Origin of the sequence: Hymenobacter profundi (assembly GCF_019334315.1) — a bacterium.
Classification (GTDB): Bacteria; Bacteroidota; Bacteroidia; order Cytophagales; family Hymenobacteraceae; genus Hymenobacter; species Hymenobacter profundi.
Genome location: NZ_JAHWGL010000020.1, coordinates 1 through 56,937 on the forward strand (window position 1 = coordinate 1; position 56,937 = coordinate 56,937).

General features: G+C 57.6%; 52 protein-coding genes and 1 other RNA gene (1 of these 53 only partly in view). 21 read left to right on the plus strand and 32 right to left on the minus strand.

Annotated features, from left to right (window positions below; all coding sequences use genetic code 11):
- Window positions 1–113: 113 nt before the first annotated feature.
- The 3 genes from KYK14_RS07330 to rpiA all read left to right on the plus strand — a co-directional run bounded on the left by KYK14_RS07330 (window position 114) and on the right by rpiA (window position 3,956).
- Complete coding sequence (locus KYK14_RS07330; protein WP_219158147.1) at window positions 114–1,481, plus strand: DUF7033 domain-containing protein; 1,368 nt, start codon at window positions 114–116, stop codon at window positions 1,479–1,481.
- A gap of 109 nt (window positions 1,482–1,590) precedes the next feature.
- Window positions 1,591–3,060, plus strand: coding sequence for a lipopolysaccharide biosynthesis protein (locus KYK14_RS07335; protein ID WP_219158149.1), 1,470 nt, complete (start codon window positions 1,591–1,593; stop codon window positions 3,058–3,060).
- A gap of 149 nt (window positions 3,061–3,209) precedes the next feature.
- On the plus strand, window positions 3,210–3,956 hold the full coding sequence (gene rpiA / locus KYK14_RS07340; protein WP_219158151.1) for a ribose-5-phosphate isomerase RpiA: 747 nt from the start codon (window positions 3,210–3,212) through the stop codon (window positions 3,954–3,956).
- Window positions 3,957–3,991: 35 nt separating this feature from the next.
- Here rpiA and KYK14_RS07345 read toward each other — a convergent pair whose 3' ends face one another.
- The gene (locus KYK14_RS07345; protein WP_185283214.1) at window positions 3,992–4,441 is read right to left on the minus strand and encodes a hypothetical protein; all 450 of its coding nucleotides are present in this window, start codon (window positions 4,439–4,441) and stop codon (window positions 3,992–3,994) included.
- 302 nt (window positions 4,442–4,743) lie between these two features.
- Between KYK14_RS07345 and KYK14_RS07350 the strand changes: the two genes are divergently transcribed.
- Window positions 4,744–4,929, plus strand: a complete 186-nt coding sequence (locus KYK14_RS07350) for a hypothetical protein (protein ID WP_185283213.1) — start codon at window positions 4,744–4,746, stop codon at window positions 4,927–4,929.
- Here KYK14_RS07350 and KYK14_RS07355 read toward each other — a convergent pair.
- The 5 genes from KYK14_RS07355 to KYK14_RS07375 form a co-directional block, all read right to left on the minus strand.
- Window positions 4,883–5,671, minus strand: a complete 789-nt coding sequence (locus tag KYK14_RS07355) for an EcsC family protein (RefSeq protein WP_343217067.1) — start codon at window positions 5,669–5,671, stop codon at window positions 4,883–4,885. The genes KYK14_RS07350 and KYK14_RS07355 overlap by 47 nt on opposite strands.
- Before the next feature lie 61 nt (window positions 5,672–5,732).
- The gene (locus tag KYK14_RS07360) at window positions 5,733–6,761 is read right to left on the minus strand and encodes a Gfo/Idh/MocA family protein (RefSeq protein WP_219158153.1); all 1,029 of its coding nucleotides are present in this window, start codon (window positions 6,759–6,761) and stop codon (window positions 5,733–5,735) included.
- A 146-nt stretch (window positions 6,762–6,907) separates the two neighbouring features.
- Complete coding sequence (locus tag KYK14_RS07365) at window positions 6,908–7,714, minus strand: M48 family metalloprotease (RefSeq protein ID WP_219158155.1); 807 nt, start codon at window positions 7,712–7,714, stop codon at window positions 6,908–6,910.
- A 113-nt stretch (window positions 7,715–7,827) separates the two neighbouring features.
- Complete coding sequence (locus tag KYK14_RS07370) at window positions 7,828–8,013, minus strand: hypothetical protein (RefSeq protein WP_219158157.1); 186 nt, start codon at window positions 8,011–8,013, stop codon at window positions 7,828–7,830.
- Window positions 8,014–8,162: 149 nt separating this feature from the next.
- Complete coding sequence (locus tag KYK14_RS07375) at window positions 8,163–9,311, minus strand: DegT/DnrJ/EryC1/StrS family aminotransferase (protein ID WP_219158159.1); 1,149 nt, start codon at window positions 9,309–9,311, stop codon at window positions 8,163–8,165.
- A 147-nt stretch (window positions 9,312–9,458) separates the two neighbouring features.
- Here KYK14_RS07375 and KYK14_RS07380 point away from each other — a divergent pair, with 147 nt between their 5' ends.
- Window positions 9,459–10,376 (plus strand): DUF6565 domain-containing protein, encoded by a 918-nt coding sequence (locus KYK14_RS07380; protein WP_185283208.1) that lies wholly within the window; start codon window positions 9,459–9,461, stop codon window positions 10,374–10,376.
- Window positions 10,377–10,413: 37 nt separating this feature from the next.
- On the opposite strand, the gene KYK14_RS07385 is transcribed toward KYK14_RS07380, so the two are convergent.
- The 5 genes from KYK14_RS07385 to KYK14_RS07405 form a co-directional block, all read right to left on the minus strand.
- Window positions 10,414–11,346: a glycosyltransferase family 2 protein gene (locus tag KYK14_RS07385; RefSeq protein ID WP_219158161.1), complete on the minus strand. Its 933-nt coding sequence runs from the start codon at window positions 11,344–11,346 to the stop codon at window positions 10,414–10,416.
- Window positions 11,347–11,379: 33 nt separating this feature from the next.
- Complete coding sequence (locus KYK14_RS07390) at window positions 11,380–12,072, minus strand: cell division ATP-binding protein FtsE (protein ID WP_208306030.1); 693 nt, start codon at window positions 12,070–12,072, stop codon at window positions 11,380–11,382.
- An 87-nt stretch (window positions 12,073–12,159) separates the two neighbouring features.
- Window positions 12,160–12,363: a fructose-6-phosphate aldolase gene (locus tag KYK14_RS07395; protein ID WP_185283205.1), complete on the minus strand. Its 204-nt coding sequence runs from the start codon at window positions 12,361–12,363 to the stop codon at window positions 12,160–12,162.
- Window positions 12,364–12,517: 154 nt separating this feature from the next.
- An RNA gene (gene ffs, locus KYK14_RS07400) (signal recognition particle sRNA small type) lies at window positions 12,518–12,614 on the minus strand.
- A gap of 116 nt (window positions 12,615–12,730) precedes the next feature.
- Window positions 12,731–13,162, minus strand: coding sequence for a carboxypeptidase regulatory-like domain-containing protein (locus KYK14_RS07405; RefSeq protein WP_219158163.1), 432 nt, complete (start codon window positions 13,160–13,162; stop codon window positions 12,731–12,733).
- 166 nt (window positions 13,163–13,328) lie between these two features.
- On the opposite strand from KYK14_RS07405, the gene guaA reads away from it, so the two are divergent.
- Entirely contained in the window at window positions 13,329–14,861 is a 1,533-nt protein-coding gene (gene guaA / locus KYK14_RS07410) for a glutamine-hydrolyzing GMP synthase (RefSeq protein WP_219158165.1), read from the plus strand.
- 93 nt (window positions 14,862–14,954) lie between these two features.
- Here the strand turns inward: guaA and KYK14_RS07415 are convergent, their stop codons facing one another.
- The 3 genes from KYK14_RS07415 to KYK14_RS07425 form a co-directional block, all read right to left on the minus strand.
- Complete coding sequence (locus KYK14_RS07415) at window positions 14,955–16,823, minus strand: DUF4153 domain-containing protein (protein ID WP_219158167.1); 1,869 nt, start codon at window positions 16,821–16,823, stop codon at window positions 14,955–14,957.
- Window positions 16,824–17,081: 258 nt separating this feature from the next.
- Complete coding sequence (locus KYK14_RS07420) at window positions 17,082–18,746, minus strand: beta-N-acetylhexosaminidase (RefSeq protein WP_219158169.1); 1,665 nt, start codon at window positions 18,744–18,746, stop codon at window positions 17,082–17,084.
- Window positions 18,747–18,818: 72 nt separating this feature from the next.
- A complete protein-coding gene (locus KYK14_RS07425; protein ID WP_219158171.1) occupies window positions 18,819–19,130 on the minus strand; it encodes a DUF6686 family protein in 312 nt (103 codons plus the stop codon).
- Between the two features lie 187 nt (window positions 19,131–19,317).
- On the opposite strand from KYK14_RS07425, the gene KYK14_RS07430 reads away from it, so the two are divergent.
- Both KYK14_RS07430 and KYK14_RS07435 read left to right on the plus strand, forming a co-directional pair.
- Entirely contained in the window at window positions 19,318–22,542 is a 3,225-nt protein-coding gene (locus tag KYK14_RS07430; RefSeq protein WP_219158173.1) for an AsmA-like C-terminal region-containing protein, read from the plus strand.
- Between the two features lie 162 nt (window positions 22,543–22,704).
- Window positions 22,705–23,241, plus strand: coding sequence for a hypothetical protein (locus tag KYK14_RS07435; protein WP_219158175.1), 537 nt, complete (start codon window positions 22,705–22,707; stop codon window positions 23,239–23,241).
- 122 nt (window positions 23,242–23,363) lie between these two features.
- Here the strand turns inward: KYK14_RS07435 and KYK14_RS07440 are convergent, their stop codons facing one another.
- Window positions 23,364–24,062, minus strand: a complete 699-nt coding sequence (locus KYK14_RS07440; RefSeq protein ID WP_185283197.1) for a DUF1361 domain-containing protein — start codon at window positions 24,060–24,062, stop codon at window positions 23,364–23,366.
- A gap of 189 nt (window positions 24,063–24,251) precedes the next feature.
- Here KYK14_RS07440 and KYK14_RS07445 point away from each other — a divergent pair, with 189 nt between their 5' ends.
- From KYK14_RS07445 to KYK14_RS07465, 5 genes are all read left to right on the plus strand, one after another.
- Window positions 24,252–25,985, plus strand: coding sequence for an ABC transporter substrate-binding protein (locus KYK14_RS07445; protein WP_219158177.1), 1,734 nt, complete (start codon window positions 24,252–24,254; stop codon window positions 25,983–25,985).
- Between the two features lie 240 nt (window positions 25,986–26,225).
- Complete coding sequence (gene hemL, locus KYK14_RS07450; RefSeq protein ID WP_219158179.1) at window positions 26,226–27,554, plus strand: glutamate-1-semialdehyde 2,1-aminomutase; 1,329 nt, start codon at window positions 26,226–26,228, stop codon at window positions 27,552–27,554.
- A 226-nt stretch (window positions 27,555–27,780) separates the two neighbouring features.
- Window positions 27,781–28,599 carry a hypothetical protein gene (locus KYK14_RS07455; RefSeq protein ID WP_208306019.1) on the plus strand — a complete coding sequence of 273 codons (819 nt, stop codon included), beginning with the start codon at window positions 27,781–27,783 and terminating at the stop codon, window positions 28,597–28,599.
- Window positions 28,600–28,721: 122 nt separating this feature from the next.
- Window positions 28,722–29,258, plus strand: coding sequence for a dCTP deaminase (dcd, locus tag KYK14_RS07460; RefSeq protein ID WP_185283193.1), 537 nt, complete (start codon window positions 28,722–28,724; stop codon window positions 29,256–29,258).
- Between the two features lie 193 nt (window positions 29,259–29,451).
- Window positions 29,452–30,006, plus strand: a complete 555-nt coding sequence (locus KYK14_RS07465) for a hypothetical protein (RefSeq protein ID WP_219158181.1) — start codon at window positions 29,452–29,454, stop codon at window positions 30,004–30,006.
- A 94-nt stretch (window positions 30,007–30,100) separates the two neighbouring features.
- Here the strand turns inward: KYK14_RS07465 and gldC are convergent, their stop codons facing one another.
- The 6 genes from gldC to KYK14_RS07495 form a co-directional block, all read right to left on the minus strand.
- Window positions 30,101–30,439 (minus strand): gliding motility protein GldC, encoded by a 339-nt coding sequence (gene gldC, locus KYK14_RS07470; protein WP_185283191.1) that lies wholly within the window; start codon window positions 30,437–30,439, stop codon window positions 30,101–30,103.
- Between the two features lie 134 nt (window positions 30,440–30,573).
- Window positions 30,574–31,698, minus strand: coding sequence for a DNA polymerase III subunit beta (gene dnaN / locus KYK14_RS07475; protein WP_185283190.1), 1,125 nt, complete (start codon window positions 31,696–31,698; stop codon window positions 30,574–30,576).
- Between the two features lie 231 nt (window positions 31,699–31,929).
- The gene (locus tag KYK14_RS07480; RefSeq protein ID WP_219158183.1) at window positions 31,930–33,273 is read right to left on the minus strand and encodes a type IX secretion system plug protein; all 1,344 of its coding nucleotides are present in this window, start codon (window positions 33,271–33,273) and stop codon (window positions 31,930–31,932) included.
- A 166-nt stretch (window positions 33,274–33,439) separates the two neighbouring features.
- Window positions 33,440–35,500, minus strand: coding sequence for a hypothetical protein (locus KYK14_RS07485; protein ID WP_219158185.1), 2,061 nt, complete (start codon window positions 35,498–35,500; stop codon window positions 33,440–33,442).
- Window positions 35,501–35,719: 219 nt separating this feature from the next.
- Window positions 35,720–37,630, minus strand: coding sequence for an ABC-F family ATP-binding cassette domain-containing protein (locus tag KYK14_RS07490; RefSeq protein WP_219158187.1), 1,911 nt, complete (start codon window positions 37,628–37,630; stop codon window positions 35,720–35,722).
- A gap of 850 nt (window positions 37,631–38,480) precedes the next feature.
- A complete protein-coding gene (locus tag KYK14_RS07495) occupies window positions 38,481–39,995 on the minus strand; it encodes a TolB family protein (protein WP_219158189.1) in 1,515 nt (504 codons plus the stop codon).
- A 136-nt stretch (window positions 39,996–40,131) separates the two neighbouring features.
- Between KYK14_RS07495 and KYK14_RS07500 the strand changes: the two genes are divergently transcribed.
- Window positions 40,132–40,650 carry a GNAT family N-acetyltransferase gene (locus tag KYK14_RS07500; protein ID WP_219158191.1) on the plus strand — a complete coding sequence of 173 codons (519 nt, stop codon included), beginning with the start codon at window positions 40,132–40,134 and terminating at the stop codon, window positions 40,648–40,650.
- Between the two features lie 85 nt (window positions 40,651–40,735).
- On the opposite strand, the gene KYK14_RS07505 is transcribed toward KYK14_RS07500, so the two are convergent.
- From KYK14_RS07505 to KYK14_RS07515, 3 genes are all read right to left on the minus strand, one after another.
- Window positions 40,736–41,068 carry an ASCH/PUA domain-containing protein gene (locus tag KYK14_RS07505; RefSeq protein WP_185283183.1) on the minus strand — a complete coding sequence of 111 codons (333 nt, stop codon included), beginning with the start codon at window positions 41,066–41,068 and terminating at the stop codon, window positions 40,736–40,738.
- A 150-nt stretch (window positions 41,069–41,218) separates the two neighbouring features.
- A complete protein-coding gene (locus KYK14_RS07510) occupies window positions 41,219–42,847 on the minus strand; it encodes an amidase (protein ID WP_219158192.1) in 1,629 nt (542 codons plus the stop codon).
- 43 nt (window positions 42,848–42,890) lie between these two features.
- Window positions 42,891–43,073, minus strand: coding sequence for a DUF2256 domain-containing protein (locus KYK14_RS07515; protein WP_185283181.1), 183 nt, complete (start codon window positions 43,071–43,073; stop codon window positions 42,891–42,893).
- Window positions 43,074–43,211: 138 nt separating this feature from the next.
- Here KYK14_RS07515 and KYK14_RS07520 point away from each other — a divergent pair, with 138 nt between their 5' ends.
- Window positions 43,212–44,216 carry a hypothetical protein gene (locus tag KYK14_RS07520; protein WP_219158194.1) on the plus strand — a complete coding sequence of 335 codons (1,005 nt, stop codon included), beginning with the start codon at window positions 43,212–43,214 and terminating at the stop codon, window positions 44,214–44,216.
- A gap of 97 nt (window positions 44,217–44,313) precedes the next feature.
- Here the strand turns inward: KYK14_RS07520 and KYK14_RS07525 are convergent, their stop codons facing one another.
- Together KYK14_RS07525 and KYK14_RS07530 are read right to left on the minus strand one after the other, a co-directional pair.
- Window positions 44,314–44,682, minus strand: coding sequence for a DoxX family protein (locus KYK14_RS07525; protein WP_185283179.1), 369 nt, complete (start codon window positions 44,680–44,682; stop codon window positions 44,314–44,316).
- Between the two features lie 161 nt (window positions 44,683–44,843).
- Window positions 44,844–47,021 (minus strand): hypothetical protein, encoded by a 2,178-nt coding sequence (locus tag KYK14_RS07530; protein ID WP_219158196.1) that lies wholly within the window; start codon window positions 47,019–47,021, stop codon window positions 44,844–44,846.
- 181 nt (window positions 47,022–47,202) lie between these two features.
- Between KYK14_RS07530 and KYK14_RS07535 the strand changes: the two genes are divergently transcribed.
- A complete protein-coding gene (locus KYK14_RS07535) occupies window positions 47,203–47,790 on the plus strand; it encodes a 2'-5' RNA ligase family protein (protein WP_208306008.1) in 588 nt (195 codons plus the stop codon).
- A 71-nt stretch (window positions 47,791–47,861) separates the two neighbouring features.
- Window positions 47,862–48,332, plus strand: a complete 471-nt coding sequence (locus tag KYK14_RS07540) for a hypothetical protein (protein ID WP_185283176.1) — start codon at window positions 47,862–47,864, stop codon at window positions 48,330–48,332.
- 211 nt (window positions 48,333–48,543) lie between these two features.
- On the opposite strand, the gene KYK14_RS07545 is transcribed toward KYK14_RS07540, so the two are convergent.
- The 6 genes from KYK14_RS07545 to KYK14_RS07570 all read right to left on the minus strand — a co-directional run bounded on the left by KYK14_RS07545 (window position 48,544) and on the right by KYK14_RS07570 (window position 52,838).
- Window positions 48,544–49,218, minus strand: a complete 675-nt coding sequence (locus KYK14_RS07545) for a hypothetical protein (protein WP_219158198.1) — start codon at window positions 49,216–49,218, stop codon at window positions 48,544–48,546.
- Complete coding sequence (locus KYK14_RS07550) at window positions 49,218–49,988, minus strand: LVIVD repeat-containing protein (RefSeq protein WP_219158200.1); 771 nt, start codon at window positions 49,986–49,988, stop codon at window positions 49,218–49,220. Before KYK14_RS07550 ends, KYK14_RS07545 begins: the two co-directional genes overlap by 1 nt.
- A gap of 21 nt (window positions 49,989–50,009) precedes the next feature.
- Window positions 50,010–50,525, minus strand: coding sequence for an LVIVD repeat-containing protein (locus KYK14_RS07555; RefSeq protein ID WP_219158202.1), 516 nt, complete (start codon window positions 50,523–50,525; stop codon window positions 50,010–50,012).
- Between the two features lie 233 nt (window positions 50,526–50,758).
- On the minus strand, window positions 50,759–51,520 hold the full coding sequence (locus KYK14_RS07560) for an SDR family oxidoreductase (RefSeq protein WP_219158204.1): 762 nt from the start codon (window positions 51,518–51,520) through the stop codon (window positions 50,759–50,761).
- A gap of 77 nt (window positions 51,521–51,597) precedes the next feature.
- A complete protein-coding gene (locus tag KYK14_RS07565; protein ID WP_208306003.1) occupies window positions 51,598–52,014 on the minus strand; it encodes a helix-turn-helix domain-containing protein in 417 nt (138 codons plus the stop codon).
- A 65-nt stretch (window positions 52,015–52,079) separates the two neighbouring features.
- Complete coding sequence (locus KYK14_RS07570) at window positions 52,080–52,838, minus strand: OBAP family protein (protein ID WP_219158206.1); 759 nt, start codon at window positions 52,836–52,838, stop codon at window positions 52,080–52,082.
- 120 nt (window positions 52,839–52,958) lie between these two features.
- On the opposite strand from KYK14_RS07570, the gene KYK14_RS07575 reads away from it, so the two are divergent.
- The 4 genes from KYK14_RS07575 to KYK14_RS07590 all read left to right on the plus strand — a co-directional run.
- On the plus strand, window positions 52,959–53,861 hold the full coding sequence (locus tag KYK14_RS07575) for a helix-turn-helix domain-containing protein (RefSeq protein ID WP_219158208.1): 903 nt from the start codon (window positions 52,959–52,961) through the stop codon (window positions 53,859–53,861).
- Window positions 53,862–53,942: 81 nt separating this feature from the next.
- On the plus strand, window positions 53,943–54,785 hold the full coding sequence (locus tag KYK14_RS07580; protein ID WP_219158210.1) for an SDR family NAD(P)-dependent oxidoreductase: 843 nt from the start codon (window positions 53,943–53,945) through the stop codon (window positions 54,783–54,785).
- A 189-nt stretch (window positions 54,786–54,974) separates the two neighbouring features.
- Window positions 54,975–55,829 carry an SDR family oxidoreductase gene (locus KYK14_RS07585; protein WP_219158212.1) on the plus strand — a complete coding sequence of 285 codons (855 nt, stop codon included), beginning with the start codon at window positions 54,975–54,977 and terminating at the stop codon, window positions 55,827–55,829.
- A 268-nt stretch (window positions 55,830–56,097) separates the two neighbouring features.
- Window positions 56,098–56,937: the 5' portion of an N-acetylmuramoyl-L-alanine amidase family protein gene (locus tag KYK14_RS07590; RefSeq protein WP_343217068.1), read on the plus strand. It continues 108 nt past the right edge of the window; 840 of the gene's 948 nt are visible here — the first part of the coding sequence; the start codon lies at window positions 56,098–56,100; its stop codon lies beyond the right edge, outside the window.

Genomic DNA, 56,937 nt, shown 5'->3' on the forward strand with positions numbered 1-56,937 from the left:
TGTGAACGAGTCGTTGCCATGAGATTCGTGCTGACGTGATAAGGTCCTTCGCAAGCTCAGGATGACAGGTGAAATGGGCTGAATGACAGCCGCATTTACAATACATTTGTTTGATGCCTACTACCCCCGCCAGGCCGCTTCTCAACGCCACTTCCGTTTCCCGCGAAACGCGGCTGGCCTACGTGCTCCGGCATCTGCGCATGGCCTACCCCACATTGCCGGACATCAGCATTGGCTACGCAGACTCTCAACCTCAACTAACTGTAACGGAGGCCTCAAACAGCTTCTTCGAGCAACAACAGCCCTACCCTGCCGCTCCCAACTACCGCAAGTGGCTGGGCAGCAAGATTCCTTTCTTTTTCGACCCAAACCCCGAAAAACCGCTACTGGAACTGCTACCTGATGGCCGTGCTCTCATCCATGCGGATATCATTTCGGCGGCGTTCTACCTACTCAGCGGCTGGCAGGAATACCACTCCGAGGAGCGCGACCAGCATGGCCGTTTTCCCTACGCGGCCAGCGTGCAGAAGCAGTATGATTTCGTGACAGTGCCGGTAGTGAACTACTATTTCGACGTAATGAAAACGGCCGTGGAGCACGCAACCGGCCAGTCCCTACCCCCGCGCCGCTGGGCTAATAATGCACCCTTCGCCGCCTGCATTACCCACGACGTTGACAACCTCTACAGCGCCTGGAAAGCGCCCGCCAAAGCCGCCTGGCAGCGCCGCGACTGGCTGGGTTTTGGGCGGCAGCTGTGGCGGCATTTCACCCGCAAAGATGCCTGGGACAATTTAGAAGAAGTGCAGGAGGCCGTGGCGGCATATGGGGCCAAAAGCACGTTTTTTTTCCTCACCGAACACCGCGAAGCGGCTGATGGCACGCCCAATGCTGACTATAGCATTCAGCGGCATCTACCTCAGTTGCAACGGCTAGCTGCAACAGGTGCCGAAATACAATTGCACGGCAGTATTGGCACCAGTACTGATGCGCGTCGGGTGATGGAGGAAACATCGGTGCTGCCTATTAACCGGGCATTTCCTGCCATTCGCTTCCACTATTTGAATTGGGAACCGCGCACGACGCCCGCTTTGCTGGAGGATGTCGTGTTTGAGTATGATTCGACCTTGGGTTTTGCCGAGCATTTCGGCTTTCGTAATTCGTGTTGCCTACCCTTTCATCCGTTCAATTTTCAGTCCGGTGAAACCTGCCGCTTCCTCGAAATCCCCCTCAATGTGATGGACACCACGCTCCATCACCCGCGCTACCTCCAACTGTCCCCCGACGAAGTATTATCCGCGCTGATTCCGATGCTTCTGGAAATAGAACTGTTTGGCGGGGTGTGCACGGTGCTCTGGCACAACCAGAACTTCGACCCAGCCAACATGCACAACGGTCCGCGCCAGTTCCACGAGCTGATGCGCTACCTTCGCAGCCGGGGCGCCGCCTTCCTGACGGGCACGGAGGTGAGTACAGCCATGTAGGGGCGCCTTGCAGGCGCCCGCCGCTGCATGTCTGCGCCTACCGTATCAACCACACATCAGCAACGAGGGGCGCCTTGTAGGCGCCCCTACATTTCACCATTTCACCGCTTTGGGTATCGTTCGGCGGCAGGGGCTGCGTAATACTATCATTTCCTACTTCGGGCTGGGGCTGGGGTTCGTGAACACCACGTTTCTGCTGCCACGGTTTCTGGAGCCGGGACAGTTGGGCCTCACGCAGGTGCTGGTGAGCATCGCCACCATTTACGCCCAACTCTCCGCGTTTGGGTTTGCCAGCGCAGGCATCCGGTTCTTCCCCTATTTCCGCGATGCCGAGCGGCGCCACCACGGCTTTCTACCGTTGCTGCTGGGTGTACCGTTGCTGGGCTTTGGGGTGATGACGGCGTTGTTTTTTCTCGGCAAGCCGCTGCTGCTCAGCCTCTACACCGAACGAGCCGCCATAGCCACTTACTACCCCTGGATAGCCGTACTAGCCCTCTTCACGCTGCTCTATTCCTTGCAGGATGCCTACCTGAAAGGACTGTACCACACAGCGTTTTCGTCGTTTTTGCAGGAGGTGCTGCTGCGCGTGCTAATTGCGGGTGTGGCCTTGCTGTTTGGGTTGGGCTACCTTTCCTTTCCGCAGTTTGTACTGGCTTATCTGGGGGTGAATAGCGGACTTACGCTGCTACTAACGGCCTACCTCGCCTATATTAGAGAGCTGCATTTGCAGCCTACGCAGGAGGTACTGCACGTGCGGCCAGTGCGCGAGCTGTTGGGTTTTGGGGCGTTTGCGCTGCTCTCGAATATTTCTGGCACCGTTATCACCACCATTGATGCGCTAATGCTGGGCTCCAAGGAAAGTTTGGCAGCGGCAGGCATTTACGCCATTGCCAGCAACATCAGCATTGCGTTGGTTATTCCTTCGCGGGCACTCAACAAGATTGCGTTTCCCCTGCTGGCCGATTACTGGAAAGACGAGGACCTACCGCGCATGGCGGCTTTCTACCGCAACACCACGCGCTTGCTCACGGTGCTGGGCTGCTGGTTGGCGTTGGGCATCGGCCTGAACTTGGACTTTATTTACCACTTGATCCACCGGCCAGCCTACGCGGCGGGCACGGTAGCGGTGCTTCTACTCTTGGGAGGTCGACTATTAGACAGTATCACCGGCCTCAATGGACTAATTGTCGTCACCTCCCCGCGCTACCGCTACGATCTGATTTTCAACGCGTCGCTGGCACTTGCTACGGTCGGATTGAACCTGTTGCTGATTCCTCGCTTCGGGCTGACAGGCGCGGCGATGGCGGCCCTACTTTCCTTAGCGGGTATCAACCTGGCGCGCACATGGTTTGTGTGGCATAGCTACCGTATGCAACCATTTACATGGCGAATTGCTGGGGTTCTCGTGGTTGCGGTAACAGCTGGCGCGGCGGCGTGGGCGGTGCCTTTCGTGCATTCCTACCTCCTCACGATGCTCTTGCGCTCTGCGGTGCTCACGGGGCTGTATGGGGGCTTGTTATTGGCACTGGGCTTGGTGCCGGAGGCCGGGCCGTGGCTACGCAAGCTGCGCGGCCGCTGAGTTTTGCGGTGCTCAGCCGCTCTTTCATTCCTATTTTATCTGGAATGCGATGCTTCTCTTCTTCTGAAATACTACTCTTCTACTCTGTCATTTCTTAATCGGATAGGCACTCATTACCTTCGCCCTACCCTTTCATCTCATCAACTACCATGTCTACTACGCCTACCCTGCAAGAACTGGAAAAACAAGCCGCCGCTACTGCTGCCCTCCGTTGGGTGCGCGACGGCATGCTGGTAGGCCTGGGCACAGGTAGCACGGCGGCGCCTTTCATTCGGGCACTGGGTGAGGCAATGCGCACCGGCCAGTTGCGGGTGCAGGCTACGGCTACCTCCGAAGCCAGCGCGGCTCTGGCCCGCGAAGTAGGCATTCCGCTGGTGCCGCCCCAACGCGGCATGCGCTTCGACCTGACAGTGGATGGGGCCGATGAACTGGACCCACAGCTGCGCCTGATTAAAGGCGGCGGCGGGGCACTGCTCCGCGAGAAAGTATTGGCTACGGCCTCCAACTACCTCCTGATCGTAGCCGATTCGTCGAAAGCGGTGTCGCAGTTGGGCAAGTTTCCGCTTCCCTTGGAAGTGGTGCCGTTTGCCCTACCCTGGGTGATGGATGCCGTGGCGGAGCTGGGTGCCAACCCTGTGGTGCGCGTCAGCAAAACCGACACCACGCAATACGTGCTTTCCGACCAGGGCAACTTGTTGGTAGACTGCCACTTTAATCAGATCAACGACCCACAACAGCTCGCCACGCAACTCAAGACTATTCCTGGCCTGGTAGAACACGGGCTGTTTTTGGGTCTGGCCAACGCCGCCCTGGTAGCCTGCGGCGAGCAAGTGCAGGTACTGCAAGCCGGTACAACGCCGATGCCCGTAGCATCTTTCACCGACTTTCCGGGGTAGCAGGAAAACAGATAATAAGAAGTTGCCGCGTCTTATTATACAGCCACCCCCGAGAGTGCAGATGCAGAAAGCGACCCAGGAGAGCGAAACTTTACCTCTCGTAGCCAAGCATACGCCGACTCCACATCATCGAACGTGACCACCACAGGACCATCTATCTGATACATAGCAACATTAGTCCAGAACTGCGTTTCTATGTTGGGCGAGTACGTCCAAGCAAGGTATTCGATGGTGGACAGCTTTATGCGTGGTAGGCACTCCGTTGCCAACCACGAGGCCACTTCCGGCGACAGGCTGGTAACGCTGGTATTATCATTGAGCACGCGCACGTAGTTTTTCCGCAGAAAGCACCGTGCCACGGCTATGCAGCCCTCCTGAACCGATTTTCGGGTCAGGTCGCCTTGCCAATCCAAGTACAACCAATCATTCTTCACATCGTGGAAAACAGAAAGGGCTGATGTAGTAGCGAGTAACTGTAGATGCATAGGGTGGATGTAGGGTGAGAAAAGTAGCGGAGAGCAGCAAACGCGTTTAGAATAATTTGATTATCGCCTCTTTTCAGGATCAGAGCAAAAGGCAGGCCTTTAATACAAGTTTTGTTTCGCACTTGCGTGCAATAAAGCAATATAACAGTAGAATAAAACAAGTAATAGGCAGAATTTACCCGCAGATGCAGCCTTTTACTTTTTTGTTCCATTCTAATGCAGAAGACAAAATTTTATACCACTCGTAAATCCACCCATAACTTCTACTTCGTAGGTATAGGCCTCATAAAAAAAGCACTCTCGTGGCCCAGTCCAAACCAGCCGTAGAAAATCTGTTCCAAAATGAAATTTATTTAGAGGCCATCCTGCGCCAGCAGGCGCAGCAGATGGTAGGGCGCCCTGGCTGGCCTGATACAGTGGCCGCCATCTATCAGTGCTTGCTCAATCAGATTGAAGCCGATGTATCGGCTGGCCCTTGCCCGCGCTAGTCAGCGGCTGGCTCTCTAGCTCCTTCAACCAACGCAGGCGGTAGCAGTAACGAGCCGTGCTCCCCAGCTGTTCTAAGAGTTTATAGTTAGCAACTGCGCCCACCGCAGCCCCTACCACCGGGAGCAGCTGTGCCAGCTTGGCCAAATCAATATAATCCCGGTACTCCTGCTGAAACGTACGCCAATCGAACTCAGCCGCTGTAGGTGGTAGCGTTTTCGCATACGCATCCCAATCGGCCAGCCGGCGATACACTGCGTTGCGCGTATGCTGGCTGGAAAACGTGAGTTGGAAGATGTGGAGCAGGTAGAGCCGCTCTGGGTAGGCACGTACATCGTGCCCGTAGAATGCCGCTATATCGAACAACAGCTTCAGCTTAATCCCCAACAGCAACGGAAAATCGGCTAGCCCGAGCAAAAATCCGCCGGCGCCCGTGGCAGCGCCTTCCACGGTAGCCGCGTGGCGGTAGTGCCGAATGCGCTTATCTACCAACGTTTCCCGCTCTTGCAAAGAGGCCGCCAACAATGGCCGACGCGTGATGTACGCAGAGCCCGCCAACACGCCGCGCACCATGTGCTTGATGGTGGCTGTCACAGCCTGATGCACGCGCTCGGGCAACAGGCCATTCAGCCGGGTTTGTACACGGTGCGTTAGTCGGTTCAGCCAGGAGGGCGGCCGTTGCATCCGTTTCTGCCACGCTTGCAGCTCGGCGTAAACTTGCTTTTCGTAGGGCGTCATCGTCATATAGCCGTCCGTTGGGTTCTCTGGCTATATACGGACGCGGACCTGCGCGGGCCGTGGCGCTCTACCCTCGCAACTGGTAGATGCGCTCTATTATCTCCACTACTTTCACGCCATCCGAGGCGTTTGTCACCACATCGGCGGGATGCTTTACTGCTTGCACGATGTCGTCAATCACTTGCACGTGGTTGGCGGCGCTACCCTGGTAGGCGCCGTAGTGGTTGGCTGGATTAGTAGGCGGCAATGGGGGCAACTCATAATTGCGCAGGTGACAGGCAGCCACCTGATCCAGATACTGGCCACCCAGGCGTACGCTACCGTGCTCGGCTACCACGGTCAGGGAGCTTTCCAGGTTCTGGTCCCACACGGCCGTGCTGTATTGCAAAGTGCCCGCGCCACCGCGCACCAAGTCAAACGTCACCAGCCCTGAGTCTTCGAACTCTGTGAGCGTTTGATGGTTGAAATCGTGAAAGCGGGCCGCGATGTTGGTGATGTCGCCGAACACCCAGTAGAGCAAGTCTACGAAGTGGCTGAACTGTGTGAACAGCGTGCCGCCATCCTGCGCCTGCGTGCCGCGCCAGCTGCCAGGCTGGTAATAGCGGGCGTCGCGGTTCCAGAAGCAGTTGATCTGCACGAGGTATATCTGCCCAAGGTGACCTTCCTCGTAGATCTGTTTCAGCCAGCGGGCAGGGGGCGAGTAGCGGTTCTGCATCACCCCAAAAGCCAACCGGCCTACCCGAGTGGCGGCATCTACCACTGCCTGGGCATCGGCGGCGTGCAGGGCCAGGGGCTTTTCTACCACCACGTGCAAACCATGCTGCAAACCAGCCAGCGCCTGCGGTGCGTGCAGGTGATTAGGCGTAGCTATGGTCAGCACATCGGCAGCGGGGCCGGCTGCCAGGTAGGCATCCAGCGACGCGAAAAACGGTACGTCGGGAAACTCAGCCGCTACCGAGGCCGGCAAGGCCGGATCGATATCGATGAGGGCAACCAAGTGCGCACCGGCCTGTCGGGCAACCAGCGCCGCGTGGCGGCGGCCGATGTGCCCCACTCCACAAACAGCGAAACGGACGGCGGCAAGAGATTCAGCCAACGGGGTGTAGGAAAGAAGCTAAAGAGCCGCAAGCTGCAAAAAAACGTGGGGTTTTGCACGCTCGGCCCTACCCCACATTTTTGCGGCTACCCTGTTGGCAAATGTCTACTATCTATAGAATGAATGACCGCAAACTGAGCAGCCGCTTACAGTAGCTTCTGTAGCTCTAGGAAGTTGCTATTACTCACCGTTTTGCCTGTGCAACCAAGCCGCTGGGCGCTTTTTTGAATGTTGATGACGCGTGAGCCAGGGTTGGGGTGAGTGCTCAAAAACTCGGGCGTGCTGCTGCCGCCTTGCTTTTCGGCTTTAATGAAAAAGCCCGCCGCACCATCGCAGGAGTAATAACGCGTGCCGTTGAGGTAGATAGTGGAATACTTATCCGCTTCCGTCTCGAAGCCCCGGCTGAAGCGCAGCTGGCCCAGCCCGGCGGCAATCTGCGCCAGCTGCCCCGGATTCTTACCCAGCAAAATATTGGACAGTAAGCTGATACCGAACTGCTGCTGCAATTGCTGAATGCTGTGGCGCCGGTCGGCGTGCGCAATTTCGTGGCCCAGCACGCCCGCCAGCTGATTTTCGTTGTCAAGGAATTTAATAAGCCCCGAAAACACGTAGATGTGGCCGCCAGGCGTGGCAAAGGCATTCTGCGTGGCGTCGTCCTTGATAATTTGCACATCCCACGGGAACTGCTTGCGGTACTTGAGGTTGCCATTATCGAGCACGCGATTCACAACGCCATCCAGCAATTGATAGGCGCGTTTGTTTTTGCTGCGCTCCAGCAGTTGGCCCTTGGCGCGATAAGTGGAGTCGGTTTGCTGAGCTACCTGGGCACCTAGTGCAATATCTTGCTGAACAGGCAGCAAAATAAAACCCTGTTTGGGCTGATTGATGGCAGCAACTGCTACCGCCGAAACGATGGAGAGAGGCAACCAGAGCTTAAGGAAAGAACGGCGCATTGCGAAAAAGAAAAGAGGACTAAAGAGAGGTGAGTAGTACGAAGCAAAGAAAAAATGGTGCCAGCTCCACTCACCACGCTTCTCTCTTATTCTGCTTCACTTATGTTCACTTCTCAAATCAACAGTGCCCAATACCCCAAGTAAATCATCGGCAGCAGACTACCCCAAAAAGCCACTACTCCCCAGGCCGTTAGCGGCTTCCCGGCTAACCGACGACGTACCAAGGCTACTAGCCACCCGCAAAAAGGCAGCACCCAAAGCACGAGCAACAGCATCATAAATGGTATGAGCAAGGCCATGCTACAGTGAGGTGTTGCGTTCCGAACAGGCATTGCGTGTTGATAGAACCACCCAGCATACCCTACTACTACGCTTGAAAGCACGAGCGTTACAATTAAGTAAATGCCCTCTTGATAACGCCACCACGGTTGCCTAACCATTTTTACGCTTAATCCGACGTATGTCCTTCCAGTAACCCAGCCCGAACCGTTTCGGCAATATAGTCTACCTGCTCTTCCGTCAGGGTAGGGTGCACGGGTAGCGCCAGCACCGTGCGGCATAGTTGTTCTGCTACCGGAAACTGCCCTGTGTGGTAGCCCAGGTAAGCATAGGCTGGCTGCTGATGCACTGGCAATGGATAGTACACCGCCGTAGGCACGCCATGCAAGTGCAGGTAGGCCCGCAGCTGGTCGCGGTGGGTTTCGGTAGGTAGGGTGATGACGTATTGGTGGAAGGTATGCGTACTCTGTGGGTCGCGGGCAGGCGGATTTATCCCCGGCATATCCGCGAAAATCGCATCGTAGCGGGCGGCTATCCGCTGGCGGGCAGTAGTCCAGGTGGCAAGGTAGGGCAGCTTCACGCGCAGCAGCGCCGCTTGCAGCGTATCGAGGCGGGAGTTGAGGCCGATGTGTTGGTGGTGATACTTGCGCACCTGGCCGTGGTTGGCAAGCTGCCGTAGCAACTCAGCCCGTGCCGTGTCGTGGGTGAATAAGGCGCCCCCGTCGCCAAAGCCCCCAAGGTTTTTACTGGGGAAAAACGATGCGGTCCCTACCTCCCCTACCGTACCGGCCGGCCGCACCTGCCCATTGCCGAACGTGTAGGCAGCGCCCAAGGCCTGTGCATTGTCTTCGAGCAAGGCTACCCCATGTTGGTCGGCTAGTGCCCGTAGTGCTTCCAGGTTGGCGCATTGCCCAAACAGGTGCACCGCCACGATGGCACCCGTGCGGGGCGTGAGGGCCGACGCTACAGCTGCTGGATCTAGATTGAACGTACCGGGCAGCACATCGGCTACCACTGGGTGTAGGCCCAGCACGGCAGCGGCTTCCAGGGTAGCCACGTAAGTGAAAGCCGGCACAATCACCTCCGCGCCGGGCGGGAGTTGTAGGCTCATCAGGGCCAGTTGCAGGGCGTCGGTGCCATTGGCGCAGGGTACTACCGCGGCCCCTTCCAGCTGCTGGCTTAGCTCGTTGGCAAAGGCTGCTACCTCGTTTCCCTGGATGAAATCGCCTGCCGTTAGCACCCGCTGGCACGCGGCGAGCAGGGCAGGTTGCAAGGGCGCGTGTTGGGCCGCGAGGTCCAGAAAGTGAATCGGTAGCATAGCTGGCAAGTTAGTGACGATCAGCCAGCCACCGACACGCCTGTATCTCGTCTATTCGCAACCCTTATCTATCTATCAGCGTTAAAATTAGCTAATCCCATCGGGTTCAGCACCCTACCAGGCGACTGAGCCGCAACCCTCACTCCTATGCTGAAAAGAACTTTCTCCACCTCTGCTCTCGCTGCCAGCCTATTGCTGGGCGGCCTTACGTTCACGCAGGTTAGCTGCACCGAGAACCAACAAAAAGAAGTGTCGCAGGAAAGCGACCAAGCCTATAACGATTTCAAAAGCTTCGTTGACGAAACGGAGATGAAAGCGCAAAACGTTGCCAACGAAACCGAAGCCGACTATGAGCGCGAAACTGCACAACTGAAAGCTGATTACGATACCAAAGTAGCCGCCGTAGACCGCTATGCCGACAGCTACGACGACCAGCGCAAGCAGGAGCTCGACCAGCTGCGTAGCCGCTACACCACGGCTTCGGATGCCCGCACGACCGCCTGGACCAGCCGCCCCGCCGTATCTGCCGATGGCAGTGCTACCGTGGCGACCGATGGAACTAGCGTTAAAATGGGCAAATATTACAAGCCCATGACGTCGGAAATTGCTGTGATGACGCCGCAAAATGCCCAGGCGAAGTATAACGCCTTCGTGAACATGGTGGACCGCAATAAGTCCAGCTACGATATTGACGATTGGAACAACATCAACGCTGACTGGCGTGCCATGGACGCCCGTTACGACCAAATTAAAGACCAAATTTCGGCTGCCGATAAGCGTCAGATTGCCGAGGAAAAAGGCAAATACGCGGCCTTCAAGTCAGTGGATAAAACCAAAATCCGAGCGGAGCAAGGTGCCAACGCGGTAGCTAACACGGCCGAAGACGTAGCGCATGGTGCTAAGGAAACAGGCAAGGACATTGGGCAAGGGGCAGCCAAAGTAGGCAAAGATGTTGGCCAAGGCGCCAAGGAAGTGGGTAAGGATATTGGCCAAGGAGCAGCCAAAGCCGGTAAAGCCGTAGGCGGTGCCGTGAAAGGCGTGTTTAATGGTAAAGAAAACGAATAGTTCGTTTTCTTTTGCTAAGTCCTGAAGGGCCGGCTGCTTATGCAGCCGGCCTTTTTTTGTGTCTTGCTTTCTCCACCCTGGTCAACTCTTGTAGCACCCAATACAGCTTTAGCAGATCAAAATACACTAGGCGGGGCGTGGCCGAGCATAGGTTGGCGTGCAGGTAGGGGCGTAGGCGCCGAAGTAAGGCAGCTACTGGCCGGCGCAGGCCTACCCGTTGCAAGCGTAGAGCCGTGCGTAGCAACTGACTATCGGCCCCTACCCCATCTTTGTGGTACAGCAGCACCAGGTTATAAACCGCTGCCCGCGACTTGCGCAGAAATTCAGGTGCCGGGTCCAGCCCGTCGTGCACCACGGGGTTGTCGAGGTGATGAATGGAGATGCCGGCCTGAGCCAGCTGCCACCCCAGCTTGCTGTCCTCGTGGCCGTAGCGGGTCAGGGCTTCATCGAAACCGAATAGCCGGAACACTTCGGCCCGAATAAGCAGATTGCTCGGAATAAGCTGGGCCGGCGGTAACAAGCGGCGACGGGCGGCGGGCAGCGCTTCCCGCTGCTGGGTGTAGTACCAACGCAGACGCAAGTTGGGCTCGGTGGGCAGACTAGTGGCGCAGGTGATACCGCCTACCACCACCGACGCCAATGCCCGGGTGTCGTCGTAGCGGGTCAGAAACTGTGCATCGGGTAGCAGAACATCATTGTCGAGCATCAATAGCCACTCGTGGCGGGCAGCGGCGGCCAACTGGTTGCGGATGGCCGCGCGGCCTACGTTGCGCGGAAGCTCGTTGTAGCGCACGTTGGGCAGTAACCCCAATGGGCGGTTTTCAGCCTGAATTTCGGGTCGGGAGGCATCGTCCAGCAGGCATATCTCGACTGGTCCGTCCCAATCGGGCAGCTGCATACGCAGCTGCTCTACCAGCGGCGCCACCGCCCGGTTATACACCGGAATCAGGATAGACAGACTGGATTTCAATTAAAAATTAAGAAGTAAGAATTCTTTTTTCGCCTACTCCCCTGTTTGAAAAGCAGCAGCCGTAGAATCTAGCAGCTGGCCGTCTTGGCAGCGCAGCACACGGCGCGGGTATTGCTGAATAATCTGGTAGTTGTGCGTAGCCATGAGCACGGCCGTACCAGCATTGTTGATTTCCACGAACAGGCGCATAATGCTGTCGGCCACGTCGGGGTCAAGGTTGCCGGTGGGCTCGTCGGCCAGTAATAGCAGGGGCTCGTTGAGCAGAGCGCGGGCAATGACTACGCGCTGCTGCTCGCCTCCAGAAAGCTGGTGCGGCATTTTACCAGCCGCATTGGCCAGCCCTACCCGCATCAGCACTTCCGAAATGCGTTGCTTCTTGCGGGCTTTTCCCCGCCAGCCGGTGGCATTCAGCACAAATAGCAGGTTATCGGCCACTGAGCGGTCGAATAACAATTGAAAATCCTGAAAAATGATACCCAGCTTACGGCGCAGGTAGGGCACCTTGCTGGCCGCCAACTTCTGCAAAGGGTAGTCGACCACGGCAGCCATGCCGCCGCCTAGCGGTAGGTCGGCGTAGAGGGTTTTCAGCAGGGAGCTTTTGCCCGAGCCAGTGCGTCCTACCAGGTAGGCAAACTCCCCCTTGCCCAGTGTGAACGTCACGCGCTGCAACACGGTATTAACGTCTTGCATAATATAGGCATCGTGAAGCTCAACAACGGCGGACATAAGAAGCAAAAGTTAAAAAGACAGCGTTTAGACGTATTCACGCTCTCTCTGAGAGTTCAAAAAAAGCAGTTTACTACACTGCGCAAGTTACACCTCCAGCTTTTGCAGCTTCCCGAACGAGAGGCCTTCGATAACGGCAGCCAGCGGCTCTTCTTTGCCAGCTAGCCCGTAGCGGTGCAAGTCTTTGAGGGGTCGGTCGGCACGGAAGTAGGCAATGAGCACAAATTGCTCGTCGCGCAGCTGGATATAATCCGGAATTTTCGCCTTGCCTTTTACTTTGATGATATACATGAGGAATGACTGGCTGAATAGCTGACTCTACCGGTCTGGCAGTGATACGCTTACTTTCACTGCGGCGTTCTGTTCCTACCCGCCGGAAAGCAACAATGCCCCAAAGCTACCGGTTTGCGCGGTATGGCGCTACGGGGCGTTGGGGCAAGGACAAAAAAAAGCGAGCCAAAATCGCACCGCTCAACCGCCTACCCTTGCTACCTTCCGGTCCTGGGGGAGTTCAGCAGGAGCTGGTCGTTCTGACTCGCCGGTGCAAAGATACGCACACTATCCGGTTTTGCTGCGCAACAGGGCAATATTTTCTTCGCAACAAGCCCTCTTAGCGCGCAGTAGCCTGATTGTCACGCTGAAAAAATGCTAATTATAGCTAGTTGCGCTTGCCTTTGCCGTTCCAGTCCTTGTACGCCTTCTTGCCTTGTTTGCGCAGTTGCTTCTTGTATTTGTCGATGGGGGCTAGCGACACAACCGCTTCTCCTGCTTGGGGTACGTCGGCCTGGTTTTCCTCGTAACCGGCACAGTTCACGATCAGCACGGGCTGGGGTTGCCGGGTGGTCAGCAAAAACATGCCTTCTTTGTTGGTAATGGCCGTATTGTCGCGCTGGTCGCCGCGCACCATTACTGTTGCTCCGGCCAGCGGCGCCCCGGCTATGGTCGTTACCTTACCCGTAAGGGTGTAGGGTGCGCGGGCAGTTTGGCTGGCCTGCGCCAGTGCTGGCACCGTGCTAAAGCTGCTCAACAGGAGCAGAAAAAAAAATACAAGATAAGCGGGGCGGGAAATTGACTTGGAGAAGGAACGCATGTGAAATGGGGTAAGCAGGTAGCACAATGAACTGATATTAAATGTATTATTCCTGCATGGGGAATCCTATACGCCAGTTTACGTACAGATCAATTATTTTCTGATTAGTTACCAAATTCTGCGCCAGCTATGCAATCGTTCCATTCTGCACAGTACCTTTGAGCCCATGCCCGAACAGATTCTGATCCTCGATTTTGGCTCTCAGTACACGCAGCTCATCGCGCGACGCATTCGCGAGCTGAACGTCTACTGCGAGATTCATCCCTACACCCACGCCCCGCTCCTCACAGAGGATATCCGGGGCGTTGTGCTTTCTGGCTCGCCCTGCTCTGTGCGCGAGGCCGATGCTCCCAACCCCGACCTGAGCGCCTACCTAGGCCAGGTGCCGGTGCTGGGCGTATGCTATGGCGCGCAACTGCTGGCCCACCAGAATGGCGGCGAGGTGCTACCCGCTACCATCCGGGAGTATGGTCGTGCCCGTCTCACGCATATCAACCAGCACCACCGGTTGCTGAACGGCCTGGAGCCCGGTTCGCAGGTGTGGATGTCGCACGGCGACACCATCAAAACCCTACCCGACGGTTTCCTGGCCATTGCCGGCACCCCCGACGTGCAAGTGGCGGCCTACGAAATTGAAGGCCAATCGACCTACGGCATTCAGTTTCACCCCGAGGTGACGCACTCCACCGACGGCAAGCAGCTGATGAAGAACTTTGTGGTGGACGTGTGCGGCTGCCAGCAGGACTGGACACCCGAGCACTTCGTGGACGCGATGGTGACGGCCCTCCAAGACACCATCGGCGAAACCGATCAGGTGATTCTGGGCCTCTCCGGCGGCGTCGATTCGTCGGTGGCGGCGTTGCTGTTACACCGCGCCATTGGGCCGCGCCTGCACGGTATCTTTGTGGATAATGGCCTGCTACGCAAAGATGAGTACGAAGGCGTGTTGGAGGCCTACAAAGTACTGGGCTTGAACGTGCGCGGCGTAGATGCCTCGCAGGAGTTCTACGCCGCCCTAGCCGGCCTCACCGACCCCGAGCAGAAGCGTAAGGCCATCGGCCGCACGTTTATTGAAGTGTTCGACCGCGAGGCGCAGAAGGTGGAAGGCGCCCGCTGGCTGGCACAAGGCACTATCTATCCCGATGTGATTGAATCGGTATCGGTGAAGGGGCCAGCCGTGACCATCAAGAGCCACCACAACGTGGGCGGCCTACCCGAAAAGATGAACCTAAAGATTGTGGAGCCGCTGCGGGCTTTGTTCAAAGACGAGGTACGCGAGGTAGGCGACGCGCTGGGCCTGCCCCACAACATCCTGCACCGCCACCCCTTCCCCGGTCCCGGCCTGGGCATCCGCATCCTGGGCGACATCACCCCGGAAAAAGTAGCCATCCTGCAACGCGCCGATGCCATCTTCATTGATAGCCTGAAAGCGCACGGCCTCTACGAAAAAGTATGGCAGGCCGGCGTGATGCTCCTACCCGTGCAAAGCGTGGGCGTGATGGGCGACGAGCGCACCTACGAGCAGGTAGTAGCCCTGCGCGCCGTAACGAGCGTAGACGGCATGACCGCCGACTGGGCCCACCTCCCCTACGACTTCCTGGCCGAAGTCAGCAATAAAATCATCAACCAGGTGCGCGGCATCAACCGCGTGGTGTACGACATTAGCTCCAAGCCACCTGCTACCATTGAGTGGGAATAGAAGGTGAGGTTGTGAGATGGTGAAATTGTGAGTATATAATGATAGAAGGCCGCTGGTAGGGTACCAGCGGCCTTTCTTTGCTTACTATGTCTTCTATTTCTCTCCTACCTCCAGCAACATCTGGCCGCTGTATTCATAGAAGATGGTGTCTTGCTTTTTGTTCCGAGTGAGGTCTTGTATGAATAATTGTAGCTGTATTTGGTCCTTGGCTGCCTGCAAGTGCAATGGACGGTCTATACCCTCGTTTCCAGAACCGTACACATGCGCTAATGAATCAGCTAGGGTGCCAGGTGAGAGTGTGAGCTGCGTTTGCCAGCGGTGGTCGGCTTGCCTTTGCTCCAGCAGCAATTGTCGGCCACGGGCGTGAGTGCGCAACCGGAACGCCCCTTTTTGCGTGGCAACTTCAGTCAACACACTGTCTTTTTGCAAAGCATAGCGATATGATTCCACGCGTCCAAGCCAGTAACGCCCTTGACCTAAGTCGTGATGCTCGGCGCTGTTATAGAATCTGGCAGTCTGTTGCTCGTTATCAGCAGTGGTATACTGGCTGGTACGCGGCACGCCACTCACCGCAAACGGCTGTTCCTGGTACCATTGACGTTGCTTCCACTCATCCTGCTGTTGTAATGAATCGGGCAAACTGAGGGAAGCTGCGAAAAACGGCTGTAGCTGCGTGGTAGCCTCACGGTCGGCGAAGAACTCGAAGATGGACGTAATGCGCTGCCGGACTTGCAACGACAGTTTTGGCACGCGCTGCCCCGCCCCGTCCAGCTTGCCATCCTTCAGCAAGCCATATTCTGAGCTGATTTCGCGCAGTTGGTTCAGTTGGCTGCGCCGGGCAACGGCAAATGCGCTCCACGGTCCGGCGGCCGACAACAACGCCACCACTGCCAGCGAGGCCGGAATCCAGATGATGCCCTGGCCGCGCCGCACCAGAAAGTATACGGCCATGCAAAACAGCCACGCCGCCAGCACCAGCACAAAGTACCGTTCCTCGGTGATGCCGTAGTCGCGGATGCGGGTACCGATGGCCACAGCCAGCAGCCCCAGCAACGGAAACAGCGCCCGGTAGAACCAGCGCGCAAACGTGCGAATCCAGGTGTTTTCGGCGGCGTGACGGATGGGGTGAATCAGCAACAAAGCAAAGATACCCGCCACCGAAAACGCCAGAATCAGGATGGATACCCAGCCTTTGGGCAGCGTCCAGAGTACCACAATACGGCCCAGGTAGGCGTACAGAATAACCAGGTAGAGGACTACTAGCGGCAGCAGCACAAACTGCGTGAACAGCTTCAGTCCTTTTGGGTAGGGGGCTGTCTGCTCCAGCTCAGCAAAGTTGTGCGGTATGCCGGCCAGGAAAAACCACGTATTAAACACCGTCGCCAGCGTCACGAACAAATAGCCATAGATGTGCTCATCCAGCTTGACATCGAACAGATTATCAATAGCGACCAGCGCCAGCGCACACCCCACGAAGAGCACCCCAGAGTAGACGCCGGCCAGCAGAATGCGCAGAAACAGCGTTTCGTTGTAGCGCCAGAAGCCGGGCGTATCGGCCATACGGCGCAGCTCGGGCAGGTAGGGGCCGGCGGCTACGGCCAGGTGCATTCCCAGCAGCAGCAGCGCCAGCCGCATGCCCCACTCCAGGTTGGGCTGGGCAGGCGCCAGGGCGTACCACAGCACCAGCAGTGCCACCACCACGGCCTCCGCCCCCCAGCGCCCCGCGGGCCGCCAGCGCCACCGCTCGGTGGCCAGGGCTACGGCCAACGTGCTCGAAAGGCCTAGACCCGCCGCAGAGAGGGTAGGGAAAAGCCAGTCCAGCTGTTGCTGTGCCTTGTTATCCAGATGAATGACATAGATGCCTACCCCACACAGCACAAATGCACAGAGCAAGGTAAGTGGAAAGCGGCGCACCACCCGCACCGCTTCGGCGGCCAGGTGCTGGAGGGAGGGTAGTTTCACGGGGTAGGGATAAAAATAGCGACAATGCAATATAAGCGGTTGCTACCGTGTAGCCGTCTGCTTTCCTACCTCCTCTCAATGAAAGCAGCCCTTTTGCACAGCCGACAAGTGGCTGTGCAAAAGGGGCTGCTTTCTAATGTTAAATCCGATTGTCATCCTGAGCGGAGCGCAGCGGAGTGAAGGACCTTATTACGCAAGAGCAACAAACGTAATAAAGGTCCTTCACTCCGCTGCGCTCCGCTCAAGATGACAACCGGTTTACTTCTTGGCCTCTACCGGCCACTGGTAGGTAAACTTATCGTTGATGGGCGCGCCGAAGTAGTTCACGTTCAGCAGGTCCAGGCGCTTCTTGTGCACGTCGAGGCGGCGGTTGAAATCGGCGTAATCCTTGTCCTTTTTGGAAGTCCAGCCTACTTCGGCCAGGGCAGTAGCGCGGGGAAATACCATATACTCCACGTACTCGGGCGTGAGCATATACTCGGTCCAGACGTTGCCTTGCACGCCGATGATGTGCTTGGCCTGGGCTGCCGTGAGGCTATCAGGGGTAGGCTCGTACGAATACGACTTTTCGGTGGTGAGAAAGCCGCCGATAGCGATGGGCTGGGTTTTGGGGTCGGCCTGGTAATGGTCGAGGTAGCAGAACTCGCCGGGCGTCATGATGGCGTCGTGGTTTTGGCGGGCGGCGGCTAGGCCGCCTTCGGTGCCGCGCCAGCTCATCACGGTAGCATTGGGCGAGAGGCCACCTTCCAAAATTTCATCCCAGCCAATCATGCGGCGGCCTTTGCTGGTGATGAACTTATCGATGCGGCGAATGAAGTAGCTCTGCAACTCGTGCTCGTCCTTGAGGCCTTCCTTACGCATCAGCTCCTGGCAAAAGCGGCTTTCCTTCCACTGCACCTTGGGGCACTCGTCGCCGCCGATGTGGATGTACTTGCTCGGGAATAGGTCCATCACCTCCGTCAGCACATCTTCTTCAAACTGAAACGTTTGCTCGCGCGGAAACAGCACGTCCTCAAACACGCCCCATTTGCCGGTCACGGGCACAATCTTGTCGGGGTTGCTGCCCAGGGCGGGGTAGCCCGCCAGCACCGACACGACGTGGCCGGGCATTTCAATCTCGGGCACCACCGTCACGAAGCGTTTCTGCGCGTAGGCAACCACGTCGCGGATTTCGTCCTGGGTGTAGAAGCCGCCGTAGGGCTTATCGTCGAACTTGTTGTCGGCGTAGCGGCCAATCATGGTGTGGTCGCGCTTGGAGCCGATTTGCGTGAGCAACGGATATTTCTTGATTTCGATGCGCCAGCCCTGGTCGTCGGTGAGGTGCCAGTGGAAGGTGTTCTGCTTGTGCAGGGCAATCAAGTCAATATACTTCTTCACGAAAGCTACCGGGAAAAAGTGGCGGCTCACATCGAGGTGCATGCCGCGGTAGGCAAAGCGCGGCTGGTCCTCGATGGTGCAGCACGGCACAGCCCACGTGACACCTGCCACCGGGGTAGGGCTGAACACTTCCACCGGCATCAACTGCAACAACGATTGCATGCCGTAGAACAGCCCCTGCGGCTCGCTGGCCGTGATGGTAATCTGCTTTGGCGTCACGCGCAGCTCGTAGCCCTCGGCGCCCAGCTTGTTCTTCTTATTGAGGTCGAAAAAGACACCCTGTTTGGCGGAGCGCTTGCCGGTGGCAATGCTAGGCCGACGACCGGTAGCGGTACCCAGCTGCTCGGCCAGCAACTCGGCCACTTGGTGCATCTGCGCATCGGTTTCAGACACGGTAATGGTGAGGTTGGCAGGCAGCGCGAAGGTGCCCGTCTGCTCGCGCAAGTGCGTGGGCTTGGGAATGATGGCGTAGCGCGCCGACGACTGGGCGCAGCTTAGCTGCACAGAGAACAGCGCCACAAGCAGTAGCAAAAGAGAAAATCGCATAGAGTAAGGTGCGGTTGTAAGAAAAGAGCGCCCTAGTATACAGCCTTTTGCCGACACTACCCATTTTGGCGCCTACCCCAGCAAGGCTTCTACCTCTAGCAGCAAGGCCGTATTTTCCAAGATTTCGTGCAGCTGCTCCAGCTCCTGCCAGCTGAGTACCAGGGCCATACGCTCGGTGGGGGTGCGCAGGGCAATGCAGCGGGCTTCCGGGTCACGGTAGGCGGAGTAGTTGCGCTCGTGTTCCTCCTCAATAAAGCGCCGAAACTCCTGGAACTCTGCCGTGGTAGCCACCAGTGCCAGGTTGCCAAAGCACAAGTGCAGGTACCGGGTGCGCGGGCACCGCAGACAGTAGCCAAATGCGTTATGATGAAAGAACTGCGCCATACGCAACGTGAAAAAGTACGCGAGCTAGATCGTGAGTGGGAAATCAAATCTATTTAGATTATTTCTAAATAAAAAACACAAACTTTTTTGTCCCCTTATTGCTGAGCTGACCACTCCTACTTTTTTTGCGTACAGTTGCACAGCGCTGGCTACCCTGATATTGCTGCTCTTTGCCTGCCCACTACCTATGAAATTTTCCACCTTCTGGCGGCTGTTGGCGGCTGGCTTTGTGCTACTCCTGTTGTTGTTGCTGGGTGGCGTGTGGCTGCTTGGGTCGACGTACGGACGGGAGCAGGCCAAAAGGCTGCTACGCCAGCGGGTGAGCGAAAACACAGATCTGGTGGTGTCGCGGTTTGAGGTGGATTTCTCGCCCCTGCGCGACTTTCCGCACTTCACCATCTCGGTGCGCAACTTTGGGCTGACCGATACGGCTCATCAGCAGCTGGTGCCCGTGCTGCGGGTAGGCCGCGCCGATGCCCGTTTGGAGCTGAGTCAAATCCTGCGCGGCAAGGTTCGCGTGACCCGCTTGCAGCTCACCGACGTATTTTTTCATCAGCAAGTCGATTCGCTGGGCCGCCAGTGGGGCCTACGCGGCAAACGGCGCCACGAGGCCGGCTCTGGTCCGCCCCTCAACTTCAAGCTGGACTCGCTGGTGCTTCGGCGTCTGCACCTCTCCACCCGCAACGACTACAAGCACAGCACCTTTGCGGCTGTGATACATCAGGCGCGCCTCTCGGCGGTGGTATACGATGGGCAGGCCCGCCTGCGCGGCACGCTGGCCGGGCAGCTGCAATACCTGCGCACGCGGGGCAACACGCTTTTTGCGCAGGAGCCAGTGCAGGCGCAAATCCGCTACCGCTATGATTTTCGGCAGCGCCAGGGCAAGCTCTGGCAGACCTACGCTACCCTCAACGGCGACACTGTGCGCGTGGGCGGCACCCACACCGCCGCCACCGACCGCGAAACCGGCTCGCGTCTCAACCTGCGCATGGTGGGCCAGCAGCCGCTGCTGGATGTGTTGCGCACTGCCCTACCCCCCAACCTGCACGCCTACTTGGCTGATGCGCGCAGCCCCAGCAAGGCGCATATCCGTTACACCATTCAGGGCTTGAGTGGCCCTACCACCCGGCCCCACAACGTGCTCACGTTTCGGTTGCGCAACGCCCGCGTAGTGTGGCCCGATTCAGGCCGGGCCATCCGGCGCTGGGACCTGCTGGGCCGCCTAGACAATGGCCCGGCCCACGCCCCGGCTACCACTACCCTCTCCCTACCCCGTTGCCGCATCTACTCCTCAGCCGGAAAGCTGGATGCCGAGCTAACGCTCCGCAATTTTGTGCGTCCCTACCTAGTGGGCCGGGTGCGTGGCCAGACTGAGCTGCGCAGCCTGGCCACTATTGTGGCTCCGGGCTTGTGGCAGGCCCAGCAAGGCACTGCTACCCTAGATTTGCGTTTGCGCGGGCCGCTGCCTACCGGGCCTAATCCCGCCCGTGCCCTACCCGCCATGCGTATGCACGGCACCATAGGGCTGCACAATGCTAATTTCGTTGTACCTGCCCGCCACGCCCACATCACCAACCTGAACGTGCAACTGAGCCTACAGGACAGCCTCTGGACGCTGCGCAACTTATCGGGGCAGTTGGCCGGGATGCGCTTCCGGGCCAATGCCCGCACAGTGCATTTGCTGGATTATCTCACCGACCAGTACCCAACTACTACTGTGTCGGGCCGGTTTGTGGTGGAGGAGTTGCACGTGCCGCGCCTGCGCTACCTGCTGGCTAGGCCGGCACAAAAACGCATTAAGGCGGCTGGCAAGGGCAACGCAGCCAAAGCTATGACCCGTTATGCTAACCTGTTCCCGACGGGCCTGCACCTGAATGTGCAGCTACGCTGCAACCAGCTAACCCTACCTTCCGATACCCTGCACGACCTGGCCGTGCAAGTGCGCCACGATGGGCGACGCGTACAACTCACCAACCTGACAGGACGTGTGTGGGGTGGGCAAGTCAGCGGACAGGCGAGCTGGCCCACCGATACTACCGGCAAAATCAGGCCCGTGGACGCGCAGCTGGCGTTGCGTTTCGGGACCATCAATTACCGCCAACTCCTCACGCGCCTGAGCCGTCCCGCAGGACAGAAACGCGCCGCCCGCCGCGCCGCCGGTGCTGACCCTGACCCTTCGCTGCGCGAGTTGTTGCTGGAGTCGAGCGGACAGCTCACGTGTGAAATAGACCGGGTAAATCTGCTTACAGGTGAAAATCTACGCAAGCTGCGGCTGCGCTTCGATAAGCAGGGGCCGAGCTTGCGTGTGCCCTACCTCACGTTTCGGACCAGCGACGGGGGCACGGGCCGGGCACAGGCCCGCGCCGACATTGAAGGGTTGCGCCTCACCTCAGCCCACGCCGACGTTGATTTCACCTACCGCACGCTCAACGTACAGCGGCTGCTACGGCTGCTGGCGGGCCTCAACCCACCCGACGACTTATTTGCCCCGCGCAGCCCGGCCAAGCGGGCGGCCCGACGCGCGGAGCCCGCCTGGGGCGTGTCGCCGCTATTCGATGGGACCATTACGGCCCAGGTGCGCGTACGCGCCGACCGGGTGCGTTACGCCGTGTTGCAGGGCACCCAGTTTCGGCTGCGCTCTACCCTGCAAGCCGGCTCGGCGCGGGTGGAAGAGTGCACGCTTCAGGCTTTTGGGGGTGATGTGGCACTGCGCGGCCGCCTGCGCACCGATGCTGAGATGGGCCACCATCCCCTGCATGTGCAAACCCGCCTGCGCAACGTGCAGCTCCCTGCCCTGGCCGAGGTAGCCGAAGTACTTAATCTAAATGTCCTGAGCAGCGCCAACGTGCGCGGTACCATGCAGTGCGAGGCCGACCTGCGCACCGACCTCGACGCCGAGTTCCTACCCCACCTCAGCCAAACCCTAGGCTACCTCAAAACTGACATCCAAAACCTGGAATTGCTGAACGTGGTGGTGTTGCAGGATGCGCTTAAGCTCATCAGCAAGGAGCGGGCCGGGCACCTGTACTTCGAACCTGTGAAAGCCGAGTTTTTCCTGGACCGGGGCCGTATCCTGATTCCGCACCTACCTCTGCACAGCAACCTTACCAGTATGTCGGTGAGTGGCACGTACTCGCTGAATGGCCCGGCCAACCTGTACGTAGGCTTGAACCCCTTTCAGGCGCTGTTTGGCAATAACCAGAAGCGAGTAGCACGCATTCAGGCAGGCAAGCGGGTGCGGGCGGTACGGCAGTTGCTTTATGTGAACCTGCGGCGCGAGCAGCCTGGCCCTTTCAAGGTGCGCCTGTTCAAGAAGAAAGAACAACGAGAGCAACAAGCTACTATTGAGCAGGAATACCGCACCCTCCTGCGCCAACAGCCGCTGGATACTACTATGCAATTGTTGCAGTAGAAATCTTTCGCCAGCCAGAAAAAACCGCTTCTTTATGTCCTATGCAACGTTTCGTATTGATTCTATCTCCGATAATTATTCACCTCTTTGTTATCTAATATTCCTATGGTCAAGTATTTTCGTTTCGCAGGCGTTGGGCTAGTATTACTGTTGCCTGTGTCTGTGTTGGCTCAAACTGCGCCAGCAACTAAGCCGTCCTACCTACGTTTGGGCGTAGGCACTGCATACGATATGAGCGGCTATTACCGCTGCACGCGTTTATCGTTGGAGTACGCCCCTACCCTATCCCGGCATTTTGGAGCAGCAGGCCGGGTAGTAGGCGTTTTCGGCAAGCCCGACAATAAGTTGGAGCGACAGTTACCCAATCAAGATTACAAAGCTGGCTTTGTGGAAGCAGAAGGAATTTACTACCCCTTCGGCACCGACAAGCGCGTATTATTTGGAATAGGTGCTGGTGGCTTTGCGGGCTACTACCAAAAAGATAGCTACTCTTATTTGCAGGCCACATCGGGTCAGGTAAATGCGTACGAACTGTATTCTTACCGAGGCCCATACGCGGGCGGCCTCCTTTCCCTCAATCTCGACGCTGCGGTTGGTGCAAGACAGCTGTATCGTGTAGGCGCGAAAGCCACCGTGCAAAACGGTATAAATGGCGGCAGAACGTCTACCTACAACCTCACGCTGGCCCGGCGTCTGTGACCTAGCTTGCCTTTCTAATAATAGGCTGTGGCGATACTTAAGTATCAAAAGCCTACTCCCCGCTGCTATTCGCACAAATGCAAACAGCAGCGGGGAGTAGGCTTTTGATGGTTCTGGATCTGTTAAAAATTGGCTGTTTCGTCGCTACGAAGCTGCCCTAACTGCCGCACCGTGAGGTAGCCCAGCAGCAAAAACACGCCGTAGAGCAGCGTGACGCCCCAAGTCCCCAAGTGAGCAAAAGGATGCAGGATGCGGCTCATGATATCATAGAATAGCATAAGTGGATTAGTAATAATATCCCAGCTATTGAAGCGCAGGTAGCGGCCCAGATACACGCCGAAGCTACTGAGCAGCAGCGCTACGGTAGCAAATCCCCAGCCCACGGCCGCACCCAGGCGGCGCTGCACCAGCATTTGCATATCCAGCAGGGAGGCGTAGGCCAGCATCAGGCCGTTCCAAGCGCAGGAGAGCAGCAGGGCCAGGTCGTACCAGTAGGGCACTCCGGCGCGGGGCGTGAGGTGGAACAGGTCGGTGAGGATGTAGGGTGCGTTGGGGAAAAACAGCAGCCACACCGCCCCTACCGGCAGCAACACCCGCGCCCGCAGGGGACGGTCGGTGAGGCCCAGCAACATGCTCAGGCCAAACGGTATAAAGGCCAAAAACAGGTTCCAGAGCAAAAACACGAAGGTCAGCTCCCGGGTATATACCACGCGGCAAGCAATCAGCATAAAGCTGAGGGCCAATGAGATGCCCAACAGTAGAATGAGCCCGAGGCGCCGACGCAGAAACGGCGCGGGTGCGTGTAGAGTAGTTGTGGCCATACGCTAAAGACGGCGCCGAGCCTATGGCGCCGCGGCCGGCTACCTGCCGGCTTGTTTTCTCCGAAGATACAACGCCCGGCTCGAAAACCCGGCGTAGCACCGGCCCGACTTCTGTAATACCTTTGCGCCCGCTTCCGCCGTACACTCCGGCAAGCTTTCTCCCTTTTCCCTGATTTCTGCTATTTCGCTATGCGGCCTTTTTCTTTTATTCGACTGCTTTGTGTGCTGGGTAGCGCCTTGGCACTTCCCAACGTAGCCCACGCGGCCTGGGGAGCGCCCTTGCAAACGCCTACCCCTGCCACCCCCGAGCAGAACACGCGCTACCAAAACGGCAAGCTTCTCCTAGACCAGGGCAGCTACTTGCTAGCCATGAAAGAGCTGGAGCCGCTCACGCCGCCCGCTGCCCGCTTCGAGCGTGCCCCCGAAGCCGCCTACCTCTACGCCGTGGCCGCCACTCGCCTGAAAAAGTGGCCCGAGGCCGAGCAAATGCTCAATCTGCTGCGCACCGAGTACCCTACCTCCGCGCTGGTGCCCGACGCCCTGTACCTGCAAGGACAGGTTTCGTTTGAGCAAGGTGAGCCCGACAATGCCTTGCGCACCTTGCAGCAGCTACCCACCGGCAAGTTGAAGGCCGAGCGTGAGGCCATGGAAATCAACTACCTGGCGCGCCTTAATGACCGCGCCCTGTTTCAGACGCTGTTGCAACGCTATCCGCAAAACGCTACCCTCGGCCGCGTCTACGCCGACAAGCTGCTGGGCGGCTGGTACACACCCGCCGATAAGGCGACACTCGCGCGGCTGGTGGAGCAGTTCAAACTGGACCCTACCCGCTACACGCCCCGGCAGGTAGGCGCTGCCAAAAAGAACAGCTACAACATTGCGGTGCTGCTACCCTTTGAGTTCACTGATGTTGCTCAGGCCCGCCGCACGCAGTTCGTCACGGACCTGTACGCCGGCATGCGCCTGGCCCAGGACTCGTTGCAGCGCGAGGGCCGTCCGGTGCAGGTATTCGCCTATGATACCGGCGCCGACACCTTGCAGCTCAAGCGGGTGCTGGCCCTACCCGAGTTGGCTTCGATGGATCTGATTATCGGGCCGGTGTATAAGTCGGGCAGCAAGATTCTGGCCCGCTACGCCCAGCAGAAGCAGATTATCACGGTCAATCCGTTGTCGCAGGATGGGGAGCTGGTGCAGAACAACGCCTGGCATTACCTCTACGAGCCCAGCTCTACCACCCAGGGTCAGCAGGCGGCCCGCTTTGCTCTCAACACCTTCACCAACCGCACCGCCGCTATTCTTTACGACAACACCAGCGACGACGCGGCCTTTGCCCAGGCCTACAAAGCGGCCTACGAGGCGCAGGGCGGCAAAGTGAAGCTCATGCGCCGCGCCATAGGCACCAGCACCGATTCGGTGTTTGCGCAAGGTTTCGTAGGCTTCGATCTGAAGTCGGTGGGGCACTTGGTGGTGGCCTCTACGGGCCGGCGGGCGGGACCGTACACCTTCAAACGCTTGCAGGCCCAGAAGGTAACCATGCCTATCATCACCTACGCCGCTTGGCTTGACAATCCTAGCGTTGGCCTCAACCAACTTGATGCCCGCGACGTGTACATGCTCTACCCCCACTACCTCGACCCCGGCGCCGTGGGCGTGCGCCGCTTCCAGCAACTCTACGCACAGCAGTACAACCTGCCGCCGTCGGTTTTTGCCAACATGGGTTTCGAAATGCTGTACTACTTTGCCCAGCGCCTGCACAATGCCGGCCCGGCTTTTCAGCAGCAATTGTCTGATTCCGGCCCGGTTTCGGGCGCGCTGTTCCAAGGCATCGGCTACCCCGGCGGCGCCCACGACAACCAGTACGTGCCCATTGTGAAGCTAGAGCGCATGAACGTGGAAGTGCAGAACCCAGTGGGTCAGCAGTAGTATTACTCTTTCTATCTATCATCCTGAGCTTGCGAAGGACCTTCTCACGGCTGAATGAGTCGTTGTTTCGATAGTCGTTCAGCCGTGAGAAGGTCCTTCGCAAGCTCAGGATGACAGATGATGATGGAGCGACACGAATGATAAATAGCAACCTTTTTCCCTTTCTACCCGCATCTTTCCGGCCTTTTGGCTGTTCTACTTCTTTTGCCACTACACGGGCTTCGGCCCTTTTCTGATTCTATGCTTTCTTCTGATTCAACGATTTCTCCTACCCTGACGCATACCCAAAGCGCGGCTCTGTTTGAGCAGGCCAAGCACCATATTCCTGGCGGGGTTAACTCGCCGGTGCGGGCGTTTCGGGCAGTGGGCGGCCATCCGGTGTTCATGCAGTCGGCGCAGGGCGCGTGGCTGACGGACGTAGACGGCAACCGGTACATGGACTTCATCAACTCCTGGGGGCCCATGATTCTGGGCCACGCGCCGGAGGTGGTGCTCACGGCCGTGCAGCAGGCCTTACCCCACTCGCTGTCGTTTGGGGCGCCTACCCGCCGCGAGGTGGAAATGGCCGAGCTGATTAAGGAGATGGTACCGAGCATCGAGAAAGTACGCCTGGTAAACTCCGGCACCGAGGCCACGATGTCGGCCATTCGGGTGGCGCGGGGCTACACCGGCCGCCCCAAGATTCTGAAGTTTGAGGGTTGCTACCACGGCCACGGCGACTCCTTCCTGATTGCGGCCGGCTCGGGTGCCCTCACCCTCGGCACCCCCGACTCACCCGGCGTCACCAGCGGCGTGGCCCAAGATACCCTTACCGTACCCTTCAACGATCTGGAGGCCGCCCGCCAGGCCATTGAAGCCAACCCCGAGCAGATTGCGGCTCTCATTCTAGAGCCGGTAGTCGGCAATATGGGCTTGGTGGCCCCTGCCGACGGCTACCTGCAAGGCCTGCGCGATTTGTGCACCCAGCACGGCATCGTGTTCATTTTTGATGAGGTGATGACTGGTTTCCGCCTTGCGCCGGGTGGTGCCCAACAGCGCTACTGCATTGTACCCGATATGACTACGCTAGGCAAGATCATTGGCGGCGGTATGCCTGTAGGCGCCTACGGTGGCCGCCAGGACATTATGGACCAGGTAGCGCCAGCTGGCAAGGTGTACCAGGCGGGCACTCTTTCCGGCAACCCTATTGCCACAGCCGCTGGCCTAGCGCAACTGCGCTACTTGCAAAACCACCCCGAGGTATACGAGCAGCTAGAGCGCACCACCACCCGCCTCGCCGACGGCACCCGCCAGATTGCCGCCGAGCTGGGCCTCAACTACACCGTGAACCAGGTAGGCTCTATGTTCAGCCTATTCTTCACCGACCAGCCCGTAACAGACCTCGAAACTGCCAAACAAGCTGACTTAGAAGCCTTCGGGCGCTACTTCCGCGCCATGCTCAACCGCGGCATCTACCTGGCCCCCTCACAGTTCGAGGCGCTGTTCGTGTCTACCTCTATCACCGATGAGCTAGTAGATCAGTACCTCACCGCCTGCCGCGAGTCCTTGCGCGAAGCGCACGGGATGTAGGGGTGGTGAAGTAGTACGTAGTGAATAAAAAGTACGTCTGTCATCCTGCGCTTGCGAAGGACCTTATGTCAGTGGAACGACAAGCGAAACAACGACTCGTTCTACGGTGATAAGGTCCTTCGCAAGCGCAGGATGGCAGACGTACTTTTTATTCAACACCGCTACTTCACAATTTCACCACTTCACCTCTCTCCATTGCCTACCTTTGCGGCAAATCTGCGCCGCTATGTTTCAAGTCCGTTGTTTGTTTTTAGTTGTATTGCTGACGTGGTTGGCGCCGGTGGTGGTATGGGCGCAAGTTGAAACACCTGCTGCGGCCAACAAGCGCCTGTTCGACCGCACTGTGGACGAGTTGAATTTCCGCACCATGGAAACCGTCTACGACAAAACGTTTACGCGTCGCAAGTTCCCGGTGTCGTTGCGCACGCAGCAGCAGCGCAGGCAGTTCGACGACTTCAACGGTAATGCGGACCTGAAAAAGCTGTTCCTGAACTACAACGACTTGTCGGAGCGCTTCAAAAACCGCTTTGGAAAAGGCCGCACCGATCTGGCCGAGTTTGAGCGCCAACTCAATGGCTTGCTGATCGACAAGAATTTCGAGTTCTTCATTAGTGTCATCCCGCGCGACGAACGCATTGCGCTTATTCGCGCCGAGCAGCGTATCATCAAGCAGGCCACCGCTCAGTTCAACGCCTCGCAGGACCCCACGCCCGATGAACTGGCCACTGATGCCGCTACCGTGCCACCGGCTGATGCTACTACCCTACCCTCCGGCGATGCCTCGGAGCTAGAGGACGTAGCGCCCCAGCCCGAGGTAGTAGTACCGAGCTCCGGCGGCCCCATCATCCGCTCGGCCGACGTTCCCAGCACCCACGACTGGTTTGACTATCTCACGCTAGCATTGGCCTTGGGCAGCTCCTTAGGCCTGCTCTATGTGCTCACCAGCGTGCTGCCCGAGATGCGCGCCCGCCTCAACGAGCTAGATCCTACCCACGCCACCCGCTCCTCCGACTCACTTCCCTCCGACCGATACGAGGACGAATAGCTTTAATTAATAATTGAAAATCAGAAAGTAAAGGATGAGACATATATGCTGTTACAACAGCCATTTGACTGTCTTTACGCTCTCCATTCTTAATTATTAATTCTTAATTTTTAATTGAAAACATGATTCTTACCGATCAGCAGATTCTCGCCGAGATAGAGCGGGGCAATATTGTCATTGAACCGTTTGAGCGCAACTGCCTCGGCACCAACTCCTACGATGTGCATTTGGGCCGCTATTTGGCCACGTACAAAGACAGTGTACTAGATGCTCGTAAACACAACGAAATCAGCACGTTTGAGATTCCGGAAGAAGGCTTCGTGCTGGAGCCCGGCGTGCTGTACCTGGGCGTGACGGAGGAGTACACCGAGAGCCACGCGCACGTGCCCTTCCTGGAAGGCAAGAGTAGCGTTGGCCGCCTTGGCATTGATATTCACGCCACGGCCGGCAAGGGCGACATCGGTTTCTGCAATACCTGGACGCTGGAAATCAGCGTGTCGATGCCCGTACGCGTGTACTACGGCATGCCAGTGGGCCAGCTAATTTACTTTGCCGTGCAAGGCGACGTGCAGACGTTTTACAACCGCAAAGCCAACGCCAAGTACAACGACCGCACCGATAAGCCCGTGGAGTCGATGATGTGGAAAAACAGCTTTTAGAGGACATCACTACCCAATAATTGCCTGTCTACTGGATGAAGCGCAGGCTTGAGCGCTACCCATTGCAACCCAGTTGTTTGCTACTTCAGCTAAACTACTTCGCGCCCGTATGCGTTAGAAAGAACACGCTGGCGGGTAGCGCTTTGGCTATACTGGCTGGTATTTGATGTTGAACTGCTCCTACTGTATACTCATGAAAAAGCAAATTGCTACCGTTGCGCTGGTCTTCGTAGCCGCTCTTGGCGCGCAGGCGCAGCAGGTTTCTACGGTTATTCCCCGCGATAAAACTCAGAGTACGCCTCGCCTGAACGCCCAGGAAATCAAAGCTGACCGCCTCTCGGCCCAAATGGCCCGCGACCTACGCTTGAATGGTTACCAGTCGGGTCGGGTACAGGCTATTAATGCTGCTCAGGCCAAGAAAATGGCCACTATTGCGCAGCAAAACGCGGGTAACCAGAAGGCTATTGATCAGCAGTGCGACGAGGTGTGCCGGCAACGCGACGCCGCTTTGCGGGGCGTGCTGAGTAACGATCAGTACACCGACTACTATGGCCAGCGCGCTGCGTACAACAAAGTCGCGAAGGATTTTGCCATGCAAAACGCCGATGCTCAGTTTGTGAAATCAGTGCGCGACCCGGCACCAGTTAGCTCCAATGGCGCCACTATTGGTCCTGCTAAAAGCACTACGGATCCGCGCCCGGCCGCTACCCGCGCCCGCGGCGCTTCCAAGGCCGATGGCAGCCGTTAACAATCGATACTCCATCATACAAAAGGCCCCGCCAACTACATGGCGGGGCCTTTTGTATGGTAGGTATGATAAGATAGAGCAATGGGCGCAACACTTACTTGGCTTTGCGCTCTTCTTCTTCGATATGGTCCATCAGCTCACGACACACTTCGCGGATGCGCCGGGCCATTTTATCATCGCTGGTAGCGGTTTGCAGGCTCTCAGCCATGGCACCCATCGTATCCACGTAGAAACGCTTCATGTCGTCTACGGGCATGTCTTTGGTCCACAGGTCAATCTTCATGGTGCCGCGCTCGTCCCGGTCCCACAGGGCAATATTGATAGCCTTGGCAAAGTGAATGTTTGGCCCCGCATCGGTGGCCTGCCAGCTAATGGCCTCGGGCACCTTTTGGTCGTCGAGGGCAATGCTAAAGTGAATTTCGGACTTCTTCATAGTGAATGAGTAAATGATTGAATGGCCAAATAGTTTTCTATTCGGTCGTTCAAAAGAAAAAGCAGAATGGTTTAATACGAAAAATGGTCAGCCGTGCGTACGACCAACCATTTAACAATCAAACTATTCAGCCCTTATACATAGTTGTTCAGCATCACGGGCATCACCAGCATTAGGATGTTTTCGTTGTCATCTGGTGTGGTGGGCATCAGCAGGCCAGCGCGGTTGGGCGTGCTCAACTCCAGCGTAATCTCCTCAGAGTCAATATTCGACAGCATCTCTTGCAGGAAGCGGGCATTGAAACCGATTTCCATGTCTTCGCCGTCGTACTGGCAGGCCAGCACTTCTTTGGCTTCGTTGGAGAAGTCCAAGTCTTCGGCCGAAACCGTTAGCTCAGAGCCGGCCAGGCGCAGGCGCACCTGGTGGGTGGTTTTGTTGGAATAGATGCTGATGCGCTTTACCGTGTTCAGAATCTCCTGCCGGCCGATGATGAGGCGGTTGGGGTTGCTCACCGGAATTACGTTCTCGTAATCGGGGTAGCGCTCATCAATCAGGCGGCACACTAGGCGCATCTGGTTGAAGCTGAAGAAGGCGTTAGAAGTATTGAACTCCACCGTTACGGGCGTAGCCTCCGAGGGTAGGGCGCCTTTCAACAGATTGAAGGCCTTGCGCGGAATGATGATGTTGGCAGTCTGGCCCGCACCCACATCGGAGCGACGGTAGCGCAGCAGGCGGTGGCCGTCAGTAGCCACAAAGGTCACCTGGTTGTCGGCCAGCTGCACCAGGATGCCCGTCATGGCCGGGCGCAGCTCGTCGGTGCTTACCGCGAAGATGGTCTTGTTAATAGCCCGTGCCAGCGACGACGACGGAATTTCTACCGGCGCCGAGCCTTTCACCACCGGCACGCGGGGAAAGTCGGTGGCATTCTCACCGGCCAGCTTGTAGCGGCCGTTTGAGCTAGCAATTTCGATGGTATAGGTTTCCTCATCCAGCGTGAACGTCACGGGCTGGTCGGGCAGGTTTTTGAGCGTATCGAGTAGGATGCGAGCCGGGGCGGCAATGCGGCCGCTTTCGCGGGCCTCCACGGGCAGCTCCGTTATCATCGACGTTTCCAGGTCAGAGGCCGTAATCGTCAGCTTGCCGTCCTCAATTTCGAAGAGAAAGTTCTCCAAAATAGGCACCACGGGGTTGTTCGTGACTACGCCATTGATGCTCTGGAGCTGCTTGAGCAAGGCGGAAGACGAGACGATAAATTTCATATCGGCGGGGTGTTTGGGCTTTAGTAAGTAGAGAGCAAAGATAGGAAACCGCTACCGGAGTTTTCTACTTGCCGGAACGTCATTTCATGTTGAACGTCATTGTGTGCAGCACCTTCTTTTAAATCGAACGTCATTCCGAGCTTGCCGAGGAATCTCGCGTGTTGATGTGAGATAGTATCCACCATCAACACGCGAGATTCCTCGGCAAGCTCGGAATGACGTTCTTCTACCCTACCGCTTGTTCACATCCACCGACTGATAGCCAATGAGCAGATCGGCGCGGGTGCCAGGTGGGCGGTAGTACACCAAGAGGTCGTACTGGTTTTCGGTTTCTTGGTGCGAGCCTTCCCACATCACGCTATTGGGTCCTTGGGGAGTTTGAGTGGCGTAGATGTAGTTATAGTAACCCTGCTTCAGCAGCACGGTTTTGGTGTAAAGCTGCGCTGCGGCATCGTACGTCAGCCGGAACTCGTCGCGCAGTTGCCAGTCGGTGAGTTGGCCCAGCACGTACACCGGGCCGGGCGCGGCCTGCTCAGCGTGCAGTTGAAAGGTGACGTTGGCGTAGTCGGCATTGGTGTCGCCGTTGCCGTACTCGCGGCTCTCAAACAGGCGCTGCCCGTTGATGTCGGGGTACCGGGTGTAAGCCTCCCCGGCGCGGCTGGCATCAGGGTTGAGCAACACGGCTTTCGGCACCGATTGCTGGTCCAGCTTCAGCATCCCTACCCCCATCACCTGCAAGGAGCGCATATCAAACGGCCGAAACTCGCTAAGCCCTGGAAACGTGTTTTCGAAGTTAAAGTACTGATACTCCAACCGCTGCTCCGCGTCCCGCACGAAGGTAGGGCGCAGGTTGTACTTGGCATTGTCCCACCGAAAGTTCTGGCGCAGAATCACTTTCAGCTCCTGCGAGGGGTTGATGATGGGGTAGCCCGCGTAGCTGATGCCGAAGTTGAGCTGTTGCAGGGTATAGCGTTCAGCACCCGCCGCAATAGGGCCCGGCTGCAAAAACAGCTGCACGTTGGTATCATACACTAGCAGGCGGCGCGAGAGCAGGGGCGTGTTGCCAGGACCCTGCACCACCAGCAGGTAGTTGCCGCTGAGCTTCACGCGCGGCACTTGCAGCTTGTAGTGAAAGTAGGGCACCTTCGTGCCTACCGACGTGCGGTAATCGGTAATAAGCTGGTCGTTGATCTGGTCCAGAAACTGAATATCCGTCAGAAGCGACGGCTTCCAGTCCACGTCGCAGTGGATGAGCTTGGCCGTGAGGCGTTGGCTCTGGCTGCCCAGCACATCAAACTCCAGCAAGATGGGCAGGCCCTGCGACAGCGGCACCACGGGCGGCTGGAAGATGTCGGTGTTGCCGCTGGTGCCCACGTAGCACTGCACCGAGCGCACGTTGGGGTCGTAGATGTAATCCTGATAGCGCAGGGTTTTGTCGGCGTAGTACTCCGGCGTGGTTTGCTGGCCGGGGGTAGGCGCGGCCTGGCGCGTGGTATCGGTGCTGGTAATAGGCGTGCCCAGCGGTACGCAGCCGGCAGTCAGGAGTAGGGAAAGCAGAATCGGAGAAAGGCGCATAGTGCGAATGTACGGCTGGGTGGGCATTTTGCTGTTGCAAAGGCTGCCGCATCAAAAGGGAATCACTTCTCCCTCAAAAAGCGAAGCCTGATAGGGAGGTGCTCAGAAAACGAAAAACACAGCACGCCAGGTAGCACCACGCAGCTACGTTCATCAATTTCAGAGGTTATTTCAACCGGACCTCCACCAGCATATCGTTCCTTAACGCTCGCTGTAGTACAACCTTACCCTGTTGGACGACCTTTACCTGGAGCTTACCTCTTACTCTGCGAAGGTCAACATCAAAGGTCGTATTGAACGCTTTCACTTGGCTGATAGTCAGATGGTCCCACGTAGTTGGCAGGTTTGGGCGTAGGGTGAAGGAATTGAACCCCGTTGGTTCGAGGCCGAGTATGCCTTCGGTAAAGATTCGGCAGTATAAGGCGCTTTCGGCGGATAGGTGGGCCATGCCGTTTTCCGGCCAGGCTTCCACAGCATAGGGTACCCGAAAACCAGTTAGCCGCGTGGTGGAGTAGGACATTAAGCGCTCCAAAGCCCGATCTGCCGCGCCCGCCTTGAACGCTCCCCGAAACGCATACAGGCTTCCTCGGTCCCAAAACACTTGCGGGGAATTCGTCCCTGGTTTCCGTTCGGTCAGGACGCCGTTGGCCGACCACAATTTACCGAACAACGCATCCAGCGTGCCGGCTTTACGTTGGGTTAGGCCCACCACCAAGGGTAGGCAGATCCAGCTCCTTAACGTCGTATTTTCTTTGTAGTATTTATACGTGTGCAGGCCTTCTATCTCCGCCCCAAAATGCTTCTCAATAGCCGTTGCTACTTGCTGCGCCCGTTGTTGATAGGTTGAGCTCAGGGCGGCAGGCTTCTGCATGGCTCTCACTAACCGAGCCGCTTGAATCAACGCCCCGTAGTATAAGGACGAGGTGGAAAGATTGGCTGAGCCAGAAGGAAAACGACCTTCCAACTCGTCGCTTTCCGACGCTACAATGCCCTCCGACGTGGTTCGTTTATGGCAGTAGTCCAAGCACCACGTAATCAAGGGCCATAGCTCCTCAGCTTTTTTCTTATCGCCTGAGGCGAGCAGAAAGTGCGTGGCGCCAAACGCAATCATCGCCGCGTCGCCGCGGTCACGCTCTCCGAAGGGAAAGGTGACATCCATTTCAAACGAAGCCCAGATTTTGCCTCCGTCTTTGGGCAGGTTGCGCTGAAAGATGCGGTAGGCGTTCATGGCGGCCTGTACGCCGGTTTGATACCCCAAATAGGGAAAGAAGGGGCCACTGTACTCGGCCTGGTCATTGGCCCAGATCCCGACGTAATAGTTGCCGCCGCCCGGCGAATGGACCAGCCCGTAGCGGGAGCGAAAAATGCTTTCTGCGGCCCGGATTTTGGAGAAATAGAACAAGGTGTTGATGACCTTGTCGGGCGAGTGCAGATGCAGATTGGTGGCGATGCTATCCAGGAACGTATCGCGGCTTCGCTCGATTGCAGCTACGGAGACGGGTGGCTCTGCTTCGTCGTTTAGCGTTGCGAGGAAGTAAATACCAAAGTCATACTGCTTTCCGGGTTGTAAGGTGACGCTGCGCTTGGCATCGGTGAAAACCCTGCGGTGGTACGTGCCGTGCCAGCCTGCCTCTTCTTGTTTGAGTTCAGTGGCTCCAATCCCTACCGTACGGGGCGTCTTGCCAGTGTTGAGCAAGGTCCACTTCTCCACCAAGCAGCGGTCTTGCATCGAAGGAAAGAACGAACGAACCACGGTAAGGCCGTCTCGTTCCTTGAAATAAAAGCTGATTTTGCCGTTGATCCTGACGGAGTCTAACACCCCGGTTTCGTACTTTTTGTCCGCCAGCGTGAGGACGGGCAAGAGGTCATCGGAGTAGGTATCGCGTAGGTAGGCGCGGTATAGCGACTCGTTCGATTTGGTGTATTTGCGCAGTTGCGGAAAGAGAATGTCGCGGGTAATGTGCAGCTGCTTTTCCTTCGTGACCTCGTAGCGGATGATTCCGGAAACCTGCGTACCCGATAGTTCAATATTGTCGTTGTGGGGAAGCCTCGTTTCACGGGTCAGGTCCCAGGTGATACCATTGTCTGCATTCGGGCGCCAGAATAGCTCCTTTTGGTGCTGAAAGTCTTGTGCCTGACTTTGGGTGACACTACCAACAGTTAAAATAAACAGGATGGCTCTATAGGCTTTCGTACTCATCAGATACGTTGTAGTAGGAAATGTCATAAGGTGTTTGATTCTATATACTGCCTCAAGATACTGAGAGAACTTGTGCCGCTTAAAGCAGCACCTTAGCGAGTGCAGAATAGTATCCGACCGGTAACAGTGGCGGTGTAGGCGATTCGGCGGGTTTGCATACCCGTGTCAAGTCAACACTACTAAAAATTAAAAAGCCCCGCCAGAAGCATAACGCTTCCGGCGGGGCTTTTTAATAGCAGCAGATAATTACATTTCCGCCAGCATTTCCCAACGGTCATTCAACTGAGCCAACTCCTTTTTCACCTGCTCAAATTTGAGGGTAGCGTCTTTTAGCTGGGCGGCGTTCTGGTAAATCTGCGGGTCGGCGAGTTGGGCTTCGTATTGCGCCAGCTCCTTTTCCCGCTCGTCAATTTTCTTCTCTACCTCGGCCAGCTCGCGCAGGGCTTTTTTCTGGTCGGGTGAAGGCGTTTTGGCGGGGGCGGCGTCGGCCTTCTTCTCCTCCTTGGGTAGGGGCTTGGGGGCCGAGGGCGAGGGTAGGCCGGCCTTTTTGGCCTCCTTCTCGCGGTCTTCCTGCCACTGCTCGTACTCGGCATAGGTGCCGGGGTACTCCTTCAGTTGGAAATCCTCTATGTACCAGATCTTGGTGGCCACGTTCTCCACGAAGAAACGGTCGTGGCTGATGACGATGAACGTACCCTCGAATTGGTCCAGGGCCTGAATCAGGATGTTCACCGACTGCATATCCAAGTGGTTGGTCGGTTCGTCGAGCAGCAGGAAGTTGGCTTCCGAAATCAGCGTTTTGGCCAGGGCCACGCGGCTTTTCTCGCCCCCACTCAACACCTTGATTTTCTTGAACACCTGGTCGCCAGTGAACAGGAAGGAGCCCAGCACCGTGCGCAGCTCCATTTCGTTGCGCTTGGAGCCGGCCTCAATCATCTCCTGCAAAATCTCGTTTTCGATGCGCAAGCTTTCCAACTGGTGCTGGGCATAGAAGGCCATAATCACGTTGTGACCGAGCTGGTGGTTGCCAGCGGTAGGCGCCTCTGTGCCGGCCACCAGGCGCATCAGGGTAGACTTACCCTTACCGTTGGCGCCAATCAGCGCGATTTTGTCGCCGCGCTCGATGTGCACGTTGGTGTCGCGGAAGATGGTTTTCTCGTCATACTTCTTGGTCACGTGCTCCATGCGCAGGATGTGGCGGCCGGGCTGCACCGAGAAGCGGAATGAGAAGTTGACCTTGGCCGCCTCGGGTGCTACGTCCTCAATGCGGTCCATCTTGTCCAAAGCCTTTTGGCGGCTTTGGGCCTGCTTGGCCTTGCTGGCTTTGGCTTTGAAACGCTCAATGAAGCGCTCTGCCTGCCGGATGGCAGCCTGCTGGTTTTCGAAAGCACCCTTCTGAATCTCGTTGCGCTCCTCCTTCTCTACCATGTAGTAGGAGTAGTTGCCGGCGTAGGGCACCAGCTTGCCGCCCGTTACCTCTACCGTGGTATTGGTGGTGCGGTCCAGAAACTCACGGTCGTGCGATACGATGATGACAGCGCCTTCGTAGCCGGCCAGGTAGTTCTCAATCCACTTGATAGAGGGTAGGTCCAAGTGGTTGGTGGGTTCGTCGAGCAGCAGCAGGGAGGGTTGTTGCAATAGGATTTTTGCCAGCATCACGCGCATGCGCCAGCCACCCGAGAACAGCTTCAGGGGCTTTTGCAGCTCCTCCGTTGTGAAGCCCAGACCTTCCAGAATTTCCTCGGTGCGGGCCTGCATGGTGTAGCCGCCCAGCGCCTCGAAGCGCTCCTGCAAATCGGCTAGCTTATCTACCAGGTCGTCGGTGTAGTTGGTTTCAAATTCCAGCAGCGTCTCGTCGATCTGCTTCTGCAAAGCCAGCGCCTCGCCAAAGGCCTGCATGGCCACAATAAGGATAGGCTCGTGCGAGTCGTAGCTCAGCAAATCCTGGTTCAGGAAGCCCAGGGTCACTTCCTTGCCCATGCTGATGCTACCACCGTCGGGCTTGTACTCGCCCACCAGGATGCGCAACAGCGTCGATTTGCCCTGCCCATTCAGCCCAATCAGGCCGATTTTGTCTTTGGGCTTAATGTGGAGGTTGGCCCCGTCGTAGAGCGTGCGCGAGCCGAAGTGAAAGTCTAAGTCGTTGATGGAAATCATTTCCTACTTTGCTGTAAGGGGGCAAAGGTAAGGAACTCTGCGCGCTAGTGTAAGCACTACCCTGTCAATCCATCAGCTAATGCTAACTGAAACCTTTCTTTCCCGGCTCGAATATTCCCTGTCTGCGGCACTCCACAACTCGCGAGATACAAGTCTCCAACGTTACTGGTGCGATGGTATTCTAGAGGCAGAGCGAGAAGCTGACAATTCGCAGGAACAGGTAGTCAAAAGTCGAAAACTTACTCTGCGGGCGTGGATAGATGAGGGTAAACGTAAAGGTGGTGGCTCGTCAGTTCAGAATCTCTACCGTTTAAGTTTATTCCTTGGTCCACAATCCTTCTTAGCGTATACACAAGGGCGCAGTTTGGAAACCTGGGTAGTAGCTTCTCCCCCCGGTGATTGGTTGCTGATTGATCCAAAAAATCAGCTTATTGAGTTTCGGCTCCAATAAATACGTACGTTCTCAACGCTTGCATTAAACACTACAACGCTGAAAACTTCTGTTACGCTTTCGTGACTTAGCAGCTATTCTGAGGTTGTATACTTTACACAGCGCCGCTACCTTCGTCGTAACGTACGGTAAACACCTCGTCAACACGGTTGCCTATAAACGGCGCCCCCCCCGGCTGTTGGTAGCAACCGAGGGGTCAGGAAGTAGGTGCTCGAACACCTAACTTCTATCGCAAATGGAAAAAGGTCGTACGGACTCGGATGAGTTGTACTTTGAGTGCAAGTTCCGAGTTACCAGCATCTTCCTAGTGAAGGTACTGGGAGCAATTGGCGGCGCTAGTGGAGCAGTCTAAAATGTCAACAAATATTGACGTTTGCTATACTGCATTACTCATCTCCCCTACTTCCCCGCATCCGCGCTGTTGCTCACAAACGCTACGCGCTTACTGTCCGGCGACCACGAGGGCGTGTTAATGGTGCCCTGCCCGCCGTAGAGGTAGGCAATGACCTTGGGCTCGCCGCCCGCGATGGGTAGCAGGCGCAGGTACACGTGCTTGTAGAACGGATGGTCGTTGGGAGACACTTCATCCTTTAGGAAGGAGACGAACACCAACCACTTGCCATCGGGGGAGACGTGCGGAAACCAGTCGTGGAAGTCGCCGTGGGTGACGGGCTGCTGGTCGGTACCATCGGCGCGCATCCGCCAGATTTGCATGGTGCCGGTGCGCACCGAGTTGAAGTAGATACAGCGGCCATCGGGGGTATACTCGGCGCCGTCGTCTAGGCCAGCAGCGGTGGTGAGGCGTACTTCTGGCCCGCCGGTGGCCGACACCCGGTAGATGTCGAAGTCCTTGTTCCGCTCGCCGGTGAACAGCAGGTACTGCTTGTCGGGCGACCAGCTGTGCAGGTAGGACGGCCCGCGGGGGGTGATTTGCCGAGGCGTGCCGCCGGTAGCGGGCACCGTGTACACAATGGAGCCTCCCAGTTTATCCACGCCACTGCTCAGCCCCAGCATAGTCCCGTCGAAGGAAAGCACGTGGTCGTTGTTGTTGTTCTTGACGTCGCCGGTGGGTAGCACGGTTGGCTTGCGAGCGGCCAAGTCGAAATTGTACATCAGCCCGTCGCTGTTGTAGACCAGGCTTTTACCGTTGGGGCGCCAGTTGGGCGCCTGCAACGATTTGGGCGAGGTATACACGATTTCGCGGTGGCCGTTGGCTACGTCCAGTAGCTCAATGTGGCTGCCCAGGTAGTCCCTATAGGGCGTAAGGCTGGCTGGTGCCGGAATGGCAATGCGCACGTCGCGGAACACGGCTTTCTCAACCACCCCGGCGTTGTGCGACGTCACAAATAAGCCCACATACACGGCATCTCCCAGGGCCACATCCGTCACCTGCTGCACCGTGAAGGGCTGCCCGAACCGAGCCACGCGCATGGTGTAGGTAGTGCCGGTGCGCTCCAGTTGAATGACATCGGCCCCTGTGATGGTTGCCTGCGTTTCCGCGGTGGCGCTCCCCACTGTTTTGCGGAATTGTAGGGAAGTCAGCCCGTCGCCGTGCACGGCGGCGCTGATGTGAGGAGCATTGCCAGCGAGACTCTGGCGCACCATCCAGCCCAACTTGCGGTGCGGCTCTACCCCCTTTGGGGTTTCGAAGTTGGCGCGGGCGTACAGAATAAAGTCGCCAGTGAGCTTCTTGTACACGAACTGAAACTCGTTGTGGTCACCCCAAATATTGGTGCCCGCACCCGTCACCTTATACTGTTGCGTGGCGGGCAGGTAGGTGGCACTGCCCGGTTTCACATTGGTGCCGATATCCTGGTGGTCCGTGAAAATGCCGAGGGTGGTTTGTGCGTGCACTGCCCCCTGAACGAGGACGAACAACAGCAGCAAGGCAGTTTTTTGAAGGAAAGAGCGCATAAAGGTGGGTAGGATGGACGTTAGCCTGATGGCAGAGCGGATACAGCTAAAGGTAACAGATTCACTGGCTACTACAGTGACTTTTCGCCGCGCCAACTCAAGCCTTTTTCAGAGCATCAGGCCGTATGTTTGCCGCATGATTCCTACCCTCGTCCCCGCTACCCCCGCCGACATCCCCGAGCTGGAAGCCCTTGTTAACCAGGCCTACCGCGGCGAAGCTTCCCGCCAGGGCTGGACCACCGAGGCTGATTTGCTCGACGGTACCCGCGTGGATGCAGTCGAACTACGCCAACTACTGGCAACACCCGGCGCCACTATCCTCACGGCCCGCGACGCAACCGGTACGCTGGTTGCCTGCGCCTACCTGCACGCGCAGCCGCCACGCCTGTACCTGGGCATGCTCTCGGTGCAGCCCACCTTGCAGGCGCAAGGGGTAGGAAAGCAACTATTACAAGCCGCCGAGCAACACGCCCGCCAGCACGGCTGCCACCTATTGAAAATCACCGTCATCAGCGACCGAACAGAACTGCTGGCCTGGTATGAGCGCCACGGCTACCAGCGTACCGGCGCTACAGAACCCTTCCCTACTGCTACCCGCTTTGGGGTACCGCGCAAGCCGTTGGTACTGCTAGTACTGGAGAAGCAGCTTGCGTAGCGTTTTGGCATTCGGGGACACCTCAAAAAGAAATGGCCCTGACGATTCGCCAGGGCCGTTTCTTTTTGTAAGGTGCAAGGAAATACTACCACAAGCTGGTATTGGTGATGCCGGGCGGCAACGGCGGATGCTCGGCAAAGCCCAGCACGCACCAGCCGGCCTCTACCCCAAATGCACCACCATGTAGCACGTAGCTGATCCAGCGGGTGAGGACACGGCCGGTGTACTGCTCGCTTTCGGGCTCGAACTCGCGCAGTAGCACCGCGTCGCCTACCTGAAAGTTTCGGTCGTTTTGGCGTACGTCGAAGGGCTTGGTGCGGGCCTCCACGGCCGAGAAGCAGGAAGGCCAGATTTTTAGCTCGTGTGTTTGGTGGGTAGCCGGTGCACCTTGAACGGGAAGAATTGCTATGGATGTCATGACGAAGAGTCGGTTTAAATGAGACAAGGGTTCCAATAGGAACCCATTCGGGCTCAAAAAGTAAGTGTAAGAGCCACGTATTCACCTAAATATAACATAGGCTTATCGAAATACGTGCAAACACCGACCCAACTTGCCACCACCTCGCCCCTACCCTACCAGCGGACCACGGAACTGCGGAGCCTTGCGTTGCCGGGCGGCTTGCTCGTAGGCGTAGGCCAGCGGCAACAGCACCGCCTCCTGCCAAGCCCCGGCTACAAACGACAGGCCCACCGGCAACCCGTGCGCCTGCCCCATCGGCACCGTGATGTGGGGGTAGCCAGCCATAGCAGCGGGCGACGAAAACCCAGGACCCGGCCAGTAGTCGCCATTCACGAGGTCGATGCAGGGCGCGGGGGCGTTGGTGATGCCCACAATGGCGTCGAGTTTGTGGGTTTGCAGGGCCGCATCGAGGGCGCGGCGGGCACCCTCGTGTGACTTGCGCAGGGCCTCTTGGTACTTTGCGCTGGCGAGGCCGTCGGTTTTTTCGGCCTGTTCCAGAATTTCCTGCCGGAAAAACGGCATGGCCTTATCGGCGTGTTGGGTGTTGAAGGCAATAACGTCGGCCAGCGTTTTCACCGGGGCGTTGGCCGTGGCCAAGTACTTATTCACGCCGTCTTTGAACTCGTAAAGCAACACGTCGAACTCAGCGCCACCGAGCGGTTCAACCTCTTTCAGCAGGTCGATTTCCATCACTGTGGCACCCTGCGCTTTCAGCAATTCCACTGCTTGCTGGAAGAGCGGCACGGCGTCGTTGTTGCCGGTGAGGTGGGCTTTTTCTACCCCGATGCGCTTACCTTTCAGGCCATTGGCATCAAGGAATTGGGTGTAGTCGGCGTGTAGCTTGCCGGCGCTGGCTTGGGTAGCGTCGTCCTGGGCATCGGGGCCGGCGAGGGCGCCGAGCAGCACGGCAGCGTCGCGTACGGTGCGGGCCATGGGGCCGGCCGTGTCCTGGGTAGCCGAAATGGGGATGATGCCCGTGCGGCTCCACAGCCCTACTGTGGGCTTAATGCCCACTACCCCACTGCACGACGACGGCGACACGATAGAGCCATCCGTCTCCGTGCCAATGGCAATGGCGCACAAATTGGCCGACACGGCCGCGCCTGACCCCGACGACGAGCCGCTGGGCGTGCGGTCCAGCATGTTCGGGTTTTTGGTCTGACCACCGCGGCTGCTCCAGCCGCTAGTGCTGCGTGAGGAGCGGAAGTTGGCCCACTCGCTCAGGTTGGTTTTGCCCAGCAGCACCGCGCCGGCCTCCCGCAACTTCTTCACAATGAACGCATCCTGTGCGGCTTTATGCCCGCTCAGCGCCAGCGAGCCGGCGGTGGTTTGCATCTGGTCGCCGGTGTCAATGTTATCCTTGATGAGTATTGGCACGCCGTGTAGCGGCCCGCGCACCTTGCCCGCTTTGCGCTCCTGGTCCAGCTGGTCGGCGATGCGCAGGGCATCGGGGTTCAATTCGATAACACTACGCAGGGTAGGGCCGCTTTGGTCGATGGCCTTGATACGCTGTTGGTACAGCTCCACGAGGCTGCGGGCGGTGCGCTGCCCGCTTTGCAGCTGCTGTTGCAAGTCGTTCAGGGTTGTCTCGTGCAGTTCGAAGGCGTCAGGGTCGGTATCAGGCGGCGTGGTGGATGTCTGCGTAGCTGGCGCTTTAGGGTCGCAGGCAGGTAGGGAGAAGGTGGAAAGGGCCAGCCCGGTCAGGCCGCCGTTGCGCAGAAATACTCGTCGGTTCATCGGCTGAATTTTCTGCGTAAGATACGGGGCTAGCTGGGCTTTCCTACGCTGGCAACGAGGTCGTTTTGGGGCGGTTGCGCTGACATTTCTCGCCGCAATATTTCACCTCGTCCCAGCTGTTGCGCCATTTCTTGCGGTATTCGAAGGGGCGCCCGCACGTCAGGCAAATTTTGGTGGGCAGGTTGCCCTTGGTGAGCTTGGCGGGGAGGTTGCTGGCGGCAGGCATGGCGGGGTAGGGAAATCGACAGGGTAGGAAAACCTTCTTTCAAACGGCGTGGGCAGACGAAAGGTGCGCACGCTATAACCCTACTTGGTGGCGCCGCCGTAGTGTCTTGGTACACTGTTCACCTTACCACTGCTTTCCATGTCTGCTTTTGCTACCTTCCGGCGCCCCGCGCTGCACGTGTTTCCGTTGGCGTTGTTGGGCTTGCTAGCTACCAGTTGCAACGATGATTCCGACTCGGACCCCGATGCGCCCGACACTATCACCTTCACGCAATCGGCGCTCTACCCCGAGGGCGTGCAGTACGACGCCGCCAACAACCGCTTTCTGGTTGGCTCCCAAACCCGCGGCACGATAGGTCAGGTGAAGGATGACGGCACCTACAGCGTTTTTGCCGAGGATGCCCAATTGGTTTCCACCATTGGTATGCGCGTAGACGATGCCCGCAACCGCGTATTAGTAGCCGTGTCTGACCCTGGCTACAACACGGCCCGCACCACCGACGCTACCCGACGCAAGCTGGCCGCCGTGGCCATTTTCAACCGCGACAACGGCCAGCGCATTGCTTACGTGAACTTGGGCGCCCTGCGTCCCAACGCTTCCGGTCACTTCGCCAACGACATTGCCATAGACGGCCAGGGCAACGCCTACGTGACGGACAGCTTTGCTCCCATTATCTATAAAATCGATGCGCAGGGCACGCCTACTGTGTTTCTCGAAAATGCCCAACTGGGCGCGCCTGCCGGCTCGTTCGGCCTCAACGGTATTGTGTACCACCCCGATGGCTACTTACTAGTAGCAAAGTCAGACGAAGGCGCGCTGTTTAAAGTGCCGCTTAACAATCCGGCATCCTTCACGAAAGTGACAACCAGCGTGAACCTAAAGGGTGCCGATGGCTTGCTGCTCTACGATAACACCACTTTGCAGGCCGTAGCCAATGCCCAAAGCACCGTGTACCGCCTCACCTCCTCCGATAATTGGACTTCCACTACCTCTACTGGCACCTTCACCACGCCGGCCGTGTACCCTACTACCCTCGCTCGCCGCGGCTCCGACACCTACGTGCTCTACTCCCACCTAAACGCGCTGCAAGCAAACCAACAGCCGCCCGTATCGGAATTCACGATTCAGGAAGTGGATTTTTAAAACCTACCCTTGGTCTTACAATACAGCTTCGGCTTTACCTTCGGCGGTCTGTTAGTAAAAGAGATTTACTGGCAGACCGCCGAAAGTAACAACCAACTTAGACTGTGGTAGTTGCTGGCCGCCGCAGCCACAATACCACCAGTAGCAAAAGCAGCAATACAATGGCCGGCACGCCGCCCGCCAGACCGCCGGGAATTTTAGTGGCGTGCAGAACAACGGCGCCGATCATGATGATAATCAACCCCAACGCGGCGGGTCGGACAAAGCGCGGTACCAGCAGGCCAATGCCCCCCAGTACTTCGGCAGCGGCAACAACATACGCCAACGCGCCCGGTAATCCCAGGCCACCAAACATGCCAACCGTACCAGGCAGGTCCATAAACTTTCTGGCGCCGGAGGCAATGAAAGCCAGGGCTAACAAGGCTTGCAGAACCCAGGCAATGATGTTGCGAGCAGATGCAGACATGATGGAAAATGGTTGTGGAGTTAAAAATGGGACCGAACGTAGCAATGCACTCTTGCTGCTATAATAGTAAGCATTGTTCGACTCAAAGACTACTACCCATCAGTAGGAAAGGCTATTCTATTGTTGTACTTGATTGGTAAGCCCAAGTTACTGATCATAGACTACTTATATACCGGTTTATCCTGCTGCTCGCTGAGCTTTTTGCTGAGAGGTGCGGGCACGCCGGCGCTGTTCAACATACCGCTGACAATACCCTGGCGCCATAAGGTGAATACCGATACGCGAAGGTCGCGGGCGGAGGTCATGTGGCCTACTTGGAGCTTACCCTTGCGCGGGTTATCATCGCGCAGAAATAGGCCGTTGACGAGGGTTGTTTTCAAGCGAGAGCCGAGCGTTTTGTGGTCGGCACCACCTTTCTGGCTGAGCATGGTCAGCTTGAGGTCGGAGTAGCTGGCCCACATGGGGCCTGTTACCCGCTGGCGGTTGGCCTGCATGCAGAAGTGGATGTGCTTCACTTGTCCGCTGCGAAACAATAGCTGCTTGGTAGGCACCGTCATCGGGTTCAACATAGAGAGCTGTCCTTCGCTGAAAGTGCCCGTAATGGTGTGCTGCCCGTTGGGGTCGAGTAGATTGGCCGTGAGCGTGGCTTGCAGCTGGCAGCGGTTTTGTAGCCACGCCGTGGCGTGTACTACTGCCGGATGCGCCGCCGACATCCGGTGCGGGTCGTTGGAGAAGTTTTCAATTGTGCCCGACACGCGGTTGATTGTCAGCTGCCCTGGTTTGGCATTTTGCGGCGCCCGGTAGATGGTATAGAGTGTCCCATTTTGCACATTGATGCGCCGTACGTCCAGCGTGAACCCCAGGTGGCGTAGGGCTTCGGGTGTGGCTACGGAGTGCTCAGGATTTAGGGCAAAACGACCATCGCTGCGGGTTTGGATGCGCGGTTGCCGGATGGTCAGCGTTTGCATAATCAGGCAGTGCTGATGCGTGAGGGCCGCATACTGAATAGCCGTGGCCCGCACCTGCGGAATGAGCACCGTTACGTGGGGCGCCTGGTGGTGCTTGCGCCGCGAAAGCTCCACTACCGACACCAGTGGCCGCAGCCGGATATTGTTGATTTCCAGCAATCCACCACGCGTAGCTAAGTGTGCGCTTTGGCAGGCCAGTTGGTAGAACGGTGGGTCGAGCCGGGCCATTACCACGCCGGTGCGCACGTCCCACTGCTGGGCGTACAGCACCCGCTGCTGGTCCTGCGCCCCCACCGAATCGACCCGCAGATGGCTACCCTGCACCGCAATGTGTTGCGACCGGGGCCGCTCCTCCACCCCACGAATGCGCGCCGAGGCATTGGCCAGCAACAGATGCTCTAGCTGCACCCGATCAAGCCACGGCGCCAGCAGTTGGTGGATGGGTGGCGGCGACACCCGCGGAGCCGTCATATCCAGGTCGCAGGCCAACAGCAGCAGCGTATCGGCCCGGAACTGGTGGCGCATTAGGGCAGCCGTGTGCAAACCCGTGAGTGAAACCCGCGGCAGGTGCAGCGAAACGCGGGCATTGCGGCTGCGCACCTCGCTCAACGGCTGCTGCGGCCGCACCACCACCGAATCGATTACCAACGTACCCGGCTCGGACGCAAACCGCACGCTACGCAGTGCCAGGCGGTGCTGCGCAGCCGAGGCAACCAAGTGCCGTACGTGTGCGGTTACGGCTGCTGCGTAGCCTACCCGCTGCGAGTCGGCGGCTCCTGCGGCACTCAGCAGGATGTCGCGCGCCAAGAAGTCTGCCTGCTTCCAGGCTACACCCGTTTGCGGCGCAGGCTGGTAGGCGGTCTGTACGTGGCGAAGCGACAAGTAACCCAGTCGTATCCCTTCCAGGTGCAGGGGTAGGCGCTGGTAAAGAGGCTGCGACTTCTTGGCTGCGGGCAACCTTCCCAGCAAGCGAATATGCAGGGAATCAAGCACCAAGCTGTCGATAGGCACTGTACCGCGTTGCACCAACTGCCATAGGCCTACCCCGGTCAGGCGGGCGTGGCCTAGGGTAAGCTGCACGGGTGGCAGCGCGGCTCTATCGTTGGTAGCAGGGCCTACCGTACGCAGCTGCACCCCGCGCACATACACGCTTTGGTGCCACAAGCTGGTTTGCAGTTGTGTAATGTGTAGCTGGTAGCGACCGTGTGTACCTTCAGCTACCTGCTTTTCCAGGTACTGTCGCAGCCAGGGGTCAAGAGCCAATAACGCTGCACCTACCAGCGCTACCAGGCCTAACACCACCCAGTACCACCACTGCCAGGTAGGCGGCGCAGGGGGAGTAACAACCGGAGCGGGAGAAGCTGACGACACGGAATAATAAAAAAGAAAGAATGCCTTTGTAACGTACAACTGAATCGTAACGGTTATCGCGCTCTTTGTTTTTTAGCTGCTTCTGCCGCGCTTACGTACTGTCAGAACAATTGCCTGGTTGCGCTGCTGGCCCTATCTTGCTGGTCGCATCCTACCCTTTTCGCCTTCTATTCATTCGTGCATGCTTGCTATTACTTCGCTGCTCAGCCCCAAATACGCGGCACATATCAACAAGATTATCAAAAGCTTAGAAGAAAAGTTTGGTCTTGATGATGTGCAGGCTACCCCCGACCCCCATATCACCTACCAGCTTGCCGGGGTACGCCAGTTGTCGGTCCTGAAAGAGGTGTTGCAGGAGGTAGCCCATACTACGCATTCATTTCCGGCCTTCACCACCGGCCTTGGCGTATTTCCAGGACCAAACCCGGTGATTTACATTCCGGTGCTCCGCTCCGATGAGTTGAATGCCTTGCACCAGCGCATTCTGCGGGCCACGGCGCCGCTGTGCCTCCACACCGATAAGTACAGTGCCCCCGACTGCTGGCTGCCGCACATTTCCTTAGCCCTGCACGACACCACCCCCGAGTTGCTGGGGCCCGTGCTGCAATACCTCAACGAGCAAACCTTCAACCTGAAAATCAGCATAAATAACCTAGCCATTCTGCGGCAGGAGGGCGAGTTATTTGTGCGCGAAAACGTATTCAAGTTTGCAGGTCATAAGCTCGATGAAGCTGCGCCTGTGCTAGAGGTTCCCGTCCCGAGCCTGTAAATTTCTGGGGTAGGGCGCGGCATTTCGCGCCCTGCGCCCGACCTTTGCACCCCAACCACTCCTACTACCTGATGACATTCTACTCCATCGTACTGCTGCTGCACAACTGGACGCGCTGGCTCGTCCTCATCTTTGGCCTTATTGCCATCTTCCGCGCATTTAGTGGCTGGCAGGGCCGCAAGCCCTACGTTGGCGCCGACAATGGTATGGCTGCCGCCTTTGTGGGCTCCATGCACTTGCAATTGCTGCTGGGCATTCTGCTGTATTTCTTCTTGAGCCCCGTGGGACTGTCGATGATGAAGGCGATGGGCGGCGCGGCTATGAAAGACCCGCAGGCCCGCTTTTGGGGGGTAGAGCACATCACGGCTATGATTTTGGCCTGGGCCGCTGCGCAAATCGGCCGTAGCAAGTCCAAGAAAATCAGCGACGCCGTGCTCAAGCACAAAACTGCGTTCATCTGGTTCACTATCTCGCTGGTGCTGGTGCTGATTATGATTCCGTGGGGCATCTGGAACCCTGCTCGTCCTCTGATTCGCCCCTAATCACGGATTTTTTCGGATTAATCGGATTTCGTGGACGATTGTCGTTCAAACAAGAAAGGCTTGCCAGTGGCAAGCCTTTCTTGTTTAGGCTAGTTCAGGCAACCAATACAATCCATCAACCACTCAAGCATAAGTAAGCGTATCGTACTGGCGAAGGCGCCTTTCCGGCCCCTACCCACGCTGTATGCGGTTGTATAAGCTAGACTACTTGCTACCAGGCCACGCCTACCCGAAACCCAACGGGTAAGTAGTAGCCACTGGTGCCGTAGTCGCTCATGCCCCTGTTGTAATGGCTGCCGGGTAGGGTGGCGCGTGCGTGGGCTTTGCGCAGGCCGAAACCCATGTACACGTCCAGGAATATTGGTAAGTCGGGTAAGAAAAGTTGGCCGCCCAGCACAGCTGTGGCGCCGTACCGGTTTATGGTTTCCTTCTGATTGCGGGCGCGATATTCATAGTAGGTCAAGCCATTGTCAGCTACCTCCGGCTGCCAACTCGACGCCCGAAACTCCAGCTCGAAGTGTTGGTAGTGAGGACCATACCCAACGTAAAACCCTTCTTGTGGCGTCGTCCGCTCGCTTAGGTAGATGCGGTGCTGCACGGCTAGGCCATAGCCCCGCACCACGTTGCGGCCATCGGTCACGTCGGAGGTGATGTTTTGCACCTTGCCACGGTAGAACTGGGGCGTTAGCACCAGTGCGTGCCGATACGCCGGCCCCCATAGCTTTTCTGCACTGACATGGTAGCCGCTCGCCATCATGGGTGCCAGATCAACCTTCACGCTATACGTCCTGACCGGCGGCACCGGAGTCTGAGCCTTCGCTGCTATCAGACTGCCGCACGCTACGCCCCACCCCGTAAGCCAGCGCGTGAACATACCAGGGCGCATCAGTTAGTCGGCGTGATGGAGAGTTTGCTGAGCGGCGTGAGCGTGCTGTTGCGGTAGCGGTACTGGTAGAGTCCGCCGGGCCCGATAGCCAATAGCTGCCCCCGGTTCGGAATAACATCCGACACGTTTACATCGAACGTTTGCAAGGCCTGGAGTTCCGGCGTGTTTTGGGTGTCGAAGATTTTCAGGTGGTCTTTGTCGCATACAAACAGCAGCGTCCTGTCTACCCCCAGCCCCAAGGGGTGCTGCATGGGGTAGGTGCGGGCCAAGCGCGGTTGACTGAGATTGGTGAGGTCGATGACCTGTAGCTGGTTGGGGCCACCGCCACAAGAGCGACCATCGCGCAGGGTTACGTAAGCAAACCGCTCGTCTACCACCACCCTGTCGCAGCTCATCACGTGCTCGTAGAAAGCCACTTGTTTGGGCTGCGCGGGCGCAGAAGCATCAAAAATATACATGCCCTGCTGCGTGCCCAAAAAGAGGTAGGGCGCCCGCGGATAAATTGTTTCGATGCCCATACTCAGGGGCACTACCTGCCCACGAGCCGGAGCAGTGGGCGTAGTCAGGTCGAACAGGCGCAGGCTATGGTTATCAACCACGTACAGCGTATTGCCAAGCACCGTGAAGCGAGCCAGAGAACCGCCTTTCCCGTCGCTGGCAGCCAGATCGGCGCTGGCGGGGCTCATGTCGTTGTTGGCACTGCACGCGCCAAGGCCTAGGGCCAGCAACGCAACAAAGGAGCGGAGCAAAGGAGTAGAAAATACACGCATAGGTCGAAGAAATAGTAGCAATTATAGTTTCTGCCAGCCAATCACCACAGCATCAGCAGGACGATTTTGGAGCTGATATTCGGCGGGAACGTCCCCGGTTTCGGGCATGGGCAGCTCCGGCACAGCATCTTTCACGCGGTTGACCAGCCGGGCTGCTTGCATGTTGGACATGTCGAACGTGAGCAAGTCGGGGCCGCTGTCAGCATAGAGCATGTTGCCCTTCATGGCCACATCCACGTTGCCCGGAATCCGCAGGAACGCCACTGGCCGCGGGTTGGCCGGGTCCTGGTTATTGATAATGTGCACGCCCTCGTACCGTTCGTTGATGAGAATGTACGGGTCGCGGAGGTAGATTTTGCCGGTGTTGTGCATGTTCTGCGGCGGCAGCACAGCCACGGCCTGCTCCAGCTGGATACGGGGCATCAGCAGTGGCTTATACTTGGGTAGTGGAACCCGGTCAACCGGTTGCACCAGCGGGCAAGCGGTCAGGCTCAGCAGCAGGATGCTACCGAGCAGGCAAGTGTAGAGTTTGTGCATAGCGGAAATATAGTAGAGTAACTATTTTCTAGAGCTCCAAACAAGCTAAGCAGGTTGCATGCAGTTATAAATAAATTGTAGCCAATCAGTTGGACCGTGTATACAATAATCAAAAAAGGCGCCGCTGAGCAAGCCCAGCAACGCCTTTCGCTATTTAATCAGCCTAAATCGTTCGGCTAATTAATCGTCCACAAAATCCGATTAATCCGACGAATCCGCATAAATCCGTGATTCTAGATACCCTGCCCGCCGGTTACCTCAATGCGCTGGGCATCAATCCAGGCGGCTTCGTCGGTGCAGAGGAAGGCAACGACTGGCCCGATATCGGTGGGTAGGCCTACCCTACCCATGGCCGTGAGGCTGGCAATGTGCGCGTTTACCTCTTTGTTGTCGCGGGTGCGGCCGCCGCCGAAGTCGGTTTCAATGGCGCCGGGCGCCACCACGTTGGCGCGGATGCGGCGACTGGCGAGTTCCTTTGCCTGATACTTGGTGAGCGTTTCCGTGGCCGCCTTCATGCTGGCGTAGGTGGCAGAGTTGGGGTAGATAATGCGCGTCAGACCCGAGGAAATGTTGATGATGCCGCCGCCATCGTTCATCAGCGCCAACGCCTTCTGCGTGAGGAAGAACGGGCCTTTGAAGTGAATATTCAGCATGTCATCAAACTGCTCTTCCGTCACCTCCGGGTAGGGCTGGTAGAGGCCCGTGCCGGCGTTATTGATCAGAAAATCGAACCGCTCGGTTCCGAAGGTGCTACTCAGCGTAGCTGTCACCTGCTCGAAAAAGCTGTCGAAGCTGCTCACGTTGGAAGCGTCGAGTTGCAGGACGGCGGCTTTGCGGCCTTGGCCTTTGATTTCAGCTACCACGGCTTCGGCTTCTTCGCGTTTGCTGTGGTAGGTCAGGAGTACGTCCAGGCCTTTTTGGGCCAGATTGAGGGCCATGTTTTTGCCGAGGCCGCGGCTACCGCCCGTTACGAGGGCTATTTTGGTGGTGCTCATGGGAAAGTAATGTGTTAGGTGAAGAACCCTACAAATGTCCGGGTAGCTGGGCGCTCCGCTCTGGTGAGTAGTTCAGATTAACTGGTGACCGTTTCCGCATCTTCTACCCGTTGCCTGGCCCACAGCTCCTCGCGGTACTGCCGGGGCGTGCACCCCACAAAGCGCTTGAAAAACTTGGTGAAGTTGGACGGGTCGTAGGTGAGCTGGGCGGCCACGTCGGCCACCGACCGGCCCGCATCGGCCAGCAATTCTTTGGACACTGCCACCAGCTTGCGCTCATAAATGGCACAAGGCGCCTCGCCAGTGGTGTGCTTAAGCGTGTTGCTGAGGTGGGTAGGGTGAATGCACAGCTGCCCGGCAAAATCGCGGATTTCCAGCGCCTCCGTGGCCCTACCCGCCGCCAGATCATCGACGTGGGCGTGCACAAGGCGGGTGAAATCGGCAGTTATTTCGTGCTGGCGGGCCAGGATTTTCTTCGGAATGAGTGTCGGCATAGCAGGCAAGTGGATGAATGGCGTACAACGGAGCAGCTACCACTCACCCAACCTGCAATAGTCCCTTAATGTTGATGCGCCGCACTCGCCCGCTGCGTCACCTCGAACTGCCGTACCTCGCCTTTTTCCCAGGCATCGGCGCCGGGTAGCACGTCGGGCGCGGCAATGTCGGCCCGCTGGCGGCGCTTTTCGGCCGTCGAAATTTTCATGCGCCGGTCGCGCTGGCCTACCATAGCCGTATCAATCTGTCCGTCTTGGGTGAAACCCATCATGAGTTGCGGGCCGCCGTAGGGCAGTTCCTTGTCGCGGTCGGTGTGCCAGGTATGAATGGTTTTGCCGTAGGTGCTCACCACCTGCTCCATCAGCTCGTGCTCGGCTACATCGGGGATGCCCGGCGCCACCAGTGTGCCCGATTTCACCTCGTATCGGTGGCTATGCCAGAGCTTCTTCTCCTCAACGGGCAGCTTTTCAAACAAGCGCCGCGATATAATGTATTCCACGCCCATGATCTTGGCATCGGCGGTATTCCCATCAAAAATCACCGCTTGGATAACGTCCTCATTCAGCTTGGTGCAGAAGTGATGCGCCTCCATCTGTCCCTGCATATCACCACTATAAAAGTGAAAGCCATCGAGGTAGATGTTCATGTTGCGCAGCGGCTCCTTGCCCTGCAATACGTCGGCGCCGGCTTCCAACACTTCGGTTTTGGTCGATTTTTCGGCGCCGGGCGCCTGCACCGGCGAGCGGGTGTTCTGGTCGCCGCAGGCGGCTAGGAGCAGGCTCGGCAACAGAGCGCAGCTAAGGTAGAGGCGGTTTGCTTTCATGAGATAGGGGGGTACGTATTTCTCTACCCTACGCGCTACCCGGTGCTACGTTATAGCTGAGCTGTGCCTACAAAGCCTGTATGCTGCATACTTCTCTGTTTGATTTACGTAGGTTTGTCTATGCAAAAGCCCCTGAGCCTCGAAGACTTTTATCAGCAGAAAATACACTGGCTGCCCGACAACCTGAAGCAGGACATCGGCCACTTCAACGTGTTTCGGCTCGATGATTTTGTGGGGCCAAACGCTTGCCACTTGCCTTATAGCCGCAAGGATTTCTATAAGATTACGCTCGTCACGGGCCGCAGCAATTACCACTTCGCCGACAAAACCATCGAAATCAGGGGCAACGCGCTGCTGTTTGCCAACCCCCTGGTGCCCTACGATTGGGAGCCGCTAGACGACCAGCAGTCGGGCTTCTTCTGCATTTTCACCGAGGCTTTTTTGCAACGCTACCTGGTAGCAGGCGCGTTGGAGCTGCCCATGTTCAAGCCCGGTGGGCAGCCGTTGTACTCACTTACCGATGAGCAGCTACCCGCCATCACGCAGTTATTCAAGAAGATGGCAGCGGAGTTGGATTCTGATTACGCCTTCAAATACGACCTGCTGCGCAACTACGTGTTTGAGCTGGTGCACAGTGCCCTCAAGCTTCAGCCCGCTACTACCCTCTATAAGGAGAGCAACGCGGCCACGCGCATTGCTTCGCTGTTCACGGAGCTGCTAGAACGCCAGTTTCCCATCGAAACGCCGGGCCAACAGGTGCGTCTGCGCAACGCCCATGCCTTTGCCGGGCAGTTGGCGGTGCACGTCAACCACCTCAACCGCGCCCTGAAGGAAGTAACCGGCAAAACCACTACCCAGCTCATTGCCGACCGCCTCCTGCAAGAAGCCCACGCCCTGCTTCGGCACACGGTCTGGAACGTGGCCGAAATCAGCTATTGCCTGGGCTTCGAGGAACCGGCACACTTCAACAACTTCTTTCGCAAACGGGCTGGCACCACGCCTACCGCTGTGCGCGTTGTTTGATTTTCGCAAGCATTGGTTTGAACCAGGCAAGCGGGTATCCCCTACCCTGCTCTACTTTTGCAGTGTACCATACACGCAACTATGAGCAACTCTAAAACCTGGTTTGTTACGGGCGCCTCGCAGGGCCTTGGGCTGGCGCTGGTGCAACACCTGCTGCAAGCGGGCCACCGCGTAGCGGCTACCTCGCGCCACCCCGACAATCTTATTCAAGTTCTCGGCAACGCTTCCTCCGACGCCTTCCTACCCCTGCATATGGACCTCGGCAACGAGGCTAGCGTGCAGCAAGCCATTGAACAAACCATCAACACCTTTGGTGGCCTCGATGTGGTCGTTAATAATGCTGGCTACGGGATTGGAGGCAGCGTGGAAGAACTCACCGACGCCGAAACCCGCCAGTCGTTTGATGTGAATGTGTTCGGGCTGCTGAACGTCATTCGGCACACGCTGCCGCACATGCGCGCTGCACGCGCCGGACATATCATCAACATTTCGTCTATTGCGGCACTGGCTGGCGCTACGGGCTGGTCTGTGTACTCGGCTACCAAGGCCGCAGTGAGTGCTCTGTCGGAAGGGTTGGCCCAGGATGTATCCCCGTTTGGGATTCGGGTAACAACCGTTGAGCCCGGTGGTTTTCGCACCAATTTTCTCACGCCCGAGTCGCTAGTTTTTGCCGCGCAGCCCCTTGCAGAATATCAAACCGTGCGCGACACGCACGCCCGCTACCTGGCCCTGAACGGCGTACAGGCCGGCGACCCGGCCAAAGCGGCGGTGGCCATCGAGCAGTTGGCCGCCGAGCCTACCCCGCCCGTGCATCTGCTACTAGGCCAGGACGCCTACCGGCGCGCCACCCAGCAGCTGCACACCCGCTTGCAGGAAACCGAAACCTGGAAACCCCTCACGGTTTCCACTGACTTCGCTCAATAACCGGGGCCAGGTTAAGAAAACGTGATTTTTCGGCTTCCGATACAGTAAACGGCCGCGTGGTGCGTCTTTGTAGGTGTAGCCAACCGGCCCTACCCTTTCTCACCTTCTCACCTACCGCTTGTATGCTTTATCTATTCGGAAGTCTGGCCCTCAGTGACGCATTATCTTATAACGAAACACTTCCAGCACATGACTCCTCAACACAACATCTGGTTTGTGACCGGCGCCTCGAAGGGCTTGGGCCTGACCTTAGTACAACACCTGCTGGCCCGCGGCTATGCGGTGGCAGCTACCTCCCGCAACCTGACCGAACTCCAACAGAACGTGCCGCCTAGCGAAGGGCGGTTCCTACCTCTGCACATGGACCTCAGCAACGAGGACAGTGTGCGCGAGGCCATCGAGCAAACCGTTAAGACGTTTGGACGCCTGGATGTGGTGGTCAACAATGCGGGCTACGGCCAGGTAGGCGCGCTGGAAGAACTCTCGGACGGAGAAGCTCACCGCAATTTCGACGTGAACGTTTTTGGGTTGCTGCACGTGTTGCGGCACGCTACCCCGCACCTCCGTCAGCAGGGCGCAGGCCGTGTGTTCAATATTTCCTCCGTCGGCGGCTTCATGGGTAATTTCCCCGGCTGGGGCATCTATTGCGCCACCAAGTTTGCCGTGGCGGGCCTCACCGAGTCGTATGCGGCGGAGGTGCAGGAGTTTGGGGTGCAGGCCAGCGTGGTATACCCTGGCTATTTCCGCACCGATTTTCTGACTTCTGGCTCGTTGGGTACGCCCCGGCAGCCGCTGGCCGCCTACCAATCGGTGCGCGACTCCCAGCAGCAGCACGAGCAGGACATCAATGGCAACCAGCCCGGCGACCCGGAGAAAGCCGCCGCCGTACTGCGCGCGCTGAGCGAAGCCCCACAGCAGCCCGTACACGTTTTTCTGGGGGAAGATGCCTACCAGTTGGCCGACCAAAAAATAGCCATGGTGCAACAGCAAATGCAGCAGTGGCAGCACTTGGCCGCGGCCACCAATCTTTCCGTTGAGGCTTAAAAGGTGTTAGGTTAGTAGGTTGTTTTCAGCCAGAAGGCCCGCGGTTATCCGCGGGCCTTTTTTTGTGGCAGACAACCAATATATCCTAAATCAGTTATTCTGACTACATCTGCCCGGTTTTTGCGGATTTTCCCTTTCACCTGCATCGTCTCCAACTCTTTTTTTTCTTTTGCGCACAGCTACATTTCTTCTCCTGTCCTTTTTTGTTTCCATAAGTGCTTTTTGCCAAAGCACTTATCGCCGTGTAGTAGCCAAACCCGGCGACGGGGTGCACACGCTGCTCTACCGCCACGGCCTCACGCCGAGCCAACACGGCCGGCAGTTTCGGGAGCTGAACAAAAAGAATCTGACGAGCCGCAACGGCCTGATCGTGGGCCGCACCTACCTTCTACCCCGCAAGACGGCTACCCCCGCTAAGGCAGCCAGCAGGGCCCGGACTGTCACCGCCCCGGCGTCTACTACCAGGCGCGCTACTATTTCGCCACGCACCCTGTTTGGCCCCAAATACGGTCCGGCGCCCGTGCGCGACCACCTCCTGCGCGGGGCGGTGTACTACCTCTCGCCCGGCCACGGTGGCCCCGACCCTGGCGCCATCGGCACGTACGGCACGCACAAGCTAGCCGAGGACGAATATGCCTACGACATCACCCTTCGCCTAGCCCGCGTGCTAATGGCCCACGACGCCACCGTGTACATGATGGTGCAGGACCCCAACGACGGTATCCGCGACGAAAGCGTGCTGAAAATGGATAACGACGAGGTGACCTACCCCAATCAAGTGATTCCGCTGAATCAGTTGGCTCGCCTGCGCCAGCGTATTACGCAGGTAAACAAGCTCCACGCCCGCCACAAGGGTGCCTACCAACGCCTGCTGTGCCTGCACGTGGATAGCCGCAGCGCCGGCCAGAACATCGACGTATTTTTCTACCACCACGCCAACAGCAAGGCAGGCCTGAGCCTCGCCAAGAACATTCATAAAGTGTTCACGGCCCGCTACAAACGTGCCCAACCCAATCGGGCCACCTACTCCGGCAATGTGTCTACCCGCAGCACGCTCTACGAGGTACGCACGAGCCATGCCCCGGCCGTGTTCATGGAGCTAGGCAAC

Bases quoted from the DNA above. Each gene is read 5' to 3' on its own strand.
- KYK14_RS07330 (WP_219158147.1), top strand. From the start codon at position 114: ATGCCTACTACCCCCGCCAGGCCGCTTCTCAACGCCACTTCCGTTTCC.
- rpiA (WP_219158151.1), top strand. From the start codon at position 3,210: ATGTCTACTACGCCTACCCTGCAAGAACTGGAAAAACAAGCCGCCGCT.
- KYK14_RS07345 (WP_185283214.1), bottom strand. From the start codon at position 4,441: ATGCATCTACAGTTACTCGCTACTACATCAGCCCTTTCTGTTTTCCAC.
- KYK14_RS07355 (WP_343217067.1), bottom strand. From the start codon at position 5,671: ATGACGATGACGCCCTACGAAAAGCAAGTTTACGCCGAGCTGCAAGCG.
- KYK14_RS07365 (WP_219158155.1), bottom strand. From the start codon at position 7,714: ATGCGCCGTTCTTTCCTTAAGCTCTGGTTGCCTCTCTCCATCGTTTCG.
- KYK14_RS07370 (WP_219158157.1), bottom strand. From the start codon at position 8,013: ATGGCCTTGCTCATACCATTTATGATGCTGTTGCTCGTGCTTTGGGTG.
- KYK14_RS07375 (WP_219158159.1), bottom strand. From the start codon at position 9,311: ATGCTACCGATTCACTTTCTGGACCTCGCGGCCCAACACGCGCCCTTG.
- KYK14_RS07380 (WP_185283208.1), top strand. From the start codon at position 9,459: ATGCTGAAAAGAACTTTCTCCACCTCTGCTCTCGCTGCCAGCCTATTG.
- KYK14_RS07390 (WP_208306030.1), bottom strand. From the start codon at position 12,072: ATGTCCGCCGTTGTTGAGCTTCACGATGCCTATATTATGCAAGACGTT.
- KYK14_RS07395 (WP_185283205.1), bottom strand. From the start codon at position 12,363: ATGTATATCATCAAAGTAAAAGGCAAGGCGAAAATTCCGGATTATATC.
- KYK14_RS07405 (WP_219158163.1), bottom strand. From the start codon at position 13,162: ATGCGTTCCTTCTCCAAGTCAATTTCCCGCCCCGCTTATCTTGTATTT.
- guaA (WP_219158165.1), top strand. From the start codon at position 13,329: ATGCCCGAACAGATTCTGATCCTCGATTTTGGCTCTCAGTACACGCAG.
- KYK14_RS07420 (WP_219158169.1), bottom strand. From the start codon at position 18,746: ATGCGATTTTCTCTTTTGCTACTGCTTGTGGCGCTGTTCTCTGTGCAG.
- KYK14_RS07425 (WP_219158171.1), bottom strand. From the start codon at position 19,130: ATGGCGCAGTTCTTTCATCATAACGCATTTGGCTACTGTCTGCGGTGC.
- KYK14_RS07430 (WP_219158173.1), top strand. From the start codon at position 19,318: ATGAAATTTTCCACCTTCTGGCGGCTGTTGGCGGCTGGCTTTGTGCTA.
- KYK14_RS07440 (WP_185283197.1), bottom strand. From the start codon at position 24,062: ATGGCCACAACTACTCTACACGCACCCGCGCCGTTTCTGCGTCGGCGC.
- KYK14_RS07445 (WP_219158177.1), top strand. From the start codon at position 24,252: ATGCGGCCTTTTTCTTTTATTCGACTGCTTTGTGTGCTGGGTAGCGCC.
- hemL (WP_219158179.1), top strand. From the start codon at position 26,226: ATGCTTTCTTCTGATTCAACGATTTCTCCTACCCTGACGCATACCCAA.
- KYK14_RS07455 (WP_208306019.1), top strand. From the start codon at position 27,781: ATGTTTCAAGTCCGTTGTTTGTTTTTAGTTGTATTGCTGACGTGGTTG.
- dcd (WP_185283193.1), top strand. From the start codon at position 28,722: ATGATTCTTACCGATCAGCAGATTCTCGCCGAGATAGAGCGGGGCAAT.
- KYK14_RS07465 (WP_219158181.1), top strand. From the start codon at position 29,452: ATGAAAAAGCAAATTGCTACCGTTGCGCTGGTCTTCGTAGCCGCTCTT.
- gldC (WP_185283191.1), bottom strand. From the start codon at position 30,439: ATGAAGAAGTCCGAAATTCACTTTAGCATTGCCCTCGACGACCAAAAG.
- dnaN (WP_185283190.1), bottom strand. From the start codon at position 31,698: ATGAAATTTATCGTCTCGTCTTCCGCCTTGCTCAAGCAGCTCCAGAGC.
- KYK14_RS07480 (WP_219158183.1), bottom strand. From the start codon at position 33,273: ATGCGCCTTTCTCCGATTCTGCTTTCCCTACTCCTGACTGCCGGCTGC.
- KYK14_RS07485 (WP_219158185.1), bottom strand. From the start codon at position 35,500: ATGACATTTCCTACTACAACGTATCTGATGAGTACGAAAGCCTATAGA.
- KYK14_RS07490 (WP_219158187.1), bottom strand. From the start codon at position 37,630: ATGATTTCCATCAACGACTTAGACTTTCACTTCGGCTCGCGCACGCTC.
- KYK14_RS07495 (WP_219158189.1), bottom strand. From the start codon at position 39,995: ATGCGCTCTTTCCTTCAAAAAACTGCCTTGCTGCTGTTGTTCGTCCTC.
- KYK14_RS07500 (WP_219158191.1), top strand. From the start codon at position 40,132: ATGATTCCTACCCTCGTCCCCGCTACCCCCGCCGACATCCCCGAGCTG.
- KYK14_RS07505 (WP_185283183.1), bottom strand. From the start codon at position 41,068: ATGACATCCATAGCAATTCTTCCCGTTCAAGGTGCACCGGCTACCCAC.
- KYK14_RS07510 (WP_219158192.1), bottom strand. From the start codon at position 42,847: ATGAACCGACGAGTATTTCTGCGCAACGGCGGCCTGACCGGGCTGGCC.
- KYK14_RS07515 (WP_185283181.1), bottom strand. From the start codon at position 43,073: ATGCCTGCCGCCAGCAACCTCCCCGCCAAGCTCACCAAGGGCAACCTG.
- KYK14_RS07520 (WP_219158194.1), top strand. From the start codon at position 43,212: ATGTCTGCTTTTGCTACCTTCCGGCGCCCCGCGCTGCACGTGTTTCCG.
- KYK14_RS07525 (WP_185283179.1), bottom strand. From the start codon at position 44,682: ATGTCTGCATCTGCTCGCAACATCATTGCCTGGGTTCTGCAAGCCTTG.
- KYK14_RS07535 (WP_208306008.1), top strand. From the start codon at position 47,203: ATGCTTGCTATTACTTCGCTGCTCAGCCCCAAATACGCGGCACATATC.
- KYK14_RS07540 (WP_185283176.1), top strand. From the start codon at position 47,862: ATGACATTCTACTCCATCGTACTGCTGCTGCACAACTGGACGCGCTGG.
- KYK14_RS07545 (WP_219158198.1), bottom strand. From the start codon at position 49,218: ATGCGCCCTGGTATGTTCACGCGCTGGCTTACGGGGTGGGGCGTAGCG.
- KYK14_RS07550 (WP_219158200.1), bottom strand. From the start codon at position 49,988: ATGCGTGTATTTTCTACTCCTTTGCTCCGCTCCTTTGTTGCGTTGCTG.
- KYK14_RS07555 (WP_219158202.1), bottom strand. From the start codon at position 50,525: ATGCACAAACTCTACACTTGCCTGCTCGGTAGCATCCTGCTGCTGAGC.
- KYK14_RS07560 (WP_219158204.1), bottom strand. From the start codon at position 51,520: ATGAGCACCACCAAAATAGCCCTCGTAACGGGCGGTAGCCGCGGCCTC.
- KYK14_RS07565 (WP_208306003.1), bottom strand. From the start codon at position 52,014: ATGCCGACACTCATTCCGAAGAAAATCCTGGCCCGCCAGCACGAAATA.
- KYK14_RS07570 (WP_219158206.1), bottom strand. From the start codon at position 52,838: ATGAAAGCAAACCGCCTCTACCTTAGCTGCGCTCTGTTGCCGAGCCTG.
- KYK14_RS07575 (WP_219158208.1), top strand. From the start codon at position 52,959: ATGCAAAAGCCCCTGAGCCTCGAAGACTTTTATCAGCAGAAAATACAC.
- KYK14_RS07580 (WP_219158210.1), top strand. From the start codon at position 53,943: ATGAGCAACTCTAAAACCTGGTTTGTTACGGGCGCCTCGCAGGGCCTT.
- KYK14_RS07585 (WP_219158212.1), top strand. From the start codon at position 54,975: ATGACTCCTCAACACAACATCTGGTTTGTGACCGGCGCCTCGAAGGGC.